Origin of the sequence: Leptothoe sp. EHU-05/26/07-4 (assembly GCF_043421015.1) — a bacterium.
Taxonomy (GTDB): domain Bacteria; phylum Cyanobacteriota; class Cyanobacteriia; order Phormidesmidales; family Phormidesmidaceae; genus Leptothoe; species Leptothoe turfae.
Genome location: NZ_JAXSQV010000004.1, coordinates 1,038,090 through 1,095,760, shown reverse-complemented (window position 1 = coordinate 1,095,760; position 57,671 = coordinate 1,038,090). Strand labels below are relative to the sequence as shown.

Here is a 57,671-nt window from a genome sequence, read left to right as displayed (position 1 = left end):
GTTTTGGGTTTATTGGCAGACCAGCTACTCAGTTCTCGCTTTGAATTTCTACAGCGTCGCCCCAAAGTACCTAAGAAAAACCATGTCATTGTGGTCGGGCTGGGACGGGTGGGCAAACGAGTGGTCCGCATTTTGCAGGATCTACGCCAGCCTCTAGTGGCCATCACCCATCATTTAGACAGCCCGGCTTTGCGTAATCAAATTCCCCTACTAGAGGGACCCATGCTGCAACAGCTGCAAGAGGCCCATCTGTCCACAGCCCGGAGCGTCATCGCGGTCACTGATGATCCGGTCCTCAACCTTGAGGTGGCACTACTGGCAGCAGAAGCTCTAGAAAATGAGAAACGACCGTTTACACCGGTCATTCGTACCCTGAGCCAGTTATTTAGCGACAATATTAAAGCGTTTTTACCCCAGGCCCGCTCGTTTTCAGTCTATGCCCTATCGGCAGAAGCCTTTGCCGGGGCTGCCTTTGGAGAAAATATTTTAGGTCTGTTTAGGCTTAATCAACAGACGATTCTGATTACGGAATATGCCATCGAGTATGGCGATACCCTTAATGGAAAACCCTTGGCAGAGATTGCCTATGGCTATGGTGTTGTTCCGATCTTGTTGCGTCAGCGTCAGCCTAGTAAACAGTATCAAGACTATCCAATGCCCTCGGATGATTTACGAGTGCATCTCGGAGATAAGCTGTATGTACTCTCCTCCATCAATGGATTACGCCGTATAGAACGAGGAGAAATGACCCCCCCCCGTCAGTGGCTGTTAGAAGTAGATTCCCCCCTAAATCCCACCATGCTGTCAGAAGCCGGTAGCCTGCTAGCAAAGCTATCCAATGTGCAGCTAGACAAGTGTCGCCAACTGATGAAAACTCTCCCCAATACGCTACAGCTGTCCCTTTATGATTACCAGGCCCATCGCCTGATGCAAGAACTAAAACGATGCGTTCCCATTCGCCTCTCGCCTCTCAAGTAGGAGGTATTGATTAAGGTTAGTAGGAGAGTGATCTGAATTTTGTATAAACGCGGTTTGTTTAGAGATAAAAGCGTTCTGGGAACAGGATAGCAAAATGCGACAAAGCAGCTCGCCAATTTTTAATCGGAGACACGATTGGGTTCTCTTTCTTACGGGCCATGGAGCGATCTCTTGATGTATATGGATGATAGATCGCTTACACAAAAATCAATACACTCTCCTGATCTACGATGCCTGACGACAGTACTTCTGAATCTCTTCAGGAGCCTCGTCATGGGTCTCTAAATAGCCCTCTAGCCAATTACAGCTTTGGTTCAGCATTTTATCCAACAGCTGGGTTTTACCCCCACTAATATCTAAATCTAAATCCCACAACAATAATCGATCGTCTTCTCCTACAGTGGCGATTAGCGTTTTATCTCGACTCATGCTCAGGTTGGTTACCCGATCTTGGTGTCCTCGCAGAGTGGTAACCAATTCCCCTTTAGATAACGACCATAGCTTTACCGTATGATCATAGCTACCAGTGGCAATCAAGTCATTCTGTTCATCATGGCTAAATTGAATCGATACAACGCCATCTTTATGCCCTTCCAGGGTGTTGAGCAATTTTCCATCTGTGCTCCAAAGCTTTGCTGTACCATCCGCACTGGCGGTGGCGATAGTTTTACCATCGGGGCTATAGGCGACTTTATGCACCCATCCCTTATGCCCTTCTATGCGCCTGGGCACCTGTCCCTCAAATCTGTCTGTGGCATTAATTTTGTTGTCGGGATCATAAATGATTTCGTAGACTTTGCCATTGTCCGCGTTCTCTCCCAATTTTCCATCCAGGTTCCACAGGTTGACAAAGTGTGCCCAGCCAGAGGTGGCCAGGGTTTTATTGTCGTCACTAAAGGCGATGCTCAATACATCCTTGGGAAAATCAACAATCTTGGTGACCAAGGTGCCGTCCCGTCGCCAAATGTATACCGAACGATCCGCCGCTCCTGTGGCAATAAACTGACCATCGGGGCTAAAGGTGACCGCATAAACAGGTCCTTTGTGTCCTTCTAAAGTGGTTAGTAATTTACCATTGCGGTCCCACAGCTTAGCGGTGTAGTCTGAGCTCGCCGATGCCAGAATTTCTCCGTCTGGACTGTAGCTTAACTCCCAAATTACAGAGTCATGGCCAGACAAGGTCTTGATTGGCTCACCTTTACGGTTCCATAATCGAATATTATTGTCAGCCCCCGCCGATGCAATCACTTGATCATCAGGGGAAAAGACAACGCTGTAGACATTGGCCTGGTGATCCCGTAGGGAGGTAATCAGGGGTCTATCTAATTCCCATAGGCGAATGGTGCGATCGCCACCGGCTGACACTAGCAAGCCATCCTCATTAAAATGGACTCTGTGGATCTGAGCACTGTGGCCAAATACGGTGGCAACCGGCTCCCCAGCCAACGTCCAAGTTCTAACCGTTTTATCCCAGCTGCCAGAGGCTAGAAACTTTCCATCCGGGCTAAAGCTCACATCGTATACCAGGGCATTGTGACCCCGGATTTCTCGAATGGGTTGTCCGGTTGCACTCCACAGACGGATGGTTTCATCCCAACTAGCTGATGCCAGGGTTTGACTATCCGGGCTAAAGGCCAGTCCTTTAACTTCAGCATTATGGCCCCGCAAGGTTTTAAGTGGTTTACCATCGGGGGTATACAGACGAATGCTACGGTCATCTGCCCCTGATGCGAGTAATTTGCCATCGGGGCTAAACTTAACCACCCGAACCGCTGCGATGTGCTGGGTGAGCTCTTTAAGGGGCATGCCGTCTTGTTGCCAAAGCCGGACACTTTTATCTTCACTGGCCGATGCTAATGTGCGTCCATCGGTTGCAAATGCCACGGATGTGATCGGTCCAGTATGGCCTTCCAGAGTGGTTAACAACTCATTTTGTGCGCCTAGTTGTCGAATCTGAATCTGGCTATTTTCTAGACCCATGGCCAATCGTTCTCCATCGGGGCTAAAGGCCACACTGAGCACCTGGGTATCATCCACTTTAATTTCTGCTAACTGATTGCCATTGATGCCCCAAACACGAGCGGTGCCATCGGCACTGGCGGAGGCAATCATTTGACCATCGTTGCTAACGGCGGTATCCCAGATGATGCCATCGTGGCCCTCTAATCGATTACGTTCCTGCACCCAAAAGACAGCTTGCTGTAGCGTGGTGACCACCAGGGCGCTATCGGAATGCGTTCGCTCATTATTTTTAATGGCAATGCCCGCCAGTGTCGCCTCTAGAAGTGCCTCAAAGGGCTGATGGGAGGCGAACAGGGCCAATGAGGTTTCGGTCTGGGCCAATACCGTTTTGTCTTCAGCTATTGTTTGTTGTTCTTCGGCTCGCGCTCGCTGTGCCAGGGCTTCTTGCTGGTTTCTTTTAGCTTCTAGTCTTGCTTGATTGGCGATTATACCAAGTGCGATCGCAACCAAAGAAATACAACCAATTACCCCCATACCAATTTGCTGCAAGCGAATTGCAGAACGCTGCCGACGAATCTCTTCAGACGCCGATGCCGTCACAAAATCTTGCTGTAGCCGGGTCGGCTGCGGTGTTTTTCCCTCAGCCTCTAATAGCCAGGTCTCTGTTTCCCGACGGGCTTTACCCCTGAGCAAAAGACTCTCATCACGATCCTGCTGATCCCAGTCTAGAGCTTGCACTAACAAGCGAGTATGAAAGCGAGTATAGGCTGGATCCGTTTCTAATGCCCGCAGCAATGTACTCAGGTTTGTCTTAAAGTCTTTCTTTTTACTGTGGAAATCAATCCACTGTATGGCTTCCAGGGCAGGATGCAACTCCTTAGTATTGACACGCTCATATAGCACCGTCAACATACGTTTATTTAAACTCCGGGCATAGTCGACTTCATCAGCACAGTAGGGAGACTGAATCGAACGAGGAGAAATAATAAACAGAAAGTGATCGGCACCTTCAATGCCATTGAAAATCTCTTCTTTATAGTTAGCAGCACCAGCCACAATACTCTCTTGATCAAACCAGGTGGTTTTACCATGGACCTGGAGCTCTTCATTTAGCTCACGGGCAAAGTCAGCATCTGCTCTGGAGTAAGAAATAAAGACATCAATGGATTGATTGGGAGGTTGTTGTAAACTCTCTTTAATAAACTCTTCTTGCAGCGGTAGTAGTCCTTGCTGGCCATGTTTACGGGCAACCTTAAGCCAGGCCTCTGCATGACGTAAGCTATGGTTCCGCAGTAATAGGCTTTTATTCTGCTCATTACGCTGCCACTTAAGGGCCTTTACCAGTAGCTGTTTGTGCCGCTGATAATAGTCGCCATTCTCCTGCAACTGCTTGACCAGTTTAGCGATGTCTCTCCCATAGGCACTGCCATCAATATCATTTTCGTTGACAAAATTAATAAATTGAATGGCCCGCAAATCGTCAGCCATCAGGTTTAGATCAAACTCACGCATCCTTAGCGGAATTATTTTCTTATTTAATTTGCGAGCATAGTCCAGTTCTTGCTGGCAATATTTAGACTCAAGGGACTTGGGAGACATCAAATAGACCATGTAGCTGGCCTCTTCAATGCCTTTATTAATTTCCGTCTGGAAGTCACCCCCTACTCGAATATCAGTGCGGTTAATCCAGGTGGTAAACCCTTCTCGCATTAAGGCCAACCGTAGTCTATCCATTAACTCCCGATCTTGCTCAGAATAGGAGAGGAAAACATCGGTCATTAGACCGTTGGCATTTTTGATGCTTTCTGTAATAAATTCACAGTGCAACGCTGTGGGTTCACAGGGGGCCTGTTGTTCTGCGTTGAATTTTTGCCTTAGCCAACGTTCGGCCTGCTGCCGGTTTTGCCCAATTAACAGGTATTGTGATTGTCTTTGATGGCGCTGCCAGGCTAAGGATTGAGCCAGCAGTGTAGTATGTTGGTGCACATAGTCCTGCTGTCGTTCAAAAATATCGAGCAGGCCCTGGAACGATGTTTGAAAATCATCAATGCCCTCTCGGAAGTATACCCAGTTAATTTTGCTGATAATTGGGTGCATGTTAGGGAAGCTAGAGTGCAGCCCCTTTGCCTGATAGTCTTGCCAATCGGCCTCTGTACCGTTGGGATGGCGCGACTGCCAGGTATCGCGATCAATGCTTTCCACATGGAGTAGGGGAATGATGCGCTTCCCCAACCGCAACGCGTGCTCAACTTCTAGACGGCAGTAAGGTGAATTGACCGAATGGGGGGCAATTACAAATAGAAAGTTTTGGCTGCGCTCAATGCCATCGTCAATCTGATTTTGATAGTCCACTCCCAAGGGAATGTCGTCAAAATCAAACCAGACTTCTAGCCCCTGCTGTACGAGACAGTTATTTAACTTGCTTGCAAATATTTTGCTATCGGCTCTGCCATAGGAGATAAATGCATCCTGTAAAGCAAATGTAGCTGATGACATGGAATTTCAAGAATTATTCAAGATTTCACCCAATCAGCAACAGGTGGTAGATGTGCTGATGCGCCATAACCGTATATTGTCTATACGCAGGTGCTGTTTTTTACATTAATAGCTTGTTTACAAGTAAATGAAACCCTGTTTGGCGAATCTCTAAGGTGAGTTAACACATATAAAGAAACGCCTTGCTCGTATACCTATACTTACTATATGTGGGCTCAGACCCCTTGTATACCCACAATGCTTTACCAGGGGCTCCCTACTAGACTAAATGCAGCCCAATAGTAGGGGTGGCTAAAGTCCCGCTGACCTTCAATCACTAGCTCAACGGGTAGTTTTTGGGCCTCACCCAGGCCCTTGAGCTGATCACCATCCACGAAAATATCACCACGGATCATGGCTAGCTGCGCCTGACGCAGGGCATCTGCCTTAATGATGGGCTGGCTTTCTTGCAATTGCCGATAAAATTCAATCATCAGGGCTGCTGAAGCCGCATCACTCACATTCCACAAACTGGCAATGGAGGTTTTAGCACCGGCCAGTACCGCAAAACCGGCAAACCCAAGCTCAGCAGAACGATTGCCTAAAGCAGTTTGACAGGCACTCAGGGTCAGCAGTTCCACCGGGGGCTGATTGAGGCCCAGGGTACGCATTTGGTCTAAGCTCAACCGTTCGTTGTAAAGGTAAAGATAGGACTTGGATAAGTCTCCTACGTTAAATTCGCCATGGGTGGCTAGGTGAATAATGCCATAGGGACTTTGCTGGCGTTCCCCCTTCAGCTGGTTGACGCTAAAGGCACTACCTTCTAAGACCTTACTCGTCCATTCAGATGCGATCGCATCTAACTCCACCGGCACCCCTGGCAAAGCCGCCTGATCGACAAACGTAGACGTTCCAGCTATCAGCGCACTGACATTACTAATGTCCTGATAGGTCAAGTCCGTCAGGCTCAGACTCGGCATCAGCCCAATGTTGTAATTTTGGATAATGAAATTTTCACCATCATGCAGGGTAGCTAATGGCAAAGAACGCAGCCCTGCATCGGTCACAAAACTGAGCGTGTCAATATTTTGTGCCTCTAGGTGAGTTTGCATAGGCGCAATCAGCCATTGGTAAAGTTGCTGGGCAGACCTGAGATAGCTAGTATCCCTTCGACCAGCACGGGTCGGTATGGACACCTGACGGCGCAAGCGCTGGGCCATCGTCAGAATCTCCTGACGTGTGACATCCAGGGCAATAAACACTGGGTCTCCCTCTGCCGTAATCAAAAACAGTTCCAGGGGAGCTGATGGATCGGGAATCGTTAGGACGTTGCCCGCTTCATCAGTCTCTCCATCCAGACCAAAAACGGCATAAACCAACGCTGGTCGCCTACCCGTTTGCTGTTGTATTGTCAACAGCTGACGTTGAGCATTGACCAACTCTACTGTTTCTGTCGACGGATCTAAATCCAGTTGCAGATAGTCATTAAACTCAGAGGTGAGGCGGTCTTCAAGTTGTGCAAATTGTTGCTCCACTGTGGAGGTGCCAGATTGCCCCACATCCACTGGTAAAGGATTGGAACGCACATCCTCATCCACCAATGGGTCAGTAACATTGTCTGGCTCTTCTGGCTCTTCTTCTGGCGGCGGCGGTGGCGGTGACGGCGCAATTTCTGTCAGAATTTTAATATTGCCAATGTCCTCACCTCCATCAAATGGTTCCTCTATCACCACATCAGAGAGAGTCAACGTTCCTGTCGTAATATCGCCTTCAGTACCATTGACTGCGCTACCACCACCAATAATAAAGGGGGTTTCCGTACTACCGCCATTATGGGAAATGGTAATATTGCCATTAGTGTTGCCGCCCTCTGTCAAAATTGTGGTGGACGAAGGCAACAAAACTCCGATACCTCGAACAAAGCCGTCAAATGATTCGATATTGACCTCTCCACCTTCGGCAGTAGCACTGCTAGCATCAATCGAACTAAAAACAATATCGCTGTCCGCAATCAGGTCAACGTTGCCTGCCAATTGAGCTATTTCACTACCATTCAAGGTACTTGTATCAATCTCACCAACTTGGATAGATGTTTGTGATTCAATAAAAATGTCACCACCGGCACTAATAGCACTCGTGACAATGTTGTTTATATTAACAGCACCATCAGCTTGAATCGTTATATCTCCCCCTCCTAGAGGCGATGTCAGGAATTCTACCGATTCAGTTAATCGAGCCTGTGCTGTTTGAATCGGTGTAGATATGGTGACGGAGCCTTCTGAAGCTTGGATATCCACATCTCCAGACGATGTAATGAGATTACCCGTGACATTAATATCACCTTGAAACGATTCAATAATTAGCGTCCCATCACCAAGACTGATATCACCGTCAACCGTAATCTGTTCATTAGCCTCAAGAGTGAGATCTAAATCATTGGGATCAGGCACTTCAAAAGTCTCGGGTACTTCATCAGGGCCAATGCGGATCTCAGGTCTAGTCGCTTGACCATCGGTAATATCAGCTAAAATTTGGATCTCACCTTCAGCGATCAAACGTAAGCTACTGTCAGCATCAGCATTGTCATAATCCAGAGGCACTTCCAAAATAATGTTGCCTTCCCCTGGTGTATCACCGGTAGTGCGGACTTCAATATTTCCCCCTTCGGCAAGAGCGCTTTCAATCAGCTCTACACCTAATGTGGCATCAGTGGTTAGAGCCCCAACTTCAAAGGGATTGGTAGGGCTCACATTAGTCGCACCAGTCCCATCTACAATACGAATATTAGCCGGATCCAATAACCACAAGCCACCTGCACCGTTCGCCGCCGTAATATCTGGTGTGGTGCGAATATCCAACAGGGTCAAACCACTGGTTTCAATAAAGCCGCCATCTCCGCCATTATTGCCACCACGAGCAAATAACTGGCCAGCTATCCGCAAAAGATTCGTGCCCCAAGCAACAATCTTTCCACCGTCACCATTGTCTCGCGCATCGGCCCTAACAACAGAAGTCTCATCAATGAATGTGGTGGTTGCATTCGGAACACTGCCCTGCCCTAACTGATCGCCACCAATGAGAACTGTGCCGCCACCCGTCTCTCCTGAAGCGTCCACAGAGGCATCCACAAGCGCAATCTGCTCACCCAGAATCCCGATATTGCCGCCGTTATCTGCTTCTAGCTGGCCACTGACAAGGGCTGTGCCCGCCTCCACAGGAGTCTGTAATGAAGAGCCCGATAAACTTACCGTACCATCAGGGTTTACTGTGATATCGGTTGCCATACCCAAGTCCGCCGCACCAGTAAGCAAAGCAGGGATTGTTGCAATTGCAAAATCAACGCCTGGCGGCTCCCCTGTCTCAGGCAATGTTTCCAATTCCAAGCCTAGAAGCGATCCCGTTTGACTTAAACGTACCCGATTTTCTCCAGGCACCGCCATCACCAAAATTTCTCCATTGGGGGCCGACAGCTGTCCTGTATTAATGACCTGCCCACCTAATAAGGTCAGGGACTGTCCAGCCGTAACGGCGAGGTTACCTGTATTAACAACTGCACTAGCCACCTCATTGGCAAATACATAGCCAGTGGGTGCACCACTAAAGAGATTAAAATCATTGGTGCCTAGGGCGTCAAACACCTCAGAACCAAAGGCCAATCCAGTGGCGGTTGACGCTGAGAATGAGCCGCCTAAATTAAGCTGAGCATTCTCTCCAAAAAGAACACCCGCTGGATTGACTAAATAAAGATTGGCGTCTCCACCAACGGACAACAATCCGTCAATGATAGACGAATCACCACCGATAACTCGACCAATAATGTTTTCAACAACAGCTGGATTGCTAAACTGTGCAGCTTCCCCGGTAAGTAGACCAAACTGATCAAAGCTATGGAACAGTATCGTATTATCGCCAGATAAATTGCCCCCATCAATTTGATATTGATTACCCGCTTGCTGCACCGTAGTGGCTGGATCTGCTGGGGTAATGGACTGGGCCTGAGCAGTCGTCGTCAATGCGGTAGACCCTACTAACGTGATTAAAAACGCAGCAGTATGATGGCGGTTGAATAGACGGACCATAACAGGGTATGAGTAGAAAACCTCGCTAGGGATAACCAAACAAGCCGTTGCTGATTAGGTCTCAATAACGACTCCAAAAAAATTAAGTTTGGCCATTCCTGCTGGGGATGAACCCAAGTTCCACTATAAACACCCGCAGCGCTCCTGCCATCACTTACTAAGATGATTAAAGATTTGTCTCTCTAATACATGCAGCCCCAAATAGGTTTGTTAACTAGCCTCAAGGGGTATGTGATTCCTCACGTTGTCTTGTTAAAAGAGTAGAGATGACATTAATGCGACGGTCTAATCTGGCAATTTCTGTTGATTCATTGAGCTGTTCATAGGCATCACGGGCCTGATATAACTGCTCCAGGGCATCGTCGAATAAGCCTAAGGTGGCATAAACATTAGCTAAATTAACGCGAGTCGTGGCTTCACTGAGACGATCAGCATTCGCCGCAGCCAGGGTTAATGCACGTTGATAAGACTCTATGGCCAGCTGATTGAGACCACTTTTGCTGTAGGTGTCGCCCAGGGCGGTATATACCAAATCAGAGGCTTCAGGGCTATCCGCCAACGATTGCAAAATAGTCAGCGCATCTGCGTACATCTCTTCTAAAAAGAAAATACCTGCCCTGGCTAATGCGGCTTCTTCAAGGAGTTCTCTATTGTCAGATGTGGAGTCCGCAGGCGTAATGGGAGTGACATCAGTGAGTTGCGATCGCAATTCCTCATAATCCTCTTCAAATATCAGCTGAAACCCTGACTCGTAGTAGCCCTCGTCTAGATCAGACGATATTCCTTGATCCGTCACCACCTCAACCGAGTAATAGTGTCCGGGTTCTAGAGACACGTATTGAGGAAAATCCAGACTCGGAGTGTTGTCCAGGGTGGTCTCCTGCCACAGGGCAAGCTCAGGCTGATCTCGCTCAAATGTCCAACGCCAAATCCTCACGGTATAGCGCCTGGTTCCCTCCACAGGATTCCAACGGATCGTGTAAGGCTGAGTTGGACCTGGCTCTTGAATCCAGGCATTACGCGGTGAGATCACATAGGGAACAGAAGCATCATTACCGCCAAGGATACGTCCAGTGCGTTTGCCCCCGGCCCGAGTATTGGAAGCAGTTCCCCGTCGTCGGGCACAGGCCTGCCAAAAAAAACAGGCATCCGCTACAGGTGGGTTGAGCGCCGGTTCAACTACCCCTATGCCTAAAACAATTGTTAGGGCAAGTAGTGGATAACGGTATGACTTGAAATTATGCTTCAGACGTTGATATCGAACTGCGAAAAAGCTAGACAATTTCCGGCCAATGATTTTGGGCTGCCTGATGTCTAAGCTTCGCAATATGTCTTTAAACATAGTAATTACCCTTTACGTAAGCGATAGGTCATATAGCCCACTACGCTGCCGGTAAGACCCCAGCCAACTAGTGCTGGTACCCAAGGTACCCAGATCACGAAACCTGCCATGAAACCATAGCAAGCTAACGTCAAGACCCCGACCGAGCTAACAGCCGCTATCAACACTGGCACAGGTTTGACAAATCGCCAAAAGACCACACCGCCCATGCCAGACCAAAGCAGGATCCAACCCGCCTCCTCAACAAATGACCACCAGCGCATCAGGGGGCGGTCCTCTAAAACGGCATTGATCAGCTGAGAGATCATCTGGCCGTGCAGGTAAACTCCGGGAACTGAATCGCCATAGGGAGTATTAAAATCATCGGAGTTGCGATCGCTAAAATCCGTGTAGCCAATCAGTACGATCCGATCGCGGATTAGCCCAGGATCTACCTCATTTTTAATCACAGCTTCAAGCGAAACCTGCTGAGCAAAGTCTTTAATCCGCGCCCCAAACCTCTCTTGAGTGTCTGGATCCTCATAGGTCCAAAAATTGAGGAGAGTTTGTGCTCCACCCAGATCACTCCACTCCCGTCCTCCCCAATTCTGCCATGTTTGCTGTCCAGTATCAGTATGATATGCAGTGCCATTTCCACTACTAAGATTAGGCAGAACTATATCTCCTACAACAACCGAATCAATATACTCTCCCCATTGATCACTGCCTATAATAACTTCAGAGGCGATACCCTCAGCGTCAAGATAGGTCTTAGCCAATAACAGAGTAAAAGATTCTTCTGAAACACAAGGGCTATCATCGCCAACCCAATGAAATAGAAACTGACGGCGAACAATTTTGCCTCCATCTTGTAGAAAGTTGGCAAACCCAACCCGTGCCTCAGGCATCTCGTTACCAATATCACTCACTTGATCGCTGGCTGTCTGACAAATACCAAACAGATTATCGACCCAAGCCAGATCATTGGCGAGATCTCCCTGCGCTGGAAAATCACGGAAAAAGTCCAGACCGATCAAACGAGCATCATGGCTATTGAGCACCCGAATTGCTTCTGAAAGCGCATTCTCAGGAATTGTGCCAATACCAGGTTCATACTGCCCATCAATCATTTGTTCCCGTAGCCACTCGCCGCTGGGGGCATCCACCTTAACAATTAGCAGTCGTTCATCCTGTTCAGTCTCATTGGGTCGCCACCGTAGAAACTGGTCGTAGGCGCGAGTTTCTAGAGGTTGAAGCCCACCAAATAGTCTTATAACAGAAACAGCTAAGGCACTGACCATCGTCGTCAACGCCACGGAGCGGGTCTTAATTTTCTTAAATGGCAAGGCTTGGCTCGCCTCGATATAGGCCTTTTGCAGTGCCGTAACCGGCGGTGTTTTATCGGTTGCTTGCTGTAGCCAGCTTACAGAATCGGCCAAATCATTGCCCCGCAGCAAGAAGCTGTCATCTTTCTGCGCCGCATCCCATTCTGCTGCTTTAACCAGGAGTCGAGTGTGCGATCGCACATGAAAAGGCTCACTTTCCAACGTTCGAAACAACTCGCCAAAATTCACTAAGAAATCTCCACCATGCCGTCGAAAATCACTCCAAGGTATCGACTCCAGACCATCTGGCACAGTGGACTTGACCACATCTCGATAGATAACTGGCAAAATCCGCTTTTGTTGTGACTGTGCATAGCTCAACTGAGTTAAACAAGCCTCACAGCGCACCGAACTCGGCGACAACATAAACAAAACATTTTCAGCATTGTCCATCAGCTGCTGAGTATCGTCCCAGTGCTCCATCTCCCCTGCTGCCCCTTCTGGAGAGAGCCAAGAACTCTTGCCTTGAATTAATAGGGTTTCATTGAGCCGCTGGGAAAAGTCCACATCATCAATGTGGTGAATAAAAAATACCCCCAGGGTTTGATCAGGGGATTGCAGTTGGCTAGCTTCTAAAAATGCCAACTGTAGCGGCAGCACTCCACCAACCACTCGATCTTTAGCCGTTTGCGCCCAGGCCAGGAAAGTATCTTGCATCCGGTGCTGCAACAACAAACTAGGATTTTGCTTCTGGCGTTCCCACTTAAGCGCTCGTACTAAAAGTCGCTTGTGTTGATTAAAATATCGGGCATCCTGACGAATCGTGCGTAACAGCTCTGCCACATCCTCCTCTAAATCAACCGCCGTCTGGTTGTCCGTTAAGTTAACAAACTGAATCTTACGAATTTTATCGGGCAACAGGCTGACATTAATCTCTTCCACCAAGATGGGAATCACACGCTTATTGAGATCCAACGCCTGGTCAATCTCCATCTGACAATATTCCGACGCCAGGGATGCTTGGGATATCAGGTAGACGATATTATCAGCTTCCTCAATTCCACGCTGGATAGCAGCCTCAAAATCTTCCCCCATGTGGATATCCACTGTGTCGGTCCAGATAGTGACGCCTGCCTGGAGCAAGTTATAACGTATCAGCTCCTTGGAGGTTAAATCTTCTTGGGCATAGGACAAAAATACTTGGGTCATGCCGCCATCGGCAGCTTTAATACTCTCGGTAATAAACGTTGACTGGGATAAACTGGGCCTACAGGGAGGCTGCTCAGCCGAAAACTCCGTTAGTAACCAGTTTTGAGCCCTTAAACGATCTTCTCCCATCAATAGATAAGAGACCTGATTTTGATGCCGTTCCCAGGCGAGAGCACTAATCAAAAGCTCAGTGTGCTGATGTACATAGTCTTCATGGCGATGGCACAGTCCCACAAGGCCGTCAATTGCAGCGGTGAGGTCATCTATACCGTCACGGGCATAGATCCAGTTAATCTTTCCAATTTGAGGATGCATGTTGGGAAAGCTGGAATGCTTGCCTGTAGATTTATACGCCTGCCACTGTTCTTCACTGCCTGCAGGGTTACGGTCTTTCCAGGTAGCATAGCTAATCTCTTCCACCTGCAAAATAGGAATAATCCGCTTGTTATATTTCAAGGCCAGAGAAATTTCTTTGGCACAGTAAGGAGAGTGAACGGAGTGGGGAGAAATGATAAAAATAAAATTGTGGCTTTTTTCAATGCCGTCGTTGATTTGCTCCTGAAAGTCTACGCCTAGGGGAATATCATTTTGGTCAAACCAGACTTGGAACCCCTGGTCATTCAGCCGCTGCCACAAGTCCGTAGCAAAGGCCTTACTATCCACTCGACCATAGGAAATAAAGGCATCGTAGAATTGATTAATGCCTTGACTCGCCTGGATATAAGCGGTGTGCAAATCGGTGGGAGAGCTACCAGGGGGACCAGGCTCCGACAGCCAGGCTTGGGCCATGGCAAAATCCCCAGACCTGAGCAAAAACTTGCGATCGCGCTTCTGCCGCTCCCAAGCCAGGGCCTTAACCAATAGCCGTTTATGTTGTTCTACATAGTCTGCCGCCGTTCGCAGGGTACGGATGAGTTCATCCACTGCCCGGTCAAAGTGAATATCGGACGCTAGCGACGAGAAATCAATAAACTGCAGCATCCGCAGATCACTAGGCAGTGTTGCCACATCCATGGACCGCACCAGCAGCGGGATAATCCGCTTGTGGTAGCGACGGCCATGGGCCAACTCCTGTTGACAATACTTTGAGGTCAAAGAATTGGGAGAAAGCAACAGAACAATATTGTCAGCCTTCTCAATGCCTTGATTAATAGCGACTTGAAAGTCTTCAGCTGTTGGAATATCAACGGTATTAATCCAGACTGCAAACCCCTCACGCATCAAGCGCTTACGCACCTTCTCCTGAATCTCCATATCTTCTTCGCTATAAGATATGAAAATCTGGGTCATCTGATCATTCGCTAACTTCAGACTCTCCGTAATAAACTCACAGTGCAAATCGGTGGGAGTGCACGGGGGTTGCTCATCTTTAAAGCGAGTATCTAACCATGCTTGTGCCTCAGCTAATGCCGTTTCATCAGTTAGCAAGTAGCGAGACTGCCGCTGTTGGCGCTGCCAATCAAGGGCACGAACCAACAGCTGAGTATGTTGATGGACATAGGGCTGTTGACGGGTCAAGATAGCTTGCAAACCAGCCATGCCGGTCTCAAAGTCATCAATGCCCTCACGAAAGTACACCCAGTTAATTTTGCTAATTGCAGGATGCATGTTTGGAAAACTACTGTGCACCCCCTTTTCTTGAATGGCCTGCCAACCGCTGATATTGGCATCAGGGTTACGCTGTTGCCAGGTTTCATAGCCAATTTCCTCCACATGTAGCAGCGGAATAATTCGCTTATTGCATGCCAAAGCCAGCTCAATTTCTTTGGCACAGTAAGGAGAATTAACGGAGTGAGGAGAAATAATAAATAGAAAATTATCCGCCTTCTCAATACCGTCATTGATCTGATTTTGATAGTCCACACCTAAGGGAATGTCATCAAAGTCAAACCAAACCTCTAACCCCGCCTCCACAAGACGATCATTAATTTGCCTTGCAAATAACCGACTGTCTGCCCTGCCATAGGAAATAAAGACGTCTTGCAGAGAAGAAGATGGTAGCGCCATGAGATTCCCAGTATCAGCTTTACATCTCCCCCATGGCTAAGACACTATACCAAGCCCCAGGGGTAATGCATCATATAATCAGTTTAGGCCCAGACTGCAATCCAGACATGGGCTGCTAGCCTAAAAACAGCTTAGAAGCCATAGTTCCAGCGGGCACGATACCCTCGTGCATCAAGATGAGTAAACACCGAGGCACTCGCTAACCCTCCACGGTCTCGCCACCAGGGTTCTAGCTTTCGGTTGACCTCTGGCGGAGAGATCCCCTGCACCACAAAGTCCACGGCATCGCCTGACAGATGGCGCGAACGGCTTGCTCCACCAGCTTTACGATTTGAAGCCGGATCTCGATACCAAGAGTTCACGGTAATGGGACGTCCTCCCAAATAGTCCCGCACTTCCTCCATGGCCTCAGCAATTTTGAGAATACCGTTGACCACGTCCTCGTCCACAGGGATACGATTACCATTCTTAGTGGCTTCGGCCCAACTAAAGTGACCATTGGTCAAAATGGGATCACCAAGATAAACCTTGCCTAGCTTGGGGACAGTGATCGATCGTCCGCGATCTCTTTCGGCAATTTTTGTTTCAGGTTCAACAGGTGGATCTTGCGGTTTGTTATTGGGCTCTGTGCCTTCTAACTGAATATGCTGGGCAAATACGAACCAATCAACGCGATCATTCTGCCCCATAAGTACCCCATCTGGGATGCGGACTTTAACGTGATTTCCTTGATCAGGCTCATCACTCAGCAACTGCAAGCGGGTACCCGCACTCACCAAGATCTTGTCACCGTCAGACAACTTAAAGCCTTGCTCTGGACTCACCTTAAATAGGGTGTCAGCCAGCACCAGCATCTCAGTTGATCCTTGAGGATCTCCCATATCCAGCAGTTGCTGCGATTGCATATAGCGCATAATGGCTGCAGCACCGACACGTGATGTTTTTTTATCAAGGATATTGGTTCCCCCCCATACCCAGGTAGACTCTTTGCCTACACCACCACGGAATCCGTTCCAGAGGTCAAATCCCCACAAAAGTGCACCCAGGGTACGGGTCTTGGCCTGATGAAATTTCTTAGAGATCAGGACATCAATCATCTGGCGTTCAAACTGCGCTGGCTCGCGAAAGTTCCATTCGCTGTAGTGCAAGATCCCCACAAACCACCAGGGCACACCCGTAGCTTTTTCAACGACTTCATAGTGCGATCTCAACTGCACCATACGGCCCACAATGCCCCTAACCGTAGGCTCCACATCCGACTGAAGCGCACAACGCTCAAACGCTGACCTATACTCTGCCTCAAGTTTTTTCAGAGTCAAATCCATAGAGCTAGTAGATGAAACAACAGAGATAGACAGCCAATCGTAAGAGAAGTCAAATCAAGTCTGCGGAATATACTGACAGCAAAAAGCAAGTTAATATCAGCAATTTCCCTTTCAGGAGCCCATTCTAAGGTTCGTTTAATCCCTTACAGGCAAATAACTTAAACACTATTCTGCACACATCAAACCAAGACACTTAAACAGGTAACATTTATAAAGATTTTATATCATCTCAAATAATCACTAAATAAACGAATTTATACTTTAGCGATGGTGCTCTGGGAAAATAAACGAGATAAATTTTCGTAAGTTAATTTTTATAAATTAGGAAGCTAGCTTATAAAGCTAAACCGTGTACCCTTTGAGTTGCGTTCTGTCCTAGACAATCCAATAGCAGTTGGTCTACACCACGCTAGTTCCACGATTGTCAAAATTTTGAGGCTTTTCAGATATTTGCACTATCGGAGGGGGAATGCCACTCCGATAGTGCAAATATCTCCTGACCCGATTCCACATAATTCAAGAGCCTCTAGAGAGCGCTGTTTGAATTAATAATTTCGCCTTCAAAACCGCATCTATCTCAAATCGCATCTAATCAAATAAAATGGCCAAGAAAAATGCTTACAATGATTATCTCAAGCAAACCCTGGGTGGATTGATAGATAAGCTTGAGATTTCAGACCTACGTAAGGAGTTTCTCAAAAATCGCTGGTTAGATCAGGTTATGTGGCTAGAAGGACGTGCCACTAAAGAGCGTAACCAACACTTCAGGCTCCGCATGATCACCATTATTGGGGGTGTACTTGTCCCAGCCATGGTGGGTTTTAGAAGTAATAATGATGATCTTCAGGTGGGAGTTGCTACAACTGCCTTTTTTGTTAGTCAAGCAGTAGCCATTTCTGCTGCTGTGGAAGAGTTTTTTGGGCACGGTGACAAGTATCGTAATTATCGTAGTACAGCAGAAAGCATGAAGATCGAGGGCTGGCAGTTTATGCAGCTAGCTGGCCCTTATCGCAAATATAAAGTACATTCAGACGCCTATAAAATATTTGCCCAACGGGTTGAGTCCTATATCCAGAAAGATGTAGAGGGATTCGTTGCTCGTTTAGAGGAGAAGCAAGATGAGGAGAAGCAAGACGCTGACGAGGCTGTTAACAATGCCGAGAAAGCACTAATGCGTCTCAATCAGGAGTTAGAAGAGCGAGCTCAGAAACTGGAATTAGAAAAAGTTCGCTTAGCTGAGCAACAGGTCAGCAGTCAGCCACAGGGTCTAGAAGATGGCGGTTATTCAGGATCATTGTTGGATATCCAAATGCCATCATCTTCCGAAGGAGAAACTTTTGAAGAAAGCAGTCCTGCTGAACCAATGACTGGCGTCCAGTCCCTGCTGTCCTCCTCAAACAAAACGTCTGGTCGACGTCCCGCCCGACAATCATCCAGCAAGACCATTACCTCCACCAGTAATCTACCGCCTTTAGGTCAAAATGCACTGGAATGGGAAGAGACTGTTGACTTTCAGGCTCTAAAAACAATTTTAACTGAACAAAACAGCGTTGTGGAAAGTCAGACCAATGGCGGTTCTGGTGGAACTGCGGTGGTCAGTGGACCTCAACTCACCACACCGGATGAAGTTTCCCAGATTTTGGAATGCCCGTTGGAAGACTGTAAAGTTTATCTGCCCGGGATCTTGGCTGCCATGAAAAAGTACGATATTTACGACAACTCCGTACTCATTGGTTTGCTAGCGACTATCCGCATTGAAACCGGCGGATTCAAACCAGTCCACGAGTGGGGAGGCGAGAGCTACTGGAAACGCTATGAAGAACGTGCAGACCTCGGTAACGTTAATCCTGGTGATGGCATTAAATATCATGGCCGTGGCTATATCCAACTAACCGGGCGCGCCAACTACAGCACCTACGGCAAAAAACTAGGTGTAGACCTAGAGGGCAATCCCGATTTAGCCATGGATCCCGAAATATCCGCCCAGGTACTCGCTTGCTACTTTAAAGAGCGTGGCGTGGCTACAGCTGCTCGCGAAGGCGACTGGCGTCGTGTTCGTAAGCTAGTGAATGGCGGTTACCATGGCTGGGATGTATTTTCGAAATATGTTGAGCGGGCCCGTGCTCAATTAGCATAGATGGCGTAGCAGGTCGATCTTGAGTTTTTTGCTGCTAAAAAATACAGTTCCAACTGTAACCAGAACTCACCCCAATTAAATAGAAGCATCGGGTCTACTCAGAGCTCATTGCAGTTTCAAGATCCGCGATTTTACGCATATACTTTGCTCGTATACCTAAAAATCAGGTCATTCTATAAGATCAAATTGCACAATTTTTACAGGATGGGGGTATTTTGGGGATGTAATTGGGTTAGAAGCACAGGCCATCTGGCCACCTTTGATAAGAGATATACAAAATGCCCAGAACTTCAGCTGACGAACTCGTTGAACATACGTTTTCCAATGGGCAGCTTGCGAAAATACTCAAGGTGGCAGACGACACTGATTACGAAAAAGCTTTATCGCTTGTAGGATTAGCAGGCCCAAGACCGACATTGCTAGTCATCGGCGGTGCCAGTAACATGACGGCTGAGAGTCAGGCAAAGCTGCTTCAATTTTTCAATGACACCTTAGCAACTCTGTCAGAACGAATCGGGATTACTGTATTGGACGGCGGCACCGATGCTGGCGTTATCCATATGATGGGCCAGGCACGCCACTATGTTAGTGGCCAATTTAATCTAATTGGCGTTGCGCCCTTAAACAGAGTCATTTTTCCAGTCGGCACAACTCCACCTCCGCCCTCAGATGATTCCAACTATCCTCCAGTCGAACTGGAACCCCATCACACCCATTTCTTCCTAGTACCCGGTGAAAATTGGGGGAGTGAATCCCGCTGGTTAGCCAGGTTCTCGTCGGTTTTAGCGGGACATTTTCCATCTATGACCTTATTGATTAATGGCGGTCAAGTATCGCTTCAAGATTTGAGGCTGAACCTTGAGTTGGGCAGACACGTAACGATTATTGCCGGCAGTGGCCGATTGGCAGATGCCGTAGCTAACACCATTAGCGGAGTCATGCCTTCTGAAGATGAAACAATTCAAAATCTCGTTGATAATTACTACCCTAAACAGCTATCAGTCTTTAACTTGTTATCCAGTTCATTAGATGACCTGAAGACTCAATTAGACACATATTTTGATTCCTAATAGACAAAGCTATCCTGCGGGCATGTAGTCAGCGCTAACCCTCATTTATTAGTAAGGTGTACCCCTTTGAAGCCAGGCCCAAAATCAATTCTTAAGAATTGAAATCAGCAATTGGCAAGGTATGCTAGAGTTCTATGGCAATGCGTTGCTATATTGGGTAACAATCAGTTTTCGGTACGATACGCTCACAGTTCAACTCGACCAGTTCAATCTCGACTTCGATTTGATTACTAGAGGGATCTCCGTATAACTCGTTGCATACTTAACCTAGGAGATTCTCTATGTCCATTTATGTTGGAAATCTGTCCTATGATGCTACTCAGGAGGACATTAATGCCGTCTTCGCCGAGTATGGAACAGTCCAGCGTGTCCATCTACCCACAGATCGTGAAACTGGTCGCCCTCGTGGTTTTGCCTTCGTAGAAATGTCTTCGGAAGACGAAGAAGCCTCTGCAATTGAGGCTTTAGATGGTGCAGAGTGGATGGGCAGAGACCTGCGGGTTAATAAGGCTCGTCCCCGTGAACAGCGTGGCGGCGGTGGTGGCGGTCGCTTCTAAATTAAAAAGTCTGCCTAACTTTGGGTTACGTGTTTTGCACACAACCCTGGTCTATCATGGGGCAGTTGGTCTGCCCCATTTTTGTCGTTAAAGGAGAATACTATGGCCCAGGTTATCCTTGGGGATGATGAAGGTATTGAATCAGCACTGCGAAGATTTAAACGGAAGGTTGTGCAAGCCGGTATTTTTTCGGATATGAAAAAGCACCGTTACTTTGAGACACCTGCTGAAAAACTTAAGCGTAAGGCGATCGCAAAACATCGTCAAAAGCGTTGGAGCCGCAATCGCAGTAATCGCAATAATAATAGAGACTAGGGCAAGCAATTGAAGCTCAAAGCCTGACTCTTAGTCACTGGCATAGTAACAAAGCGGCGTGGTTGAGTTCAACCACGCCGCTTTGCTGACCGACGCATTACAAGGCCTCACCCATAAAATGTTTCGCCCTGGGGATCAGCCCATGGCAAGTTTTTATTCGGGGTTAAGCGCTGTCTAAACAGGACTGCCTAAACAAGACTGCCTAAACAAGGTAGTCTTGCAAGGCTTTAACCGCTAGCGTTTGTTGCTGCAAGGAACGAATAGCTTCAATGGTTGCTCGCGCACCTGACAGGGTTGTAATCGTTGGGATCTTGTAATCAAGGGCTGTGCGACGAATCATTCGATCATCTTCCTGGGCAGTAGCCCCGGTGGGCGTGTTGATAATCAGCTGAATTTCCTGGTTTTTGATGGCATCAATCACATGGGGCCGACCCTCATGCACTTTGTAGACCAATCTCACATCTAATCCATGGGACTGTAGTACCCGCCGAGTGCCAGCTGTCGCCATCAGTTGAAAACCTAGTTCTGCAAGTTCCTTAGCAATGGGAACCACAGCTTCCTTCTCGCGATCGTTCATAGAAATGAAGGTTGTCCCTTGCAAAGGCAGCGCCTGACTAGCAGCTAGTTCGGCTTTGGCAAAAGAACGCCCGAAGTCTACGTCAATCCCCATGACTTCGCCGGTAGACCGCATTTCTGGCCCTAGCAACGTGTCAGTACCCGGAAATTTACTAAAGGGTAGTACGGCCTCTTTTACTGAAATATGGGTGGGGATAACTTCTGTCATCACCCCCACCTCAGTCAGGGTTCGTCCAGACATAATGAGAACCGCTGTCTTAGCTAAGGGCACCCCCGTTGCTTTAGAAACAAATGGCACTGTACGAGAAGCTCTGGGGTTGGCTTCTAAGATATAAACGTCATCATCTTTAACCGCAAATTGAATATTCATGAGGCCAATCACTTTTAGGGCCTTAGCTAATTTGACGGTCCAATCACGAATGATACCCAGGGCTTTATCACTAAGGGTGATGGTCGGTAATGAACAAGCCGAGTCACCCGAGTGGATACCCGCTTGCTCAATGTGCTCCATAATGCCACCAATGACAACTTGACCAGTGCGATCGCAAATGGCATCCACATCCACCTCAATGGCATTTTCCAAAAAGCGATCGATCAAAATTGGATGGTCCGGTTCTACCTGTACCGCTGTCGTCATGTAGCGCTCTAGATCCTGGTCGGAATAGACCACTTCCATAGCCCGACCACCTAACACATAACTAGGGCGCACAACCACTGGATAGTTAATTTTTTGGGCAATCTCCAGGGCTTCCTGATAACTACGGGCAATGCCATTGGGTGGCTGCGTGATCTCCAAATCCCACAGGATTTTCTCAAACCGTTCACGGTCTTCAGCCGTATCGATAGAATCAGGTGACGTACCCCAAATCTTTGTCTGGATCGGCTGACCATCAACCTCCGGTGCACTGCCCAAATAAGCTTGCAAAGGGACAGCCAACTTGAGGGGGGTCTGACCACCAAACTGAATAATGACCCCTTCTGGGTTCTCCGCCTCAATAATATTGAGCACGTCTTCCTTAGTGAGGGGCTCAAAATAAAGCCGGTCACTGGTGTCGTAGTCAGTGGAGACCGTCTCCGGGTTAGAGTTCACCATGATTGTCTCAAAATCATGGGCCTGTAACGCATAGGAGGCATGACAACAACAGTAGTCAAACTCAATACCCTGGCCAATGCGGTTGGGACCACCCCCCAAAATCATTACCTTTCGCCGATCAGAAGGTTTGACCTCGTTTTCAGCCTCATAGGTGGAGTAATAATAGGGAGTGTATGCCTCAAATTCTGCGGCACAGGTATCTACCGTTTTATAGACCGGTGTCACGCCCAAGGCCTTACGGTTTGCCCGCACCTGATCTTCATCGGTTTTGGTGGCATAGGCAATTTGGCGATCGCTAAAGCCCTGCTGCTTCACCGCCATCATTTGCTCGGCAGTAATAGCCCCTAAGGCTGTACGCTTCAACCATTTTTCAGTGATCAGCAAGTCCTGTAATTTATCAATAAACCAGGGATCGATGCCGGTGAGTTCATAGATATCCTGAGCGCTGAGCCCGAGTTGCAACGCATGGCGCAGCGCAAAGATGCGGTCTGGATTAGGGGATCGCAAACTGGAGCGCACCTTGGAAATGGTGGGAAGATTTTCGCTGCGATCGCAGCCCCAACCAGCACGCCCCGTTTCCAAGGAGCGCAAAGCCTTCTGGAACGATTCTTGAAAGGTACGGCCAATGGCCATCGCCTCTCCCACCGACTTCATCTGGGTAGTCAATAAGGGGGCACTTCCAGGAAACTTTTCAAAGGCAAACCGGGGAATCTTAGTTACCACATAGTCAATGGTGGGCTCAAAACTAGCAGGTGTTTTCTTCGTGATGTCATTGGAAATTTCATTCAGGGTGTAGCCCACCGCTAGTTTGGCCGCAAACTTTGCAATGGGAAACCCCGTAGCTTTAGAAGCAAGGGCAGAACTACGAGACACCCTGGGGTTCATCTCAATAACAATCACAGCCCCCGTATCTGGATTCACAGCAAACTGAATATTGGAACCGCCCGTTTCCACACCAATTTCACGAATAATTTTGATAGATGCATCCCGTAACCGCTGATATTCCTTATCAGTCAGGGTTTGAGCAGGCGCTACCGTGATCGAGTCTCCGGTATGAATTCCCATGGGATCCAAATTCTCAATCGAGCAGATGATCACGACATTGTCAGCCAGGTCACGCATGACCTCCAGCTCATACTCTTTCCAACCCAACAGCGACTTCTCAATCAAAATTTGTGATACCGGGCTGGCATCTAAACCGGACTTGGCAATGGTTTCAAACTCTTCCTGGTTGTAGGCGATCCCCCCACCGGTCCCACCCAAGGTAAATGCAGGTCGAATGATTAATGGGTAAGTACCAATCTCTTGAGCAATTGCCTGAGCTTCATCCATGGTCTCAGCCAACCCAGACGGACAGATGCCCACACCAATCCGTTCCATGGCCTCCTTAAATAGGCGGCGGTCTTCAGCCATTTCAATGGCATCTAACTTGGCTCCAATCAGCTCCACATTGTGGGCCGCTAGAACACCCTCCTTGGCAAGACTAACAGCAATATTTAGAGCAGTCTGGCCGCCCATGGTCGGCAAGAGTGCATCTGGCTTTTCCCGCTCAATCACCCGAGCCACCAACTCAGGGGTGAGGGGTTCAATGTAGGTGCGATCCGCCGTTTCTGGATCAGTCATGATGGTGGCCGGATTGGAATTAATCAGCACCACTTCATAGCCTTCTTCTCGCAGAGCCTTGCACGCTTGGGTGCCCGAATAGTCAAACTCACAAGCCTGACCAATCACAATCGGGCCAGAACCAATTAACAAAATCTTGCTGAGGTCGTTGCGGCGAGGCATAAGCGAGCGTTGGAAAAATCGAGGGTAACAAATTAGAGAGTCCTATCATTCAGGACTCGGATCAACAAATCCAAATCATTGTAGGGCTTTCTTTCACACCCAAGGCGGAGATTTTGCAGGAGTTTTCAACCATCTTTAGAGCAAACCACCCGCCATAATGGCCAATGTGCATCAATCATAGGCTGATATTTCCTAAATTTAGGAGGTATCTAATCGCCACTGCTGTAAGGATTCATGCCAGGCATGCACTACAAAACGGACATGCAATATCCATCATTCTTTGCCCATGAAAAATGAAAGGGTGCCAACGCTAACGTCAGAACCCTTTCATTTTTATCAGAGTTAATTGGAGGCAACTGAGTAGGAATGTCCAGAGTTTTGTGTCAATCGCTAATTTTTAATAAAAAATCAAGGGTTTCAGCCCTCTCCAACACCGTTTGGTAGACACTCCCTAACAGCTATGGCAAACGGCTGAATGCATCTCTCCAAAGGAGAAGCCGCACCAAAAGCCGTTTGCGGCACCCATAGCTGATGTTACTTATAGCGTTCAGTAATCATCACTAATATTGTGAACCATGGGCACCCAGCGATAAACTGGCGTCAACGCTTAACCTTCGCCGCCTTCGCCACCTTCGCCGCCTTCGCCGCCTTCGCCGCCTTCGCCAGTAACAGCATCCTTGGCGTCTTCTACAGCACCCTCGACGGTTTCTTTAACTTCACCAGCGGCATCACCAGCAGCATCGACCGCATCGCCAGCGGCATCACCAGCAGCATCGACCGCATCACCGGCAGCATCTACGGCATCGCCAGCGGCATCGCCAGCAGCATCTACTGTTTCACCAGCAGCATCGACCGCATCGCCAGCGGCATCGCCAGCATCTTGCACAGTGCCACCACCACAGGCAGCAACTGTTGCAGCCACACCCAGGCTCAAAAATAACTGAATTGCACGAATCTTCATTTTGCTATCTCCGTTTTAATTGGGGTGAATAAACTCACCAAATGTAATTTTGCCTACAAACCAACATTTTCGATTCTTTGATAAAAAAAACTGTGGTTATTGCCCAGTTTGAATAAGCCAGTCATGCAATAAATAAATTTCAGGTATAGCGATTGCTAATTTAGGGAATGCACTGGTCTAAAGCGATTGCTATTTGACAGTGTTTCACAACTAATAGTCATACCGAGGCCCAGCAATGTCGGCATTCATTAATGGGGAATAAATAATAGGAAATAAGGCAGAAGTTATGCATAGCTATATGATGATTACCGGGGGTGTTATTGCGCTCTAATCTCAATAGTGCCTTCCGCCAATATCGCTAATTCTTTTGCTCTAGTCCTTATGCCCACGGCTTCACAGGTTTCTGATTTGACATCAACGGCTTTGTCCACCGTATTGCAACTGCATGAGGTCACAAAACAGTATCCACAGCAGACAATACCGGCTATCAATCAGGTCAGTTTAGAACTGTGCCAGGGAGAATTATTGGCCCTGTTAGGACCGTCAGGCTGTGGTAAAACCACCTTGTTGAGAACCATTGCAGGGTTTGAAGCATCTGATCAGGGGTGGATTAAGCTGGCAGAGCAACCGGTGTGTGGTCAAGGTGTAGTGGTGCCACCCGAACGTCGTGATGTGGGGATTGTCTTTCAGGACTATGCCCTATTTCCCCATCTATGCGTCCTGGACAATGTTGCCTTTGGACTTAAGCATCTCAGGCGTCATCGACGCATGCCTAAAAAACAAATGCAAACCTTGGCCCAAGAGGCCATCAGCCTCGTAGGCTTGAATGGGTTTGAGCGCCGTTATCCCCATGAACTATCTGGGGGACAGCAGCAGCGGGTGGCTTTGGCTCGCGCCTTGGCCCCTCGCCCCTCCTTGGTTTTACTAGATGAGCCCTTCAGCAACCTGGATGTGCAGGTGCGGCTTTATTTGCGTCAGGAGGTCCGCAACATCCTTAAGGGGGTGGGCGCTTCGGGCATCTTTGTCACCCACGACCAACAAGAGGCCTTAGCCATTGCTGATCGGGTGGCTGTCATGCGATCTGGGCATATCGAGCAACTGGGAAGTCCTGAAGAAATTTACAGACAGCCTGCCTCTAGATTTGTTGCAGATTTTGTGACCCAGGCTAACTTTATCGAGGCCCATCGCTCAGCAGGCGGCTGGCAAACGGCCTTGGGGCTGGTGGACGAGTCCATGGTGCAACCGACTGAGGCTGACACAGGTACACTCATGTTGCGTCAAGAAGAGCTGCATCTCAGCTCGGTAGCGACGAATGAAACTGCTCTGATTATTTGCGATCGCGAGTTTCTGGGTCGTGAATACAAATACACCCTCACCCACCCTACCCAGGGCAATTTGCAAGCTCGCACCCCGTCCCGTTTTGCCGTCGGTAATTCAGTCCAAATCACAATCAAACCCAACCCTAGTGGGTTGCGTATCTTTATCTAGTGCCGAGGGCTAGTGCCGAATTTAGAACACGTGCTCTAACAACGCCTGCCGCATCACATCCACAGGGGGGGATTGCTGAGTCCATATTTCTAGAGCTGCAGCCCCCTGCTGCACGAGCATTTCTAACCCATCGAAGGTGACCAGACCAGCCGCACTAGCCTGTTGTAAAAACCGTGTAGGCCGTGGCACATAGATTAAATCGTACGCAATGGTCTGACTGGGGAGTAAGGCCATCTGCCCGTCCGTTAGGGGAGAAGCTTCAATCTTAGGAGCCATACCGATGGGTGTGGCATTAACCACCAGACCGGCCTTTGGCAAAAGCTCGTCTAATCGATCCCAAGTATGAACAGATAGATTGGGCTGTAGCGGAGACATCTCCCAACTTTGGGCAAATGCGGCCAGTTTATCGGCACTGCGCCCCACCACTAACACGTTGGGGCAACCGAGCTGATGACAAGCGGCCACAACAGCACGGGCAGCCCCACCATTACCCAGAATGAGGGCTGGCGCATGGCTCCAATCCCGACTCAGGGCTTTCAGCGGTGCAATAAAGCCAGCGGCGTCCGTATTGGTACCGCACCAACCTTGATCACTCCACCACACGGTATTGACCGCCCCAATGGCCTGGGCAACCTCTGAGACGTCGGTCAGCAAGGGCATGATGGTTTGCTTGTGAGGGATGGTGATGTTAAAGGCCTTTAAGCCAATGGCAGCAAAGCCATCGATTGCTGTTTTTAGCTGGTCGGGAGCAATGGGAAATGGCAGATAGACATAGTCTAAACCCAGGGTTGCGATCGCAGCATTATGCATAATTGGCGACATCGAATGTTTGACTGGATAGCCAATGACACCAAGTAGCTGAGTTGTCCCCTTAACAGTCAACGGTTTAATCACCACAGGTTTACGTTGTGAATCGTCTAAGATGCGTAGCGCTCCCAATTACTTATAATGAAACCTGCTGCCTGGCAAGAAATCTGACGTTTCCCAACGTTTTCACCAGGTTCAAGCCTGCTTACCAATCACCCGATTTAACTTGCAACCACCGTGACAGCCACTCCGCTTTCTTCTTCCGTTTCTGCCGAACTGACCGCACCTGAGGTGCGCCCCGATAAATTAGGCCGCTTTGGCCGCTTTGGCGGTAAGTATGTTCCTGAAACTCTGATGCCTGCCCTAGTGGAGCTGGAGGAAGCGTTTTATGCCTACCGCGATGAAGCTGGCTTTCAGGCAGAGCTCAACGGACTGCTAAAGGATTACGTCGGTCGAGCCAATCCCCTATATTTTGCAGAGCGCCTCACCGAATACTATGCCCGCCCCGACGGCAGCGGCCCGCAGATCTATCTCAAGCGCGAAGACCTGAACCACACTGGAGCTCACAAAATCAACAACGCCCTTGGCCAGGTTTTGCTAGCCAAGCGTATGGGCAAAAAGCGCATTATTGCTGAAACCGGTGCCGGTCAGCATGGTGTGGCCACAGCCACCGTCTGCGCCCGGTTTGGCATCGAATGTGTGATTTATATGGGCGTTCATGACATGGAACGCCAGGCCCTAAACGTATTCCGTATGCGCCTGATGGGAGCCACGGTACAGCCCGTTAGCTCCGGCACCGGCACCCTCAAAGATGCCACCTCTGAAGCGATTCGCGACTGGGTTACCAACGTGGAGAGCACCCACTACATTTTGGGCTCGGTGGCTGGCCCCCACCCTTATCCCATGATTGTGCGCGAATTCCACGCCATCATCGGCCAAGAAACCCGGACCCAGTGCCAGGAAAAATGGGGGGGTCTACCCGATATTTTGGTTGCCTGTGTCGGTGGTGGCTCCAATGCCATGGGGCTATTCCATGATTTCATCAATGAGCCCTCTGTACGCATGATTGGCATAGAAGCCTCCGGTGAAGGGGTGAGCACAGGTAAACATGCAGCCACCCTTACCGCAGGGAGGGTGGGTGTTCTCCATGGAGCCATGAGCTTCCTACTGCAAGACGGCGATGGCCAGGTGATCGAACCCCACTCCATCAGCGCCGGTCTTGACTACCCCGGCGTTGGTCCTGAGCACAGCTATCTGAAGGAAATTGGCCGTGCAGAATACTACGGAGTCACCGATCAAGAAGCCCTGGATGCTTTTCAGCTACTGTCGCAACGGGAAGGCATTATTCCAGCCCTGGAAACAGCCCACGCCTTTGCCTATCTTGAAAAGCTCTGCCCCCAGTTAGACGGCAGTCCAAAAATTGTGCTTAATTGCTCTGGGCGAGGCGATAAGGATGTGCAGACTGTCGCTAAAGTGCTGAAGTTTGATAGTTAGAGAACGTTTGAGTGTTGAGTGGTGGATTTTGAATGTTAGGGGTTTAGCTGGCTAACACCTTAGCGGCGCACCGTAACGCAAATCTATCACTCAACACTCCAGTACTCTAAATGCTGATGTAATCACAGGAAATTCTTAACTTGGAAAACTTTGAGGTTTGCGATCGCGACATTCCCAAGTCGCTACTGGAACGTTATTTATCATCCGATGCCATCGCTATCGATACTGAAACCATGGGGCTTAACCCCCTACGCGATCGGCTATGTCTAGTGCAACTCTGTGATACTACCGGGTACACATCAGCGGTGCGCATCGAACGGGGACAAACCAGCGCCCCCAACCTAAAATTACTGCTCGAAACCTCCAGTATTCTCAAGATTTTTCATTTCGCTCGGTTTGACATGGCCACACTCAAACACCATCTATGCATTGATGTGAGCCCAGTATTCTGCACCAAAATTGCCAGCAAACTAGCTCGCACCTACAGTCCTCGACACGGCTTGAAGGAACTCGTCAAAGAAATCGCTGGTGTAGAACTTGATAAGAGTGCCCAAAGCTCTGACTGGGGAAATGTGCAGGATCTAAGCGATGAGCAGTTAGCCTATGCCGCTAACGACGTTCGTTATCTCCATGAACTGTCAAAGCAACTCACGCTAATGCTCCAGCGGGAAGAACGGTGGCACCTGGCCGAGGCCTGTTTCCAGTGTTTGCCCACCTTTATCCAGTTGGATCTACACCAGTATCCAAATATTTTTGAGCACTAGTAAAAAACAAGTGCACGAGGCGTGGGCGGTGACTGAGTCACCGCCCACGCCTCGTGGGTGTTTAAACAACTATTCTTTATACGTTCTTGCTTTATTAAAGAATCAAGAATTCTTTGATTTTCGGGGAACCCTTGAATTAGGCGTATCAGTGTAGTGAACAATACATCGGAGATACATTGATTTTTTCTTGACCAAGTCTTCAGGGATAGTTGGTCAGACAATCAGAACCCAAGTCTTGATAAAAGTACATATCGAGCAGCTCATCAGTCAATACATTTACCCACCTAGGGAAAGTGAGGGACTGGTAAAGCTACATAAGGTTCCGGACGAGACAGGACTTCAGGAGTTAAACATAAAGTGCTGAACAGGCATTTTTCTATCACTCCTTTATGGATGATCTGTTGTATGTGGAGTTTCGTTAAAGAAGCCCACTTGCCAATGGTGTTTGTTATGTCAGTACGCCATTAATGTCATCAAAGGTGTTCGTTAATTTATTAACTATTAACTATATGAAAGCTGTCATTCTAGCTGGTGGTTTGGGGACTCGTCTCAGCGAAGAAACCGCTATTAAACCGAAACCTATGGTCGAGATTGGTGGTAAGCCCATTCTTTGGCACATCATGAAGATCTATTCCCAACACGGGATTAATGACTTTATTGTCTGCTGTGGTTATAAGGGCTATGTCATCAAGGAATATTTTGCTAATTATTTCCTCCACATGTCAGATGTCACCTTTGACATGCGGTTTAACCAAATGAATGTTCATGCAGGTAAAGCAGAGCCCTGGCGTGTAACTCTAGTGGACACGGGTGATTCCACCATGACCGGTGGTCGTCTCAAGCGGGTAAGAGAGCATCTTGGCAGTGAAGATTTCTGCTTTACCTACGGGGACGGCGTTTCCAGTGTGAACGTGACTGAGCTCATCGAATTCCACAAGCAACAGGGAACATTGGCGACATTGACAGCTGTTCAGCCTCCTGGCAGATTTGGTGCTATTTCCCTAGGTCAAGAGCAAACTAAAATCACCAAGTTCCATGAGAAGCCTGAAGGCGACGGTGCCTGGATCAACGGTGGCTTTTTTGTCCTTAATCCTCAAGTCATTGACTACATTGACGATGACTCAATCTCTTGGGAGAAGGAGCCCCTGCAAAAGCTAGCCCACATGGAAGAGCTTTCGGCCTATAAGCATGATGGTTTCTGGCAGCCCATGGATACCCTGCGGGACAAGCGCTACCTAGAAAAGCTTTGGCAGGCTAATGAAGCACCTTGGAAGAGCTGGTAACCCATAAATATCTAAGACTGATATCTACACCAGATATCAGTCTTTCTTACCTAGGAGCCTAAGTCTACTAACGACTTAGCGCTCCTGCACGAGTTTTTCATTGTCGTATGTCGGCAACATTAGATTTTTTACTGTATTGAAGGAACAGTTATGAATGCTGATTTTTGGCGCGGTAAGCGAGTTTTTGTAACTGGTCACACAGGATTTAAGGGTAGTTGGTTATCTCTCTGGTTGCAACAACTCGGTGCTGAAGTTGTTGGCTATGCGTTGAATCCTCCTACCTCACCGAGTCTGTTTGAGGTGGCGAAGGTGGGCAATGGCATGATGTCCATTGAAGGCGATGTGAGAGATCTGGTGAGTTTGCAAGATGCGATCGCATCCCACAAACCCGAGATTATTTTCCATATGGCGGCTCAGCCACTGGTGCGCTACTCCTACAAAAATCCTGTAGAGACCTATGCCACCAATGTCATGGGCACCGTTCACCTGCTAGAAGCTGTACGGCAAACCGATAGTACCCGTGTAGTCGTAAACATTACCAGCGACAAATGCTACGAAAACCGGGAATGGGTTTGGGGTTATCGCGAAAATGAAGCCATGGGAGGGCACGATCCTTATTCCAACAGTAAGGGATGTGCTGAGTTAGTTGCCTCTGCTTATCGCAATTCCTACTTCAACAAAGACAACTACGCTGAGCACGGCGTCGGTTTGTCCAGCGTCAGAGCGGGTAATGTCATTGGTGGTGGAGACTGGGCCGGTGACCGCCTAATTCCTGATATTATTCGCGCCATTATCGCCGGTGAGCCTGTCCTGATCCGTAGCCCAAATGCAATTCGTCCCTGGCAGCATGTGCTAGAGCCCCTCAACGGCTACATGACCCTAGCGGAGCAGATGTGGGACAGTGGCACTGACTTAGCAGAAGGCTGGAACTTTGGCCCTAACGACAGCGATGCCCGCCCCGTATCCTGGATTACAGAACAGTTAACTCAACTGTGGGGAGATGGTGCTAGTTGGCAACTAGACACCAAAGTTAATCCCCACGAAGCAACGTATCTTAAGTTAGACTGCTCCAAAGCGAAAAGTCGTCTCAAGTGGGCACCAAAACTAGATCTAGCAACAACTCTAGATTGGATCGTTGAATGGTATCACGGATACATCAGGGAAGATGACATGCATCAGATGACCATAGCGCAGATTCAACGCTATGAAGCACTGAAAGCAGGTTAAATAAATCTGGAGGGTGGGCCACAGCCATCCTCCCATGCATTGCTCTAACCTTTTTTATAAGTATCTGTTCACAGATAGTCGACACCTATGATTTTTAACGAAACCTCCATTCAGGGGGTCTATATTATTGACCTTGAGCTCCTCAAAGATGATCGAGGATTTTTTGCCCGCACCTTCTGTGCACAAGAGTTTGAAGAGCGGGGTCTCAAACCAGTCGTAGCCCAGTGCAATATGTCTTTTAACTACAAAAAAGGCACCCTGCGGGGCATGCACTTCCAGATTCCCCCTGCTACGGAAACCAAACTGGTACGCTGCACTCAAGGCGCAATCTATGACGTTATCGTTGATCTGCGCAAAGATTCACCCACATACCTATGCCATGTCGGTGTGGAGCTAACTGCCGACAACAGACGTGCGCTATACGTCCCCGAAATGTTCGCCCACGGCTACCAAACCCTGACCGACAATGCGGAAGTGACCTACCAGGTTACCGAATTTTATACCCCCGGCTACGAGCGAGGCTTACGTTACAGCGATCCCAAACTAGCCATTGACTGGCCCTTACCAGTAACAACTATTTCTAACAAAGATGCCAACTGGCCGCTGTTAACCGACCAGCAAAGTGATCAACCCGTTTCAGTAGGAGCCCCATCATGATTATTGTCGATACAGCCCTAAAAGCCCGTGCAGAAGCAGGCAATCCTGTCCGCGTGGGCATGATCGGTGCAGGCTTTATGGGACGCGGCATTGCCAACCAAATTATCCACTCCGTTCCTGGCATGGAACTAGTAGCTGTTTATAACCGCAGTCTAGACGGTGCTAAGCGCGCTTACGAAGAAGCTGGCCTTGATCATTTTCAGACCGTTAAAACGGTAGCCGAGCTAGAAGACGCCATCAACAAAGGCAAGCCCGCCGTCACCGAAGATGCATCTCTGCTGTGCAAAGCAGAAAACATCGATGCATTGGTAGAAGTCACCGGCACAATTGAGTTTGGTGCTCAGATTGTGATGGAAGCCATCAACAACAAAAAGCATGTTGTTCTAATGAACGCAGAGCTTGATGGTACTGTGGGCCCAATGCTTAAGGTTTACGCTGACCGAGCTGGTGTTGTGCTATCTAACTGTGATGGAGACCAGCCAGGTGTAGAGATGAACCTCTATCGCTATGTCAAGAGCATTGGCTTTACGCCTCTCCTCTGTGGCAATATTAAAGGCCTCCAAGACCGCTATCGGAACCCTACGACTCAGGCGAGTTTTGCCGCCAAGTGGAAGCAGGCAGCCTACATGGTAACCAGCTTTGCAGACGGTACTAAAATCTCTTTTGAGCAGGCAATTGTAGCCAACGCTACCGGCATGAAAGTCGCCCAGCGTGGAATGTTAGGCTATGACTTCCGTGGCCATGTGGATGACATGACCCACCTATACGATGTAGACCAGCTGAAGTCTCTAGGGGGAATAGTTGATTATGTTGTTGGCGCTCAGCCTGCAGCTGGTGTATTTATTTATGCCACCAACGAAGATCCCAAACATCAGCACTATCTAAACTACTACAAACGTGGTGAGGGTCCCCTATATAGCTTCTATACCCCTTATCACATCTGCCATTTTGAGGTGCCCCTCTCTTTGGCCCGTGCTGCCCTATTTAACGATGCCGTCATGGCTCCCCTAGGAAAACCCATGGTGGATGTCGTGGCGACAGCCAAAATCGACCTCAAAGAAGGGGAAACTCTGGATGGCATCGGCTACTACATGACCTACGGTCAGTGCGAAAATTCTGATGTAGCTCTATCAGAAAATTTATTGCCCATGGGTCTTGCAGAAGGCTGTAAACTCAAGCGTCCTGTTGCCAAGGATACCGTTTTAACCTACGACGATATTATCTTGCCAGAAGGACGTTTCTGCGACAAATTGCGATCTGAACAAGACTCCTACTTTGCCACTGCAGCTGTCTAATAAGCTGTTTGACAACAAAGTATCGGTGAGCCAGCATTCTGTATTAGAATGCTGGCTCATATCTTATTCAAAAACCAGAGTTGACTATGGTGTAATTTGAGTAGCAATCAAATCAAAAAGTTCTCCACTACCGATGCATCGTCCAAGTCAATGCGGATTGTGAAAGGCTCTCCTGGACAGCCTCGAAAATAAAGTTGAAGGTAATTATCTACGCTACGAGCCTGAGCCGTTAAACATACAGTACCTGCCTCATCTAGCACCGTTACAATAAGTCCCTGAGGCAAATACACGTTTTCCCCCATGGGATAGAGACGCATAGCAATATTCACAACTGTTGCACTTTCTTGTTGCACATCAAGCACCAGCGCAACCTGTTCCGTACCCAAGGTTAAATTTAAGTCTAATAGTTTAGCCCGTTTTACCTGGACAGGTGTCTCTCTCTGAGCTGTCTGCCCGCCTTGCCTAAATGCTGGTACCCATAGATATTGAGCTAATAAATCTTCTGCTAATTGCCAGCCATCTTCAACCTGCCCCTCCAACCACTGGCCAAGGCAAGTTAGCTGAGATGACAGTTGACCAGATTGGCTTTGACCAATTTGGTCAAGATGTACTGGCAAGTCATCCATGGATCGAAGCTGGGCTAATCTCAAATACGGATACGTTGACGAAACCTCAGTACCAAAGCCTAACAGTGAAGCTTCACCTGCTACTTCATCCAGTGCAACAGCCACATAACCAATGCGTTCTGTGAGAACTTCCAGAGGCAGGGTAATATCCCCTGACAAAACGGGACGACATTCCAGGCGGCCTACCCTGGGAATCACTAAATCAGCAACATCTTCTGTTAACTGAAGTACTGGATTCCAACTATCACTGTGGTTCAAATCAGTGGGGACACCTAGAGCACTTAAAAAATCATGCATTACCCAAACTGCCAGGGTATTCCGTCTCACCCTCTCAGAAATCCTTGCTTGAGTATGTTCTTGAGCAAACTGTTGAGCAATTCTTTTACCCTGTTGTGTAATCGGCCAAATCAGACTAGCTGCGTTACCACTCTGTTGCATATAGCTCATAGGTAAAGTCTCCGATATATGTTGGCAGTCATTGTTTTAAATAAAAAATGTTACTAAGAATTCAAGTGCCCCTCAGCACGACCAAACTCGCGTAAGCGAGGTTTACATTGACGGCGGTAAAAGCTTTCAAGGGTTTTATAAGAAACATCAAACTCTTTTTCTAAAGCATGCCAAGGTGTTTCTGGCGGTAGTCGTCTGCGGATCATCTCATAGCAGTTAATGGTCGGATGATTAGCAATGTGAATCCGACATAGTTCATCCATATTTTGTTCTAACCAGTCCTGCACCCTCTCTAAAATTGGTGGGATCTCGGGTTTAGCAGTTAACTTTTCAACAATAGCGGTAGTGCCGCCTTCTTCGTTATAAGCAGAAATGTATCGCTTGCGGTCTGCTTGAACAAGTTGCTCAAAATCTAGTAAACGAAACTTGAGATAGGCATTTAACCAGGTCACTACACTGGCAATTTCTGGATCATACGGCTTAGCTGTTTTACCCTCACATAGATTCTGACAAAGATAGATCCATGTTTGTTGGAGGGCATCTTGATAGTATGCGCTATGGTCATACCACAGACGAGGTTTGACCAAACGAATTAGCTGAGTTAAATATCGCTGGCGTTCTGCACTACCACAGTGGTGACAACAGGCTTCACATGCCAACCGACGTAATTCATCTGGGGAGTCATTCATGGATAGATCTGGTTTACTCCATCTGAGAATTGCCCGCATCAGCATTTTCCCATCTATCAAATTTACATAGCTGTAAATTCATCAGATAAAATTTCAAAGATTCTGCAGCCGTCTGCAATATTTTACAAAAAGCAACAACAGCGACTGAACGTTCACTAACTTTTGCTGCACACATACAGCAAAAACTGAGGAGGCCGAAAAGCCACCTCAGTTATAGAAAGAAGCGCTATACCTAATTTTTTAAGTCTGAAAGAATCAGGATCTAACCAGGTTCAGCCAAGTAGGGCTGCAAATGGGGACGCAATGCTGTACGTGCAACCATAGCATTTTCAAATCGCTTGCCCTGGTTCTGTTGAATGAGTTTATCAAACCAATCGCCTACAGCCTCTGGGATAGAAGCAAACTGACGCCACTGCAAATCACCACTAACTGTTGGTAGCGTGAGCTGATCTATAGATTGGCCAGTCAGCGCCTGCAAACCAATCAAACCAAGGGCATAGACATCACTACTCATGGCTGGACGACCAATACGTTGCTCTAATGGTTGATAGTCTCGCTGCATTAACAACTGCTTACGATATTCTGCAGACTGCTGACTAACACCAATCATGACGCGTTTGCCAAGGCCACTATCAACAAGCACCATAGATTGGTCTAGGTTTTCTCGACTACTGCTTTGAATAAAAGAGTCATCCCTTAAGCCAGCGTGGACTTGCTTATGCCGATGAAATATTCCAACCTGTTCTAATAAACGATCCATTAACAGTAGAACTGACTCAATGGGCCAGGGGGTTTGCAACTTTGCCTGGAGCAGTTGGTCCTGATTGAAGGTATCTCCCAGGCCATGGATAATGTAGAACGTATTATCTACTTGACCGTAGGTATAGCCTGGAAACAGGGAACGCAGGGGCTCAAACTTTTCCGTTTCTTTTTCCATTACCCGCTTTAAAAGGTCGGCGGTGTCTGGGGAGTACGCCCGTAGCGTCTGCAATAGGACTAAAGAATTAGTGTGTTTATCTAAGGCAATAGAAATCGGCCCTAAAGGTTCTTGGCGCAGAAAATATTGAACTTGATAGCGTTGTGCCGCAAATCTTGAGAAGGCCGTTTTAGGCACCAGTGAAATATTGGCGGCGGCTGGTTGCATGCCAAACGGGGGTGAGTCGACCGCTTTAAGGGGCTGAACATCACGGTTTAATTCAGCTGCCTGAGGTTTAGGTTCAGATGGCTGGGGTACTGGTTGTGTGGCTTTGATAATGGCTAGCTGTGTCTCAACACGCGCTAAGGTGACAGCAAAATCGATGGGCTTAGTAATGTAATCGTTGGCACCTAGTTCAAAGGCCCTCACCATGTCATCGCTTTGGGCCTTTGCTGTCACCATCAACACAGGTAGCTGATTACGAGAATAGGTTTGCCGGATCTGACGTAGGGTCTCAATGCCATCGATACCCGGCATCATGATATCCAACAAGACTAGAGCTACATTTTGATGACTTTGAATGTAGTCTAAAGCTGCCTCACCACTATCCACGACTACTGATTGATAACCACGACGGTTAAGGCGACGACTCAGCATATCGCGGTTGTCTTCGTTATCGTCAACCACCAGAATAGGCAGACCACTAAAGGCATTATGGGGTTTGTCAGCCGCTGGTGTCACTGGTTGCTCAACGTCATCTGTCGATTGAATAACAGGTGTAACCGGCTCTCCAGAGACGACATCAGACGTGATTGGAGTAACCGGCACGATCGGTGTTACGGCAACATCAGACGTGATTGGAGTAACCGGCGCGATCGGCGTAGCATCAGACTGATCTGAGTCATTATCAGTAACTGGAGTCGTTGTTGTTGGTGCAATCGGCGTCACCGAAGCTGTAGGTGAGGCAATCGGCGTCACCGGAGCAATGGGTGTAATGGGCGCAGCTGGAGTCGTTGGCGTTGGTGTAATCGGCGTTACCGAGGCCGCAGGCGCAGTAATGGGGGTAACGGGCGCAATGGGAATAACGGGTGCAGCAGTGTTTTCGGTAACGACTTTAGCCTTGGGAGTATCTGAAGCGGTTGATAATTGTTCAGCAGATAAAAATGCCTTGATCTTTCCCAACAACCTTTTTAGATCAATAGGTTTGGTGTCATAGTCGTCACAGCCTGCGGCTAGAGCCTGATCTCGATCACCCCGCATAGCATGGGCCGTCAAAGCAATGATGGGAACATCCTGTGTATGGGATTGGGCCTTTAAACGCCTGGTCGCCTCCCAACCATCAATGACGGGCAAACTCATGTCCATAAGAATCAGATCAAATGGCTGAGCAGATGCGATCGCAATCGCTTCAGCACCATCTACCGCAACCGCCAGCTCATATCCACGACGACGAAGGCGTCGACTTAACATATCTCGATTTAGTTCGTTATCTTCAACCAATAAGATTCTTGCCATAATCCCCTCAATTAACCTCAGCCTACAATCACTACCGGGTTAATCAGATGCACTAGACACCCTATCGGTGCTAGAGACTGAATCTGTTGTATTAGGCATCGAGACTGCCTTAGTCGAAACCATCGCCTGTAGCTCAGTCAAAAGCTCTTGACGATTGAGATCGGCCTTTTGATACACCCGAGCCACACCATCTAGCTGTTGCTGATCGCTAGCGGTCAACGCTTTCGCTGTTACAACAATGACAGGTATATTTTGCCATTCAGAATTTTGTCGCAGCACCTGGATAAACTCGAAGCCATCCATTTCAGGCATCATCAAATCCAACACAATTAGATTGGGTAGATTGTCATCTAGATACTGCAACGCTTCACGTCCATTAGACGCTAATTCAACAGTCCAATCTTGTCGTTGTAAAAAGCGCCCCATAATCTCCCGAGCGTTGACATCATCTTCCACTACTAAAATAGTAGGAGAGGTTTGGTCCGAAAGATGCGTTTCTAAAACACTGAGTAACCGCTTGCGATCGATAGGCTTAGTAAGATAGTCAGCTGCCCCCAAGCTATGTCCCATAGGACGGTCATCTACAATTGACAATAAGATCACCGGAATTTCCGCAACACCTGGCATTTCTTTGAGCTGTCTTAGCACTGACCAGCCATCCATTTGTGGCATCATTACATCCAGCGTAATGGCATCAGGCAACAATTCGCCCGCTAGAGCCAGACCTTGTTCACCAGTAGCCGCACAGACAACTTCGTAACCCGCCTCATTGAGGGAGCGACGCAAGATCTCACGGGCATCTTCGTCATCATCAATCACTAGAACTGTTTGGCGCGATGTTTGATGAGTCAGAGCATTACTGACTGTAGCCAACTCACCTTCAGACGACGATCTTGTGGGCGCAAAAAAGGGCTTACCCTTTGGATTAGGCGACGTTACCGTTTGAGGAATGACCAAAGAAAATGTTGTTCCCTGACCATGGGCACTCTCCACAAAGATATCCCCCCCCATCATGGTAATAAACTGCTTAGTAATCGCCAGGCCAAGACCTGTACCACCATATTTACGGGTAGTGGAGGCATCTGCCTGGGTAAAGGCATCAAAGATCTTCTCGATTTGATCATCCTTCATACCAATGCCCGTATCACTAACGATAAAACGGAACCAAGGGCCATCGTATACAGAACTATCGACCGTAGAAATTTGCTCAACTGTTAAAGTAATATCTCCATTCTCAGTAAACTTGCATGCATTACTCAGCAGATTAAACAAGCTCTGACGCAGTTTTGTTTGATCTACATGTAATTTACCAATATCATCCGGGCAGAAAATTGACAGATGATTGTTATTTTTATGGGCAACAGGAACAATCGTGCCAGAGATGTCTTCCACCATATCTTTAATGGAAACATCTTCTAAAAATAGCTCCATACGACCTGCTTCAATCTTAGAGAGGTCTAGCACTGAGTTAATGAGCCCCAACAGATGTTTGCCAGCCCCTTGAATTTTTTGTAGATCAGGGACAAAATCATCCTCACCGACATCAGCGGCTTCTTCCTCAAGCATTTCGCTATAGCCAATGATGGCGTTGAGAGGCGTCCGCAGCTCGTGGCTCATATTGGCCAAAAATTCACTCTTAGAGCGATTGGCATCCTCTGCTTTTACCCGAGCTTCTTCAGCCTCTTCCATGGCCTTCATCAGCTTGGTTGTCCGGTCCTGCACACGGCTATCCAGGTCTCGATTCAGCTCCATCAGCTGCTCTTCGGCTTGCTTACGCTCCGTTATATCCTGCAAAAACAAGGACAGCCCATCGCGACCAGGGTACCCCCTGACCTGCAACCAACGCTGAGTAGGAGAATAGTAGGTTTCGAAGCTGACAACTGTCTGCTCAGCCATGGCACGGCGATATTGCTGCTCATAACGAGCTCCCAAGGATTCAGGGAAAATCTTCCAGAAGTCCTGCTCTAAAAGACCTTGAATATTACGTTTAAGCACCTCAGCAGCTTGAGCATTCACATAGGTAACTTTCCAGGCGCGATCAACAGCCACAAATGCATCCGTAATATTTTCTAGGACACTAGTGGTGCGCTGAGTAGACTGCCGCAGTCGCGCAACCAATCCATAGGCAATTACACCAATGAGCGCTAGCGTAACCAGATAGGCTGCATTTCTGTATATAGCGACCTGTCTAAAGGCAGCGCGACTGGCATCATCAAAAGTACTCTCTAGCTCGCGAATGTTGCTCGTCAAGGGTAAATTAACAGCCTGATCCAACAGAGCATCGGCAGAAGGCTTACTGTCTAAAACTGTCTGAGTCAGCTCTACGACCTGAGCCACATCTTCCGCACTCGAAAATTCACCGGCATTGAGCTTTGCTTTGACCGTATTGAGTTCTGCCTCAATGGTGGCAACCAGCTGCTCATCAGTTGCCATGATGTAGATCAAAACATCATCGATGAGTTTTTCAAGATCCGCATCACCAGTATTTTTTAATTCATTAACCAGGCTAGGCAACTGCTCAAGAGCATTCTGTAGCTTGTTATTAGTGGTCTGAAACCGCTCAACGAGCTCAGTTTTTTTCTCTAGATCCTGAGCATTGCCACTAATAAGGCTTTTCAGCTTACCCTGCTCATCTTTCCCTATAAAACTAGGTATGTTTTCACCTAGCTCCTTCTGAATAGACAGCTCTTCGGCCAAGGCTTCGGCTAGTGGCTCATCATTTCTCAACAGCTTGTAGCGTTCTTTTAGTAATGCTAGTTCAACCTCTGTATCACTTTCGACCTGACTAGAGATTAAATCAGCATATTCTTGATATTGGCTGACATTAACAGATTTTCCTTTAATACCCAAAAATATGAGGAGGAAAAAAGCTGTAGCTACACCTGCCCCTTTGGTTAGAGACTCTTGATTCACTAGAATAACCTCCTAAAATTTTTATCTATATAAGGAGAACGGTTGTTGATTTGAATCACAAGCTAGTTGCAAAAATTAGATATAAATGAGAAAAATGAGAATGGGTGAAGGGCCGAATTAACGGAATAGAGAAATCGACTAGTTACTTATAAGAATACGGACACCCTCATCAGGAAGTCCTCATAAATCTATTCAACATAACAATAGTGGAGTCGAGCAATTTTTATCAATTAAAACTGATGTCCTATTTTGTTTTAACAAATAAAGAGTTAATCTACGGGATACTTACTTATAAGGTATCAAGGCTTCATTAATTAGTTTATGATGCCCTTTAAACATCTGATGAAGATAGGTACCAGGGATAATTTGCACTGCCGTCACATTTTTTTAGCAACGACAAAACATCTTTATAGAGATGCTCCAGAATTACAATGGGTTCCGGAAAATACACGTAGTTAGTTACGGACACTATATCTATTTTTACCAGCCTTCATGGCAACATCACGCAAACTAGGCAGTAGATTTACCGATCTCTGCCCCCCCAGCTGTCTAGAAGAGAAAACAGCTATTATCCTGCTATCGGTGTACTGTCGACCTCAGCAAATACTAGGGAGCGCACTTCGTTCAACAGATCCTGACGGTTGAAATCAGCCTTTTGATACACTCTAACAACACCTTCTAAACGCTTTTGATCTTTAGCTGTCAGTGTTTTTGCAGTGACAATAATGACAGGGATATTTCGCCAGCTAGGTGTTTGACGCAAAATTTGAACAAACTCAAAACCATCCAGACCAGGCATCATCAGATCTAGCACAATTAAGTCAGGGACAGCCCTATTGAGATAGTCCAACGCCTGCTGACCATTGGCCGCAAGCACCACAGTCCAATCATACTGCTGTAAAAAACGCGCCATAATCTCTCTAGCATTGATATCATCATCGACCACTAAAATCCTGGGGGATGTTTGTTCAGGAATTTGGTTATTCAAAAGGTCGATTAAACGAATGTGATCAATGGGCTTGAGCATGTAATCCGTGACACCTAACTGGTGAGCACGGTCAGCTTCTTCAGTCATTGACAGCAAAATAACCGGGACCTGGGAGACCGCTGGCATTGTTTTTAAGTCTTGCAAAATTAACCATGCATCTTGATCGGGCAACATCATGTCTAAAATGATGGCATCGGGAAGTAGCTCGTCAGCTAGCGCCAGACCTTGCTGACCATCTGCCGCAGACACAACATTGTAACCGGCATCTGTCAGCCAACTATGCAAACTCTCACAAGCCTCGATATCACTATCGATTACCAAGATGGTCTTTTCTAATGCGCGACCTGATAACTCATGGAGCGCTGAAATAGACTCCCTATCTATTAAGTGAACCGGGGGGGCAAAGAAGGTTTCATGGGATGATTCTTCCAGCTGGACGTTTCTGGGCACAGCAATGGTAAAGGTTGTGCCTTCTCCGTAGGTGCTATCAACCGATACATTGCCTCCCATCATGGAGATAAACTGTTTGGTAATTGTCAAACCCAAACCAGTACCTCCATATTTTCGAGTGGTTGAGGTATCTGCCTGGGTAAAGGCCTGGAAGACCTTATCCATCTGTTCAGGGGTCATACCAATTCCAGTGTCTGTAACGGTAAACTGTAGCCAATTGTCTTCATTTGCCTGAGAGCCAACTGACACCGTTGGTTCAACCGCCAGGGTAATCTCACCATTTTCGGTAAATTTACAGGCATTACTGAGTAAATTAATTAAACTCTGTTGGAGTTTAACCTGGTCTGCATGCAACATGCCGATATCATCCGGACAGGACATATGCAGCTGATTCCCATTCTTTTGAGCAAGGGGTTGAATGGTGCCTATAATCTCATCCAGAATGGTCTTCACACAGATATCTTCCAAGAAGAGTTCCATTCGACCGGCTTCGATTTTGGATAGATCAAGGACTGAGTTGATCAGCCCTAAAAGATGTTTACCTGCACCTTGAATTTTTTGTAAATCAGGAACAAAGTCTTCTTCACCGATGCTAGTGACATCTTCTTCCAACATTTCGCTGTAGCCAATGATGGCGTTGAGCGGCGTACGTAGCTCATGACTCATGTTGGCCAAGAATTCACTCTTTGAGCGATTGGCATCTTCTGCTTTTACCCGCGCTGTTTCAGCTTCTTCCATGGCATTGGCTAGCTGTGCTGTGCGGTCTTTGACTCGGTTATCCAGATCGCGATTAAGGTCAATCAGCTGCTCTTCAGCCTGTTTGCGCTCTGTAAAATCCTGTAAAAAGATGGATAAGCCATCTAGACCAGGATAACCACGCACCATCAGCCAGCGTTCAGTGGGCTCGTAATAGGTTTCAAAGCTAACGACCTCAAGGTTGGTGGCAACAGCCCGGCGATAATATTCGGTAAATCGTTTGCCGAGAGACTCTGGTAAAACTTTCCAAAAGTCTTGGCCCAGCAGCCCTGGAATATCACAATTGAGAATATCGGCGGCTTGGGCATTGACGTAGGTAATTGACCAAGTGCGATCCACAGCAATAAAGGCATCCGTAATGCTTTCTAGCACTCGCACTGTTTTTTGACTTGATTGCTGAAGGCGATTGATCACCCAGAACGCCATCATGCCTGAACTGACAAATGACAGGATGTAGACCAGGTTGCGATAAAGGGCCAGTCGCGATCGCGTTGCTTGATGAATGTCATCAAACTGCTCCTCTAGAGCTCGAATATTATTGGTTAATGGTAAATTAAATACCTGCGCCACTAACGCATCTGCAGCCGGTTTGTTATCTAACACCATTTGCACCAGCTGAGTCATTTGCTGTTGAGTCTCAGCGCTCGTGCCTGCTCGAGTACCTAGACGCCTAAGTTTTGCTTTTATACCAGCAACAAGTTTCTCATCACTGGTCACGACATAGAGAGACAAATCATCTAGTAAAGCCCCCACCTCAAGCCTGAGACTGCCATTCAACCCATTTAGCAAATTAGCTTCTTGAGCTAACGCTGTCCTCAATTCAGCGTGGTGGACTTCCAGTTGCCCTATAAGCTGTCGTTTTTCTGCCAACAGTTCAGCATTAAACGCCAGTTGTTTTTGCAAACTGCTTTCATCCTTGGGCGATATGGACGGCGGAATGCTTTCCGTCAGTTGAGCCTGTACTTTTTCGGCTTCTAATAAAGCCGTATTCAGGGATTGACCATTTTGTGAAATGGTAAAGCGAATATTTTGTAAGGCTAGTTGAGTCGCCGCCTCGTTAACTAGCTGATCCGAAATTAACGCGCTGTAGCTCCGATATTGATCAAAATCTACAGCAACACTTTTAAGGCCTAGAATTGCCAGAACTGAGAGTGTAGCGACAGCAGGTATCCCCTTTAAAAAGTGCTTTCGTCTCACCTCAGATTTCTCCTAGAAATTCAAATAAAATGTTTTGACTATTTAATTGAGATCTGAATGCGCAACATGAACCGTAATAACCAATGTTTGAATTTCATCTACACGACGAGATTAAATCCTAGGAGTCAAGAGGCTAGTATCCGATGACCACATCTTGACTAATATTTATGTATTAATAACCAAAAGCTAACTAAGTAGCTCTGAATAGTTGTACTACTAAAAACTTAGACGTCAGAACATCCTATAAAAAGAGCACATCCCTCCGGAACTTGTGATAGAACCTTACAGGCCTGCCAACCCCTGACTCCAATGGAGTTCAGTGTCTCAGCCATACTTAGATCTGTAGATATGGACAGCCTAAAGTTTGGTGATAGCATCCTGATATGTTTTTAACTTTTACTGACATCACGCTTTCAGGCGTTGTTCCAGGGATGTGCATTAATTTTGGAAGAACCACTCCCTCAATTACGCCACTAGCTTTAGTGACGCTGAGGGTTTCACAGCTCGTCCCACAGCCTGAGCGATGGGGCCTAAACTGTCTACAAGGTTAGCCATGGCCTCTAAGCTAATGGTCTGTCTGGCATCACTGACGGATTGATCGGGGTCTGGATGGCATTCAATGATCAAACCATCGGCACCAGCTGCGATCGCAGCCCGAGCTAAGGGCGCAACCAACTCTCGCTTGCCAGTGGCATGGCTAGGATCAACAAGCACAGGCAAGTGGGTAAGTTGCTTGAGGGCAACCACAGCTCCCAGATCAAGCACGTTGCGAGTGTGGCTATCAAAGCTTCGAATACCTCGCTCACAGAGAATAATGTTGGGATTACCGTGGCTAGCGATATACTCTGCGGCCATGACAAACTCGCTCACCGTTGCTGCCAAACCTCGCTTCAGCAAGACGGGCTTATTGACCTCCCCAAGGGCCTTGAGCAAATCAAAATTTTGCATGTTGCGGCTACCGATCTGCAAAACATCTGCATGGGGAGCCAGCTTTTCAATTTGATGGATCGCCATTACTTCAGTAATCACAGGCAAACCATAGCGTTTGCGGATGGCCGAGAGAATATCCAGGCCGACATCCCCCAACCCCTGGAATGAATAGGGAGATGTGCGCGGTTTGTAAATCCCCCCTCGCAATCCCTGGATCGGCAGTTGAGCCTGGGCGATGGCCTCCATTTGAGCCATGCTTTCGATCGCGCAGGGGCCGCCAACAATAAATAGGTCTTTGCCACCGACGGTGATCGGTGAGGCCTGCCCCGCTAAGGCAGGTGCAATCTCAATTTCACTAATGTGATTAGCACGACTTTTAGCAACAAGTTTGGCGTCTTTCATGGGTCTAGGGAATCAATAACAGCAAAAAAACAAAAAGCCCGCAGCCTTTTGGGCTCCGGGCAAGTCAGTACAGCAAACGCTAACGCTACCTACCCGGTGGTGGCGTAAAAAAGTAAAAAGTAAATTGCCAGCTGTAGCTAACGGTCATGGTGTCAAAAATAAAACGGGTACTGATGAATAAAGCAAAACCGCAGAGCGTTTGCCCTGCGGTTCACCGACATCCCATGCTAGCGCTCGGGTTCATGGTCGGTGAACCTGGCTAAACCAAAAATAGAAGAATTGGTGATGCATGGGATTAAGACTTTTACAAATGATAGCGGCCTAAGCAATTTGCGCTTAGATATTTGTACATTAACGCGCGAAACCCAAACCGTCAACCGGTGGGGCATTGCATGCAACGCCCCTTTAGACCTATGTCACCGCGATACACTCGATTTCCACTAAAACATCCTTAGGCAAACGAGCCACCTCCACACAGGCTCGGGCAGGAGCTGTCGCTTCGTCAAAGTACTTGGCATAAACACCATTTACCGTGGCAAAGTCATTCATATCCTTGAGAAAAACCGATGTCTTAACTACATCGGCCATGGTTGCTCCTGCCGCCGCTAAAACAGCAGTGAGATTATCTAAACACTGCTTAGTTTGGGCCGCCACATCGCCTTCACCCACCAAAGCTCCAGTGGCCGGGTCTAAAGCTACCTGCCCTGAGGCAAACACCATTTCCCCTGAAGCCACAATGGCCTGATTGTAGGGACCAACAGGAGCGGGAGCCTGATCAGTTTGAATAATTCGACGAGCCATAGTGGGACATTAGATAACTAGCTTGAGTATTTTACCGGAAGGATAGAAACTCCATGGGGCCATCGCTACGGGTGTTACTTTTTAAAGCGCACCAGAAAAACAGGCCCCTTTCATGAAACTATGGCTGACTTAACCCGTGTGACTAAGATTTATCAAGAATTTCCTGAAAAGTTTCGCAGTATCATCCTGAGCACCGTCAGCGCCGAGGGTGTTCCCCAGGCTAGTTATGCACCGTTTTTGATGGATGGGGATAAGACCCTTTACCTATATGTCAGTGGGTTATCAACCCACACCACCAACCTCAAACAAACCTGTCGGGCCAGCGTTCTTTTTATCGAAGATGAAGCAGCAACACAGGAAATTTTTGCACGACGTCGGCTCACCTATGAGTGCGCTGCCACCCCCTTGCCCCGCGATACCCCCCAATGGCAAACGCTCATTGATCGCTTTGAACAACGGTTTGGTCACGTGATCGGCCTGATGAAAGGACTACCGGATTTTCAAGTCTTTCAACTACAGCCCCAAGCCGGACAGTTCGTGATGGGGTTTGGGGCAGCCTATCGAGTGAATGCGGATGATCTCAATAGCCTATTGCCTAGACGGCAGAACTAGGCCTCAGAGTTTGCTGCCAATACTCCATTGAGAAAAATATCCGCCAGGGTTTCCGCCAGCTCTTTCATATCCTGGGGGGAGTTTGCTTCATCAGCCAGCGTAACCTGGCTAAACCCTGCGATCGTAAACATACCCAGGAAAATCCGAGCAACAACCCGAGGGTTCATGGGGCGATAGGTGCCTCGATCCATGGCCGTTTGGAAAAATGCTTCGGCAACATCGGTCATTTTGGCAATGACTTCAGCCTGCACCCGCTCCCGTAACTCTGGGTGAAACTGAGCTTCCATAAAACAGACGCGCAACATGTCAGTATTGGCAGACAGGTTCAACATGCGTTTACGCATCACCTTAGCAATGGCCTTATAGTTAGCCATTTCACTGAGCTCAGTCAGTAAATCAGTCAGTAAATCTACCCAACCTCGGGTGGCAACTTCAATTAGAATCGCCTTTTTATTTTCAAAGTGTCTAAATAGCGTGCCTTCAGCTACACCAGCAGCTTGGGCTAAATCTCGAGTAGTCGTACCACCATACCCGTTGCGAGCAAACAGTCGTTGGGCCGCCCCGAGAATTTTTTCTTGGGTGTCATCTTGGGTCGACGTCAACGATTTAGCAAATTGCATAGAGTGGTGTGCTAATAGGTACGAACAATGACTGAAGACATGGGGTTATTGTCTATCGTCACCCGCGCAATCATGTCATTGGTTAACAGAAGCTTACATTCACCCAGCTGTCTACGTAGGCAACAGGATAGCTGGCTGTTCTAAAGATTCAAGCTAAAACTTCAGAGCAACCAGCCCTGGAAAGCCCAGAATCTCGCTGACAAGCGTAGGGCCTAGGCAAACACCGTAGCGTCACGGCGAATATGGGTGTTGACCGCGTGACAGTTAGTATCTCCCAAGCAGATACCCATGCCTCGGGCCGTTTTAACCAGCGTATCCTGGGGGTTCACAGCCCGATATTCAGCAATCGCCTCGGTAATGGGCACATGCACCACCTGACGATTTTGCCAGCTCACCATGTGGTCGTACTTTTCAGCAGCAATCAAATCCACGGCCTCTACACCGAAGGCCGTCGCTAGAACTCGATCTAACGGTGACGGTGTCCCCCCCCGCTGCACATGACCAAGTACAGTCACACGAGTTTCAGCACCAATGTTCTCAGTAATTTGCTCTGCTAAATATTCACCAATACCGCCCAGGCGACACTGCCCCAAACGATTGGTTTGAACAACTTTTTCACCAGCTTCGGTACACACCGCCTCCGCCACAATGATGGTGGCAAAATTGCGCTTTAGGCCTTTGATGGTTTGGCAAATATTATCGATTGTGTAGGGAATTTCAGGCAACAGGACAATGTCAGCTCCCCCGGCAATCCCTGCATTGAGGGCAATATGACCGGCATCTCGCCCCATCACTTCTAAAATCATCACCCGAGAATGGCTAGCCGCAGTGAAATGCAGCCGATCCAGGGCCTCGGTTGCAATATTTACCGCCGTGTCAAACCCAATGGAACGCTCGGTACAGCCAAGGTCATTGTCGATGGTTTTGGGAATACCGACTAAGTTTAGACCTCCTTGCTGGGCGAGGCGACGTAGGATGGCCATGCTGCCGTCCCCCCCGATACCAATCAGGGCATCTAACCCGAGCAGATGGTAACCGTCGATAATGTCTTGGGAGCGATCGCAAGTAGATCCATCGGACAAAGGAAAATCAAACGGATTTCCCTTATTTGTAGTCCCCAGAACGGTGCCACCCGCTAGTAATAAGTTATGGGTACTCGATACATCAAATTCCACATACTCAGGTGGGCGGGCCATTAAGCCTTGGGTAGCTCGGGAAATACCGACTACCTCCCATCCATAGCCATTGGCTCGGTGCACCACCGCTCGTAAGGCGGCATTGAGACCTGCACAGTCTCCACCACTTGTCAGTAAGCCAATTTTTTTTCTGTCCCAATGCTGTCCCATAATGTTCACGCTGGCTATCAAGTCGCGCCTTTAAAGCTACAGCGTTTGAGTAATAAGTGTATGGGCCAGGGCCGTATTCTGAAAAATTATTGATAGGAAGATATAATCCGCAACTTTTTTGTATCGCATAGTTACGGTATTTGATGCTATATCAAGGATTATCAGACGTTTCACGCTCAACACACCACATGTCCGTACTCTAGAAAAGGCAAGTTGACCTACAAAAAACAGCGTAATTACTGATGCCAATCTCAGAATTTATTGCCAATTAATTGGTCTTTACTGAAACTTGTGAGTTTGCCATCAACCAACCTTAACAAAGCCAAAGCAACAATATTGTTTATGTAAATGCCCATCGCCAATCTCGGCATTTCAATTTTAGGAAGATTATATTCGGCGTAATGGCAAATCAATCGGAAATACGTCTTTAGGCACGTATTGATTTGTACGGATATCAGGTCATCTTCCGGTTAGGTCTACTAACCCTTGTTAAAGCAATAAGGTTAAGGTTTTTTACTGCGGAATACGATGGCAAAAGCCATTATAAATACTGTTTTAGGCGCATTGGTTACATCTGCTGTTGTCATTGGCACAACAGCCCAGACAGTGAGTGCCCAGGGTTTTGTGGACAACTTTGCTCCCGAAAACTGGGAGTTGTTCAACAGTAGTCCAGCATTTCCAGGTATCGACAATTCAAAAATCACGATCGAGGGTGTTCCGCTAGCGCCCTTTAATGGCTCGGTAGATTTCACAAATTCCCCGGATTCATTAACTTTACTGGGTAGCGATCAAGCTTCAATTTTGGATGAGTTTGGGTTGGCATGCGACACCGTTCAGCCAAACCTATTGTTTTTATGCGACACCAGCTTCACAACTGTATTTGTGACTGTGCCAGAAACCAGCATAATTTCGTTTGACTGGGACTACACCACAGCTGATACATTTGGTCCTGCCTTTGACCCCTTTGGATTTGCTCTGGGCAATTTCCCCCCCACGTCTCTCAAGACGGATGGGGTCTTTACCGAGCTTATCGATCGCAATGGGTCTGCAACGCAATCGGGCAGCAGTTTGGTCAAGGTTGCCGCCAATCAAATCTTTGGGTTTGAAATTGGCACAGCTGATAATCGCGGGGGGCGGGCCCAGGTGACCATTAGCAATTTCCAGGTGATGGTTAAAGAACCAGACATTGTTGATCCACCCTCAGTACCGGAACCCACATCAGGTGTTGCGATCGCAATCCTGACAGGGTTGGGGTTACGCTTACGCCACAAATCTGATAACTAAAATCTGGCAACTAACGGTTGCGATTGATGTTGTGAACTATGGGCGTCAAGCTACATTAATGGCTGCCCCAGTCTCTGGATCAAACAGATGAACGTGCTCCACTCGAATCCCGATGGTCAGCTGATCGCCGGGGCGAGGCACCGACTCTTCAACACCATCAAGACGCATTCGCAGTGTTTTTTCCTCCGATGCGTCCCCGGCAGCACCCACTCCCATGCCATCCGCCAAAGCTACCGTGAGGTATGTTTCACTCCCCAGGGCCTCAGCACGGACCACAGTAACGGCCAGATGTTTAGGGGCAGGCACTGTGAGGCGGAGGTGTTCGGGACGAATGCCCAGGGTTAACGGTTGATTGCCATAGGCCGTCAAAATCGGCTCCCAATGGCTCGGTAATGTCACTCGAAAAGCAGGATGAGTCAAGGTTAGGGGAGCCTGTACCTGTACCGTGAGAAAGTTCATCGGTGGTGAACCAATAAACGCGGCCACAAACCGATTAACCGGCGAACGATATAGCTCTAGAGGGGCAGCGATCTGCTGAATCACCCCCTGGTTCATCACAGCAATCCGGTCACCCATGGTCATGGCTTCCACCTGATCGTGGGTGACATAAATCGTGGTGGTCCCGAGCCGACGCTGCAGAGTGACAATTTTGGCACGGGTCTCGGTGCGCAGCTTCGCGTCCAAGTTAGATAGGGGTTCATCCATTAAAAACACCTGGGGATTACGGGCCATGGCCCGCCCCAAGGCTACACGCTGTTTTTGCCCACCGGAGAGTTGGCGGGGCAACCGTTTTAACAATGGCGTAATTTGCAAAATCTCTGCAATGGCTTTTACCCGTTTAGCAATGGCCTGTTCCCGCTCTGGCCAATAGTGAAACCCTGGGGGCAGTAGCCGACTCACCCCGAATAATGCTTGTTGCCAACGGGCGATTGTCGGTAAATCACCAGCGGTGCGCCGCAGACCAAAGGCCAGGTTGTCATACACGCTGAGATGGGGATAGAGGGCATAACTTTGAAACACCATGGCCACATCCCTTTGTTTGGGAGGCAAAGCGTTCACCCGCTGCTCACCGATGGTAATGGTGCCGCCAGTAATACTTTCTAACCCAGCAATCAGACGCAGTAGCGTACTTTTGCCACAGCCAGACGGTCCTACAAGCACCATAAACTCACCGTCTTCGACCTCTAGATGGATCCGCTTGAGCACCGTTGCTGACTTAGCCTCGGAGGATTGACGCGGAAATGTCTTATAAACGTTGTCTATAACAACTTCGGCCACGTTGGATTCCTAGTTAGGTATCAGGACAATTAGGCGCAGCTTAGTTAGCAACGCAATCTACAGATACCAGAATATCGGTAATAAGCTCACCGCGAGCAGGGGTAAACATGCGATCGCACGGTTGACTTCGTCCCTGCAACGGCACACGCTCGGCGGCCAAACCAGCCACTCGCTCTTCACTGGTCATGACAATAAAGTCAGCAGAGTCAGGAGCCTCTAACGATATCGTCAGGCGATCACCAGTTTGACTAAACTTAAACGACTGAGAACCAATCCCCCCTCGGCTACTGCGCTTAATCGCAGCCACCTGCATCCGTTTGGCATAGCCCTTCGTCGACATCAGCAACAGCTTGCTCTTATTGTGAATCGGCACACAGCCGACAACAGATTCTCCCTTGAGTACCCGAATAGCTTGGGTGCCCTGGGAATTTCGACTAGTATCCGGCAACTGCTCACGATCAATGGTAAATCGCAAAAGACGTCCTCCAGAAGAAGCCAGCATCAGATCCTGCTCTAAATCAGCAATCACCGCATGGGCTAAGTGGTCCCCGGGCTTGAGCTTAATTGCCACTAACCCACGTCCAGTAATCGATTCAAACTCGGTCAACGGCAACCGTTTGATTTTTCCTTGGGCGGTCACCAAAATAATCTGCTGTGTCATCACCTCATCCGTCATCAAAATAGGAGGAAGCACAGCATCCGGATCATTCCCAATGGCATCGGGCAACAAATTAACCAAAGGTTGCCCCTTAGACTGCTGTCGCTGAGCCAGGGGGATATCCCCCACCGCTAGACTAAAGGCTTTACCATCTCGAGAAAATACCAACAAATTATGGGTGGTCCATGCAAACTCCGTCTGGGTTGTCACATCATCAAGCTCAGTCAGCTTAATGGGCAGATCTTCTTGTTTGCCCTGTCGTCGCTGATAAGTTCGCGGCGACAAACGTCTGACATAGCCTTTACGAGTCAGCTCCACCACAGTTTCCTCTTCCTGGGCCTCAGCCACAAGATTAGCCAACCGTTCTTCCTCAGCCGCCCGTTCGCTAGCGGTTTGCAAACGAGTTCTACGCTGATCACCAAAGGTCTTCTTGAGCTTTCGAAGATCTTTCTTGAGGGCCTTGAGTCGTTCTTTGCGATCCGAGAGTAAACGCTCTAAGTTTTCTTTTGTCGTCGATAGCTCATCAAACTCGTTAAGCAGATTGTCTTGTTCTAAGCCGACCAAGCGCCTTAGGGGCATGGCCAAAATTGCATCGGCCTGGCGATCGCTCAACTCAAATTGTTCACTAATCTCCAGCTTTGCCGAGGAACCATCTGGCGCAGCCCGCAGAATTTCGATCACTTCATCAATGCTATCGAGGGCCGTCAACAGACCTTCGACTATATGCAGGCGTCGATCAGTTTTTTCGAGTTCGTTAGTGTACTGTCGGACTAGTGTCTCTTCACGAAAATCCAGAAAAGACTGGAGCATGTGACGCAGGGGCATCTGAATCGGCTGCCCCCCATCAAGTGCCAACATAATGGCCCCAAAATTACTTTGCAGGGGCGTCATCTTGTAGAGGGCGGCCAAAATACTGTGGGGATGAGCTTCTCGCTTCAACTCGATCACTACCCGCATGCCATCGCGATCGCTTTCATCACGAATATCCGCAATGCCATCAAGCTTGCCTTGATTGACCAGATTAGCCACCTTTTCAATCCAGCCCGCTTTGTTTACCTGATAGGGCAGTTCTGTCACCACAATGGCATTGCGACGCTGTCGTCCCTTACCTGGTTGAATTTCCTCAAAGCCAGCAATCCCTCGCACCGGAATACTGCCGCGACCAGTACGATAAGCATCGTGAATGCCTTTGGTACCCGTAATCTCCCCTCCCGTCGGGAAATCTGGACCAGGAATCAGCTTAAACAGTGCTTCATCTGAAATCGTGGGCCGATCAATAATCGCGATCAAACCATCAATGATCTCTCCCAAATTATGGGGAGGAATGTTCGTTGCCATCCCCACAGCAATACCAGAACTGCCATTGAGCAATAAATTAGGCAGTTGGGCTGGCAATACCGTTGGTTCTTGCTGAGAGCTATCAAAGTTATCAATAAAATCGACAGTGGCTTCGCTGATTTCACCCAGTAAAGACTCATGGCTTACAGAGGCCAACCGCGTTTCTGTGTAACGCATGGCCGCTGGGGGATCATTATCCACTGACCCAAAGTTTCCATGGCCATCTAGCAGCGGATAGCGAGTCGAAAAATCCTGAACCATACGCACTAGCGCATCATAAACCGCCTGATCGCCATGGGGATGATATTTACCCAGCACATCCCCAACTACACGGGCACATTTGCGGAAGGGCCGGTCGGGTGTCAAACCCAATTCGTGCATTGCATAAAGGATGCGCCGATGCACTGGTTTCAGGCCATCACGCACGTCTGGCAAGGCCCGCCCCACAATTACGCTCATGGCATATTCCAGATATGATCGTTGCACCTCTGTATGAAGAGAAGTGACAACAATTTGCTCATCCGAAAACGCATTTAGCTGGTTTGCCATGATTTCGTATCCTTGAAAGCCGTCCTAAAGACAGTAATTAGCCTTACCAATGCTGTACCTTATACACAAGCGTTATGGATCCGCAATAGTTCAAATCCAAATCGATCAAGAATTCAATAGACTTGATAACGCCTGCGTCACTGGGTCAGTGTTTTTTCAACAAGCCCTGAATTGACCTATTGAACCCAGGTCAATGACCAACAACGGCTATAGTAACTTTGCTGTGTTAACAAAACCGCCTATGAAAACAGTTTTAATTGTGGAAGACGACATGATCAACGCACGCGTTTTCTCCAAGATTTTGACGAAGCGCGGCGGCTTAGCGGTCAAACATACAGAAAACGTGGATGAAGTCATACAGATTGCAGAAAGCGGTGAAATAGACGTTATTTTGATGGATGTTTCCCTATCCCATAGTGTTTATCAAGGGAAACCGGTAGATGGCATCCGTATCACCCAAATGCTGAAAGCAAATAGTAGCACTGCAGCCTTACCAATTATCTTGGTGACAGCCCATGCTATGGATGGCGATCGCGAAAACTTTTTACAGCAAAGCGGAGCCGATGGCTATATCTCTAAACCCATTGTTGACCACCAAAAATTTGTGGACGATGTTAAGGCTATGATTAGCGATTAGCTATAGCAGATGCAATCAGTCGAAAAAATTAAACCTCTATAGAACAATTAAGTTAGATCAAATATACTACCTAAATGCCTAGGTAGTATATTTATTGGAGGATCTAAATTGTTGGTTTAAGTCAGGCTTCGTCTACAGTCCAGCCAGAACCTCTTGGATTCCGGGTGTACTGAACATAGCTTCTGTTGCGCTCAGTAAACGATCACCCCAAAGATTCTCTTCAAGGAACGCCAAGTCAGCATAGCGACTGTCACGCTCCAGTGCTGCAGTGGCCGATTCAATGGCAGCAGGGCGATTGATATTGGCAGCATAACGAGCAACGGCAATGGCCAATGTCGGCTCGGGCTCTTCATCAGAAAGAGTCAGAGAGCGCTCCCATTGCTCAATAGCAGGTTCTAATTGCCCCATTTCATACAGAACTAGACCAATATTGTTAACCGCTGGCCAGAAAGACTCGTTAAAGCTAATGGCAGATTCGTACTGCTCAATAGCTTTATCATAACGGTTAAGTTTGTAATAGGCATTGCCTAAATCAAAGTGAGCTCCGGGATTGCCGGGTTCTAAACTCAGCCCCTTCTCTAGGGAGTTAGACGCCTGGAGATACTTTCCTTCACTAAAGTAGGCGGACCCTAGGGTAAACCAAATAACGGGATCGTCGTTGCTGATGGATTTGGCAGTTTCTAAGGCAGTCACCGCTGCAGCACTGTCGCCAACCTGGAGGTGCAAGCTTCCCATCAACGCCAGAATTTGCGGGTCCTGGGGCGCAAGCTGAGCGGCCAGTTGAATCCGCGCCAAGGCTTCCTCGTATTGCTGGAACTGAGCCAGCTGAGCCGCCTCCTGAGCCAAGGTGAGCCCCGTTGCTGTCAGCCGTTCTTCATCTAGGGGGAGCGTATAGGGCAGCAGGGCTTGGGCCTCTACAGCCTGTGCCGTCCAGCCACAACCAAACAAAGCCAGAAGTGCCGCTAGGGCAGGGCGAGTAAGCCGAGATATGAGCTGATTCATAGGAAGTGGACGGATGGTTAAATATTAGGAAATGATCCGGGAGGTGCGCTCAGTACGATTGCATAGCAATCAAGCCAAGTGTGTGGTGGGAGCTGCCTTTGGTTGACTTCGTCTACTGAGACTAGTTATCAGTATAGATACACCACCCACAGCGTTTATCAGCAATTTGATAAATTTATGAGAAGCCATGTCCAGGTAGAAAGTATCTAGACTAAAACCGTGTTTCAAACTCTAGCAAAACTCGATTGCGATCGTCGAAATTAGTGGTGCCACGGATGGAAAATTCGTCACTCAGGCGATATTGCACGTTAAATTCTGCAGGGGTGCTATCGGTCAAAATTTTCAACAGTGATAGGGTGATGTTATCAGTCACATCAAATCCCACTTCAGTGGCAACATCTAGGGCAGAACCACTATTTTCCTCGTTGGAGAATCGAGAAGCACCAGTTACAGGAAACAGACGGAATTCACTCAGGTTGAGTCTGCTGATCACAAAATCCTGCACGGTATTTAGCAACGCTCCTCCAAAGAAGTTAATCACCCCTTGCCCCGACTGTAATGCAGCAATATAGCTACCGCTAAGTAAATTAACAATTTCCTGTCTAGAGCGAGGGGGGGAACTAGAAAATTCAATCACTGAATCACTGATGTCTGAGAGGAATAAACTTTCGAGGAGGTTACTGGCACTGCCTTGATAGGTAGCTCGTATACGAATCGTTTCGATGCCCGCAGTGCCCTGGAAGGGATCGACAGACGTATCGGCCACTTCTGAGGAGGCAAATGCTGTTGCTTCTACCCCAGGACTCAGCTGTTGGGTTTCGGTCACCGAGGTACGCAATCGTATATCCAGGAGTGGATCAGCGATCCCTCGCTCCGGCACAAATCGCGCCACGTTATCACGACCGGCTAATCGGAATGTGGTGGTTAAGAGATTAATGCGGCCAGACCGTAACCGAATAGTCCCTTCGGGTTCAATGGCTCGAAATGGTCTGAGGGGACCGGTAACGCGCAAATCTCCTTGGGCAATTACATTCAGTAAATTACTTTGTTGGATCTGGATGTTTCTCGCTAACGTAAGTTTGAGATTTTCAAACCGAGGAATAAAGTTGGAGATTTGTTCGGATTCTGATGTGGGCGCGGCGTCACCCCCTTCAGGTAAAAACAAACGACCGTTAGCAAGCTCTACCACACCACCTAACTGAGGGCCACCTAATAAGAGGCTGCCACCGACGACCACTTGGCCGTTAACGCCTCCTTCATAAATACCCCGCAGGTCTAGATCGATGTCGTCCAGGGTAAACGTCAGGGCACCAGAGGGATGCATTGGAATGGCAGCATCGGCAATGGGAGGATTTGTAACAGCAGGTGTAGCATCGTTGTCCTCGGCGACATCGCCTGGGTCGTCAGCTCCTAAAAGGGCCAGATCGGCGCTATCGATAATAAAAGGAAATGATAGGGGGAAGCTCCCTGCGGCCTGTAGCCGACCGTTACCGTACTGTCCTTGCAACTCCAGCACATTGATCTGAT

The 57,671-nt window shown here is 48.1% G+C and carries 36 protein-coding genes (2 of these 36 cut by a window edge); 15 read left to right on the top strand and 21 right to left on the bottom strand.

The genetic code is table 11. From position 1 onward, the window contains the following. Positions 1-978 carry the 3' portion of a potassium channel family protein gene (locus U2F10_RS17650; RefSeq protein WP_490793545.1) on the top strand. It extends 1,143 nt beyond the left edge of the window, so the window shows 978 of its 2,121 coding nt (coding positions 1,144-2,121); its start codon lies beyond the left edge, outside the window; its stop codon occupies positions 976-978. Between the two features lie 225 nt (positions 979-1,203). Here the strand turns inward: U2F10_RS17650 and U2F10_RS17645 are convergent, their stop codons facing one another. From U2F10_RS17645 to U2F10_RS17625, 5 genes are all read right to left on the bottom strand, one after another. Beyond that, positions 1,204-5,436 (bottom strand): toll/interleukin-1 receptor domain-containing protein, encoded by a 4,233-nt coding sequence (locus U2F10_RS17645; protein ID WP_163702759.1) that lies wholly within the window; start codon positions 5,434-5,436, stop codon positions 1,204-1,206. A gap of 242 nt (positions 5,437-5,678) precedes the next feature. Further along, the gene (locus U2F10_RS17640; RefSeq protein ID WP_163702760.1) at positions 5,679-9,494 is read right to left on the bottom strand and encodes a CHAT domain-containing protein; all 3,816 of its coding nucleotides are present in this window, start codon (positions 9,492-9,494) and stop codon (positions 5,679-5,681) included. Between the two features lie 220 nt (positions 9,495-9,714). Continuing rightward, positions 9,715-10,836 (bottom strand): tetratricopeptide repeat protein, encoded by a 1,122-nt coding sequence (locus U2F10_RS17635; protein WP_499872896.1) that lies wholly within the window; start codon positions 10,834-10,836, stop codon positions 9,715-9,717. A 5-nt stretch (positions 10,837-10,841) separates the two neighbouring features. Beyond that, a complete protein-coding gene (locus U2F10_RS17630; protein WP_499872894.1) occupies positions 10,842-15,356 on the bottom strand; it encodes a TIR domain-containing protein in 4,515 nt (1,504 codons plus the stop codon). Between the two features lie 131 nt (positions 15,357-15,487). Next, on the bottom strand, positions 15,488-16,681 hold the full coding sequence (locus tag U2F10_RS17625) for a D-Ala-D-Ala carboxypeptidase family metallohydrolase (protein WP_163702763.1): 1,194 nt from the start codon (positions 16,679-16,681) through the stop codon (positions 15,488-15,490). 601 nt (positions 16,682-17,282) lie between these two features. On the opposite strand from U2F10_RS17625, the gene U2F10_RS17620 reads away from it, so the two are divergent. From U2F10_RS17620 to rpsU, 4 genes are all read left to right on the top strand, one after another. Further along, positions 17,283-18,818, top strand: coding sequence for a DUF4231 domain-containing protein (locus U2F10_RS17620; RefSeq protein WP_163660855.1), 1,536 nt, complete (start codon positions 17,283-17,285; stop codon positions 18,816-18,818). Positions 18,819-19,096: 278 nt separating this feature from the next. Further along, positions 19,097-19,888 carry a hypothetical protein gene (locus U2F10_RS17615; protein WP_499061894.1) on the top strand — a complete coding sequence of 264 codons (792 nt, stop codon included), beginning with the start codon at positions 19,097-19,099 and terminating at the stop codon, positions 19,886-19,888. A 281-nt stretch (positions 19,889-20,169) separates the two neighbouring features. After that, positions 20,170-20,445 (top strand): RNA-binding regulator, encoded by a 276-nt coding sequence (gene rbp, locus U2F10_RS17610; protein WP_163660851.1) that lies wholly within the window; start codon positions 20,170-20,172, stop codon positions 20,443-20,445. Between the two features lie 102 nt (positions 20,446-20,547). Further along, complete coding sequence (gene rpsU / locus U2F10_RS17605) at positions 20,548-20,760, top strand: 30S ribosomal protein S21 (RefSeq protein WP_006515070.1); 213 nt, start codon at positions 20,548-20,550, stop codon at positions 20,758-20,760. Positions 20,761-20,962: 202 nt separating this feature from the next. Here rpsU and carB read toward each other — a convergent pair whose 3' ends face one another. Then, on the bottom strand, positions 20,963-24,214 hold the full coding sequence (gene carB, locus U2F10_RS17600) for a carbamoyl-phosphate synthase large subunit (RefSeq protein WP_163660849.1): 3,252 nt from the start codon (positions 24,212-24,214) through the stop codon (positions 20,963-20,965). 607 nt (positions 24,215-24,821) lie between these two features. After that, entirely contained in the window at positions 24,822-25,175 is a 354-nt protein-coding gene (locus tag U2F10_RS17595; RefSeq protein WP_163660847.1) for a hypothetical protein, read from the bottom strand. A 381-nt stretch (positions 25,176-25,556) separates the two neighbouring features. Here U2F10_RS17595 and U2F10_RS17590 point away from each other — a divergent pair, with 381 nt between their 5' ends. Continuing rightward, positions 25,557-26,663, top strand: a complete 1,107-nt coding sequence (locus tag U2F10_RS17590) for an ABC transporter ATP-binding protein (protein WP_163702498.1) — start codon at positions 25,557-25,559, stop codon at positions 26,661-26,663. 21 nt (positions 26,664-26,684) lie between these two features. Here U2F10_RS17590 and U2F10_RS17585 read toward each other — a convergent pair whose 3' ends face one another. Continuing rightward, on the bottom strand, positions 26,685-27,560 hold the full coding sequence (locus U2F10_RS17585) for a shikimate dehydrogenase (RefSeq protein WP_499872892.1): 876 nt from the start codon (positions 27,558-27,560) through the stop codon (positions 26,685-26,687). A 147-nt stretch (positions 27,561-27,707) separates the two neighbouring features. Between U2F10_RS17585 and trpB the strand changes: the two genes are divergently transcribed. From trpB to U2F10_RS17555, 6 genes are all read left to right on the top strand, one after another. After that, the gene (trpB, locus tag U2F10_RS17580; RefSeq protein ID WP_163660841.1) at positions 27,708-28,964 is read left to right on the top strand and encodes a tryptophan synthase subunit beta; all 1,257 of its coding nucleotides are present in this window, start codon (positions 27,708-27,710) and stop codon (positions 28,962-28,964) included. A gap of 140 nt (positions 28,965-29,104) precedes the next feature. Next, the gene (locus tag U2F10_RS17575; RefSeq protein ID WP_499872890.1) at positions 29,105-29,728 is read left to right on the top strand and encodes a ribonuclease H-like domain-containing protein; all 624 of its coding nucleotides are present in this window, start codon (positions 29,105-29,107) and stop codon (positions 29,726-29,728) included. 509 nt (positions 29,729-30,237) lie between these two features. Further along, complete coding sequence (gene rfbF, locus U2F10_RS17570) at positions 30,238-31,011, top strand: glucose-1-phosphate cytidylyltransferase (protein ID WP_036018417.1); 774 nt, start codon at positions 30,238-30,240, stop codon at positions 31,009-31,011. 150 nt (positions 31,012-31,161) lie between these two features. Then, positions 31,162-32,238, top strand: coding sequence for a CDP-glucose 4,6-dehydratase (gene rfbG / locus U2F10_RS17565; protein WP_163660837.1), 1,077 nt, complete (start codon positions 31,162-31,164; stop codon positions 32,236-32,238). 87 nt (positions 32,239-32,325) lie between these two features. Then, positions 32,326-32,895: a dTDP-4-dehydrorhamnose 3,5-epimerase gene (gene rfbC, locus U2F10_RS17560; protein WP_163660835.1), complete on the top strand. Its 570-nt coding sequence runs from the start codon at positions 32,326-32,328 to the stop codon at positions 32,893-32,895. Next, entirely contained in the window at positions 32,892-34,190 is a 1,299-nt protein-coding gene (locus U2F10_RS17555; RefSeq protein WP_163660833.1) for an NAD(P)H-dependent oxidoreductase, read from the top strand. Before rfbC ends, U2F10_RS17555 begins: the two co-directional genes overlap by 4 nt. Positions 34,191-34,297: 107 nt before the next feature. Here U2F10_RS17555 and U2F10_RS17550 read toward each other — a convergent pair whose 3' ends face one another. The 7 genes from U2F10_RS17550 to U2F10_RS17520 all read right to left on the bottom strand — a co-directional run bounded on the left by U2F10_RS17550 (position 34,298) and on the right by U2F10_RS17520 (position 46,820). Further along, on the bottom strand, positions 34,298-35,263 hold the full coding sequence (locus tag U2F10_RS17550; protein ID WP_499872888.1) for a DUF1822 family protein: 966 nt from the start codon (positions 35,261-35,263) through the stop codon (positions 34,298-34,300). Positions 35,264-35,316: 53 nt separating this feature from the next. Further along, a complete protein-coding gene (locus U2F10_RS17545; RefSeq protein WP_163660829.1) occupies positions 35,317-35,952 on the bottom strand; it encodes a sigma-70 family RNA polymerase sigma factor in 636 nt (211 codons plus the stop codon). Positions 35,953-36,214: 262 nt separating this feature from the next. Then, positions 36,215-38,383, bottom strand: coding sequence for a response regulator (locus tag U2F10_RS17540; RefSeq protein ID WP_499061888.1), 2,169 nt, complete (start codon positions 38,381-38,383; stop codon positions 36,215-36,217). A gap of 39 nt (positions 38,384-38,422) precedes the next feature. Next, positions 38,423-41,296 (bottom strand): response regulator, encoded by a 2,874-nt coding sequence (locus U2F10_RS17535; RefSeq protein ID WP_499867001.1) that lies wholly within the window; start codon positions 41,294-41,296, stop codon positions 38,423-38,425. A 568-nt stretch (positions 41,297-41,864) separates the two neighbouring features. Next, positions 41,865-44,687 (bottom strand): response regulator, encoded by a 2,823-nt coding sequence (locus U2F10_RS17530; protein ID WP_163660823.1) that lies wholly within the window; start codon positions 44,685-44,687, stop codon positions 41,865-41,867. Between the two features lie 465 nt (positions 44,688-45,152). Next, entirely contained in the window at positions 45,153-46,019 is an 867-nt protein-coding gene (aroF, locus tag U2F10_RS17525; protein WP_163660821.1) for a 3-deoxy-7-phosphoheptulonate synthase, read from the bottom strand. Between the two features lie 411 nt (positions 46,020-46,430). Further along, positions 46,431-46,820, bottom strand: coding sequence for a RidA family protein (locus U2F10_RS17520; protein ID WP_163660819.1), 390 nt, complete (start codon positions 46,818-46,820; stop codon positions 46,431-46,433). Positions 46,821-46,940: 120 nt separating this feature from the next. Here U2F10_RS17520 and U2F10_RS17515 point away from each other — a divergent pair, with 120 nt between their 5' ends. Continuing rightward, complete coding sequence (locus tag U2F10_RS17515) at positions 46,941-47,432, top strand: HugZ family pyridoxamine 5'-phosphate oxidase (RefSeq protein WP_163660817.1); 492 nt, start codon at positions 46,941-46,943, stop codon at positions 47,430-47,432. On the opposite strand, the gene U2F10_RS17510 is transcribed toward U2F10_RS17515, so the two are convergent. Together U2F10_RS17510 and U2F10_RS17505 are read right to left on the bottom strand one after the other, a co-directional pair. Next, on the bottom strand, positions 47,429-48,052 hold the full coding sequence (locus tag U2F10_RS17510; RefSeq protein WP_006515089.1) for a TetR/AcrR family transcriptional regulator: 624 nt from the start codon (positions 48,050-48,052) through the stop codon (positions 47,429-47,431). The two genes, U2F10_RS17515 and U2F10_RS17510, sit on opposite strands and share 4 nt — an antisense overlap. Before the next feature lie 212 nt (positions 48,053-48,264). Continuing rightward, positions 48,265-49,398: an ATP-dependent 6-phosphofructokinase gene (locus tag U2F10_RS17505; protein WP_163660814.1), complete on the bottom strand. Its 1,134-nt coding sequence runs from the start codon at positions 49,396-49,398 to the stop codon at positions 48,265-48,267. 528 nt (positions 49,399-49,926) lie between these two features. Here U2F10_RS17505 and U2F10_RS17500 point away from each other — a divergent pair. Continuing rightward, on the top strand, positions 49,927-50,682 hold the full coding sequence (locus tag U2F10_RS17500) for a hypothetical protein (protein WP_499872885.1): 756 nt from the start codon (positions 49,927-49,929) through the stop codon (positions 50,680-50,682). Positions 50,683-50,727: 45 nt separating this feature from the next. Here U2F10_RS17500 and U2F10_RS17495 read toward each other — a convergent pair whose 3' ends face one another. Both U2F10_RS17495 and gyrA read right to left on the bottom strand, forming a co-directional pair. Continuing rightward, on the bottom strand, positions 50,728-51,960 hold the full coding sequence (locus U2F10_RS17495) for an ABC transporter ATP-binding protein (RefSeq protein WP_499872883.1): 1,233 nt from the start codon (positions 51,958-51,960) through the stop codon (positions 50,728-50,730). Between the two features lie 40 nt (positions 51,961-52,000). Continuing rightward, a complete protein-coding gene (gyrA, locus tag U2F10_RS17490; protein ID WP_499872881.1) occupies positions 52,001-54,505 on the bottom strand; it encodes a DNA gyrase subunit A in 2,505 nt (834 codons plus the stop codon). 241 nt (positions 54,506-54,746) lie between these two features. Here gyrA and U2F10_RS17485 point away from each other — a divergent pair, with 241 nt between their 5' ends. Then, positions 54,747-55,142 (top strand): response regulator, encoded by a 396-nt coding sequence (locus U2F10_RS17485; protein ID WP_036020131.1) that lies wholly within the window; start codon positions 54,747-54,749, stop codon positions 55,140-55,142. A gap of 132 nt (positions 55,143-55,274) precedes the next feature. On the opposite strand, the gene U2F10_RS17480 is transcribed toward U2F10_RS17485, so the two are convergent. Both U2F10_RS17480 and U2F10_RS17475 read right to left on the bottom strand, forming a co-directional pair. Next, entirely contained in the window at positions 55,275-56,144 is an 870-nt protein-coding gene (locus tag U2F10_RS17480; RefSeq protein ID WP_499872879.1) for a tetratricopeptide repeat protein, read from the bottom strand. 211 nt (positions 56,145-56,355) lie between these two features. Next, positions 56,356-57,671 carry the final stretch of a translocation/assembly module TamB domain-containing protein gene (locus tag U2F10_RS17475; protein WP_499872877.1) on the bottom strand. It continues 4,069 nt past the right edge of the window, so 1,316 of the gene's 5,385 nt are visible here — the last part of the coding sequence; the start codon falls outside the window, past its right edge; it ends in the stop codon at positions 56,356-56,358.

Coding starts and splice junctions, on each gene's coding strand:
- U2F10_RS17645 (WP_163702759.1), bottom strand. CDS start 5,436: ATGTCATCAGCTACATTTGCTTTACAGGATGCATTTATCTCCTATGGC.
- U2F10_RS17640 (WP_163702760.1), bottom strand. CDS start 9,494: ATGGTCCGTCTATTCAACCGCCATCATACTGCTGCGTTTTTAATCACG.
- U2F10_RS17635 (WP_499872896.1), bottom strand. CDS start 10,836: ATGTTTAAAGACATATTGCGAAGCTTAGACATCAGGCAGCCCAAAATC.
- U2F10_RS17630 (WP_499872894.1), bottom strand. CDS start 15,356: ATGGCGCTACCATCTTCTTCTCTGCAAGACGTCTTTATTTCCTATGGC.
- U2F10_RS17625 (WP_163702763.1), bottom strand. CDS start 16,681: ATGGATTTGACTCTGAAAAAACTTGAGGCAGAGTATAGGTCAGCGTTT.
- U2F10_RS17620 (WP_163660855.1), top strand. CDS start 17,283: ATGGCCAAGAAAAATGCTTACAATGATTATCTCAAGCAAACCCTGGGT.
- U2F10_RS17615 (WP_499061894.1), top strand. CDS start 19,097: ATGCCCAGAACTTCAGCTGACGAACTCGTTGAACATACGTTTTCCAAT.
- rbp (WP_163660851.1), top strand. CDS start 20,170: ATGTCCATTTATGTTGGAAATCTGTCCTATGATGCTACTCAGGAGGAC.
- rpsU (WP_006515070.1), top strand. CDS start 20,548: ATGGCCCAGGTTATCCTTGGGGATGATGAAGGTATTGAATCAGCACTG.
- carB (WP_163660849.1), bottom strand. CDS start 24,214: ATGCCTCGCCGCAACGACCTCAGCAAGATTTTGTTAATTGGTTCTGGC.
- U2F10_RS17595 (WP_163660847.1), bottom strand. CDS start 25,175: ATGAAGATTCGTGCAATTCAGTTATTTTTGAGCCTGGGTGTGGCTGCA.
- U2F10_RS17590 (WP_163702498.1), top strand. CDS start 25,557: ATGCCCACGGCTTCACAGGTTTCTGATTTGACATCAACGGCTTTGTCC.
- rfbF (WP_036018417.1), top strand. CDS start 30,238: ATGAAAGCTGTCATTCTAGCTGGTGGTTTGGGGACTCGTCTCAGCGAA.
- rfbG (WP_163660837.1), top strand. CDS start 31,162: ATGAATGCTGATTTTTGGCGCGGTAAGCGAGTTTTTGTAACTGGTCAC.
- rfbC (WP_163660835.1), top strand. CDS start 32,326: ATGATTTTTAACGAAACCTCCATTCAGGGGGTCTATATTATTGACCTT.
- U2F10_RS17555 (WP_163660833.1), top strand. CDS start 32,892: ATGATTATTGTCGATACAGCCCTAAAAGCCCGTGCAGAAGCAGGCAAT.
- U2F10_RS17550 (WP_499872888.1), bottom strand. CDS start 35,263: ATGAGCTATATGCAACAGAGTGGTAACGCAGCTAGTCTGATTTGGCCG.
- U2F10_RS17545 (WP_163660829.1), bottom strand. CDS start 35,952: ATGAATGACTCCCCAGATGAATTACGTCGGTTGGCATGTGAAGCCTGT.
- U2F10_RS17540 (WP_499061888.1), bottom strand. CDS start 38,383: ATGGCAAGAATCTTATTGGTTGAAGATAACGAACTAAATCGAGATATG.
- aroF (WP_163660821.1), bottom strand. CDS start 46,019: ATGAAAGACGCCAAACTTGTTGCTAAAAGTCGTGCTAATCACATTAGT.
- U2F10_RS17520 (WP_163660819.1), bottom strand. CDS start 46,820: ATGGCTCGTCGAATTATTCAAACTGATCAGGCTCCCGCTCCTGTTGGT.
- U2F10_RS17515 (WP_163660817.1), top strand. CDS start 46,941: ATGGCTGACTTAACCCGTGTGACTAAGATTTATCAAGAATTTCCTGAA.
- U2F10_RS17510 (WP_006515089.1), bottom strand. CDS start 48,052: ATGCAATTTGCTAAATCGTTGACGTCGACCCAAGATGACACCCAAGAA.
- U2F10_RS17505 (WP_163660814.1), bottom strand. CDS start 49,398: ATGGGACAGCATTGGGACAGAAAAAAAATTGGCTTACTGACAAGTGGT.
- U2F10_RS17500 (WP_499872885.1), top strand. CDS start 49,927: ATGGCAAAAGCCATTATAAATACTGTTTTAGGCGCATTGGTTACATCT.
- gyrA (WP_499872881.1), bottom strand. CDS start 54,505: ATGGCAAACCAGCTAAATGCGTTTTCGGATGAGCAAATTGTTGTCACT.
- U2F10_RS17485 (WP_036020131.1), top strand. CDS start 54,747: ATGAAAACAGTTTTAATTGTGGAAGACGACATGATCAACGCACGCGTT.
- U2F10_RS17480 (WP_499872879.1), bottom strand. CDS start 56,144: ATGAATCAGCTCATATCTCGGCTTACTCGCCCTGCCCTAGCGGCACTT.